Source organism: Micromonospora sp. GCM10011541 (assembly GCF_042650725.1).
Classification (GTDB): Bacteria; Actinomycetota; Actinomycetes; order Mycobacteriales; family Micromonosporaceae; genus Micromonospora; species Micromonospora sicca.
This window is the reverse complement of the sequence record NZ_JBHSBP010000009.1, coordinates 55,884-113,554: the sequence shown is the minus strand read 5'-3', so window position 1 is coordinate 113,554 and position 57,671 is coordinate 55,884. Positions and strand designations below refer to the sequence as shown.

Genomic DNA, 57,671 nt, shown 5'->3' with positions numbered 1-57,671 from the left:
GCGGAAAAGTTTTCAAGCACTCAGCGCTCATCATCAAGCTGCCAAAGGATGCGTCCGAGGAGCAGCACGTGCGGCTCTTGGGCCTGCTTAACAGCTCCACCGCCTGTTTTTGGCTCAAACAGCAGAGCTACGGTGGCGGCGGAGATCCATTAGGCGATGATGGGGCTCGCGTGAGTGCTGAGCCTTGGTCGGAGCGGTACCAGTTCAACGGGACGAATCTCGCACGGTTTCCGCTGCCGTCTGCGTACCCCCTCCAACTGAGCCGGGAGATCGACGGCCTGGCGCAGCGGCTCGCCACGGTGACCCCGATGGCGGTCGCGGCCTCCGGCGTGCCCAGCCGCGAGCGGCTGGCTGCCGCTCGCGACGAGTGGCACTCGACCCGGGCGCGGATGATCGCATTGCAGGAGGAGTTGGACTGGCAGGTCTACTCGCTCTACGGGCTGTTGGACGAGGAGTTGACCGCCCCAGCCGGCTCGGTGCCGGAGTTGAAGCTGGGGGAGCGGGCGTTCGAGATCGTGCTCGCCCGCAAGGTCAAGGCGGCTGAGGCGGAGACGCAGTGGTTCGCCCGGCACGGGTCGACGCCGATCACCGAGCTGCCGGCGCACTGGTCGGACGAGTACCGCGCGGTGGTGGAGCGGCGGATCGCGGTCATCGAGGGCAACCGCAACATCGGGTTGATCGAGCGGCCGGAGTGCAAGCGGCGGTGGGCCAGCGAGGGCTGGGACGTCATGCAGGCCAAGGCGCTGCGGGACTGGCTGCTGGACCGGTGCGAGGCGCCTGAGCTGTGGTACCAGCACGTCGACGGGCTGGAGCAGCCGCGCCCGCTGACCACCGCCCAGCTTGCCGACGAGTTGCGCCGCGACGCCGACGTGCTCACCGTCGCCAACCTCTACGCGCCCGGTCAGGACCTCGGCAAGGTGATCGCCGACCTGGTGGCCGACGAGCACGTGCCGCACCTGGCCGCGCTGCGCTACAAGGACTCCGGCCTGGCCAAGCGCGCCGACTGGGAGCAGGTGTGGGACCTGCAGCGGCAGGAGGACGCGCTGCCCGACGAGGCGGCGAAGCGGGAGTTCCGCAAGGGCATCCCGGTGCCGCCGAAGTACGCCTCGGCGGACTTCCTCAAGACCAGCTACTGGCGGCACCGGGGCAAGCTCGACGTGCCCAAGGAGCGGTTCGTGTCGTACCCGGGTGCCAGCCGCGACGGTGACCCGTCGCTGCTGGTCGGCTGGGCCGGCTGGGACCACGGCGAGCAGGCCCAGGCCCTGGCTACCCTGATCGTCGCCCGCGAGCAGGAGGACGGCTGGGCCGCCGACCGGCTGTTGCCGCTGGTCGCGGGGTTGCGCGAGATCCTGCCCTGGGTACGCCAGTGGCACGGCGAGTTCGACCCAGAGTGGGGTGCCTCGCCGGCGGACATCTACGCCGGCTTCCTCGCCGAAACCACCAACCGCCTCCACCTCACCGACGAGGCGCTCACGTCGTGGCGCCCGCCCAAGGCCACCCGTGGCCGCAGAGCGAAGCAGTGAACAAAGCAGAAAGCGTCGCTGTCTACCCTTCCCGCACGTCAGGAGCCGACAATGGATAACGAGATTCAGCTGATCAGTGACGGCGACGGGCTGGCGGTCATCGGAGATCCGACGGCCGTCGAACGCTTCCTCGTCTCCGAGGGGCTGCAGTCGAAGGACCTCGGACTACATCGGCTCGGACCTGCCCTTGGTAAGGCGGCGGGAGTCGCACAGGCAGGTTCCGAGATCGCCGCCAACTCGGGTCGCTGGATGAAATTGACTGCGGAGTCCGCGAAGGTCGCGGACAAGTTCCCGATGGTCACGAACTCGGTCTCCGGCAACGCCCATGCCACTCTGAGGGCGCAGAATGGCCAATTCGTCAAGAACCTCCAGTTCGTGAAGGGATCGCATCTGACCAACCCTGCGCTCCTGGCTGGCGCAGCGGGGCTCATGGCGCAGGTTGCGATGCAACAGAGCATGAAGGAGATCACCGACTATCTCGCCACGATCGACGAGAAGGTCGACGATGTGCTACGCGCCCAGAAGGACGCCGTGTTGGCCCGCATGATCGGAGTCGGCTTCGTCATCGAGGAGGCCATGACCATCCGAGAGGCGAGGGGCCGGGTCGACGAGGTCACGTGGTCGAAGGTGCAGGGGGCGCCGGCGACGATCGCAGAAACCCAGGCGTACGCGTTGCGTCAACTCGACGCACTCGCGGAGAAGCTGGAGCGCAAGACCACGATCGGTGATCTCGCCAAGGCGGCCAAGGAAGCAGAGTCCAAGGGACAGGAGTGGCTCGTCGTCTTGGCTCGCTGCTTCCAGCTGCAGGACGCGATCGCTGTGCTTGAACTCGACCGGGTGCTGGACGCGTCGCCGGGGGAGTTGGACGGGCATCGCCTCGGGCTGAGGGCTGCCCGGCAGAACCGGCTGGAACTCATCTCCCGGTGCACCGAGCGACTGCTGGCCCGGATGGACGCGGCTGCGGGCAGAGCCAATGCCAAGGTGCTGCTGAATCCGATGGACTCCCCGGCTGTGGTGAAGTCGAGCAACCATGTCTCGATCGCCATCGTCGAGTTCCACGGGCGGCTCGGGATCGAGGGCGATCGACAGTCATCGGAGGCGAGACGATGGACGGACGCGGCCAAGGAGGCGAGGGACAAGGCGCTCGAGACGGGAGCAGACGGCGTTGGTGCCGCCAGGCGCCTCGGCGACGAGACCCTCGGCCGAGCCAAATGGGCGACGGGCAAGCTCTCCAGCCGGATCGCCGAGCGAACACTCCGTCGGCGCGGGGACGACGAGGAACGCGACGAGGAAGGCTGAGTGGGCGCCCCCGCGGGGCTCCTGCCGGCGTTGCGAAGCAGCGTGCCCGCGAGCGCGCCGATAAGGCTCAGCGGGACAGGCTGATCGCGGCGCGGACGTCGTGACGGTCGCCCCCGTTGAGGTAGTCCGGGTTCGCCTCGTCTCCTGGGTCAGCCTGTGCCGGTCGCTCCGCGGAGCGACCGGCACAGGGCGTAACGGTAGGCCGACGGGACGCCAGGCCTGGCCGTGTCATCGCAACCGGGTGGCGATCAGGCTTCGGGTCGGCTCGCTGAACTGCCGCGCGATGAACTGGTTGAGCCGTTCCGGATCGGGCTCCACGCGGCGAGCCTCCGCTACCTCGTCCCAGGTTTCGTAATCGCATGGGTCTCCAGCCGTCACCAGCCCGATGCCGTGTTCCCGAGCAGCGTCGGCGACCTCGGCGACCGCCTCGGCGAGCGCCAGGGCCTGGCTCCGCGGTACGTGAAGCAGTACGTAGGATCGCGTCGCCGCTCGTCGATGCGCCAGTGCCTCATATACCGCCTGCACGTTGACGGCCCATGAGCCCTTGACCTCAAACGTGTTGACCTCTAGGTGTTTGCCTGGCACGTACTGGAATGTCCGCAGCTCGACGCTGGCAATGTCCGGCCGCGTCCAGATGCCATTGTGGCCAGCTGCCAGGGCTGTCGTCTCGACGGCGAGCAGGTCCTGTCGATGGTCCCGGGCCCATGCGTCCTCAATGACCGCGCGCATTGGTTCGTACAGTTCCGGTTCGCTCGTGAAGACTCCCTCAGCGGCTGCGAGGCCAGGTTGCCCGAATCTCAGGGCGGAGGCTACCGGCGTCTCGTCGGACTCCTCGCGTTGGACGCGGCGGACGACTCCGCCCTTGCCCGGCCCACGGCTCACCAGCCCCATGTCGACGAGTGCGTCCCGGGCAGCAAAGTATCGGTCGAGCTTCCACTTGAGAAAGTGCCGCAGGGACGGATTGCTGACCGAGGAGCCGTCCCGCGGCAGTGCGCTGAGCAAGGTCAGCTGATCTTCGGTGAGTGCTGATCGGCCAGCGTCCATGCCGAAGCTTACAAGCGGGGAAGGCGAGCGACGTCAAGACCGCGCAGCTCATGTTTTCCGCAGGGATTATTTCGGACAAATTGGAAGACTTGCTCCTCGTGGAACGGGGTTGAGTCCTGCTGAGGCCCCGCTGTAACTCCGAGTCGACCGAACCCGCGACAATCCGGGGCGGCGCTGCATAGAGATGCATGAGTCGATCCGCTTATCGTCGGGATGGCCCAACCGGGTCGTTGACTCCTACTGCATCGGGAGCTATCCATGACGGTTCCAGACTACGTCTGGGAGATGGTGCGACGGCGGGCGCCAGCAGGGTCGCCTGTTGTTCCCGGGAGTACACCGGTTGTGGCGTTCGGCGACCCATCGCGAGCTGGGGTCGCCACCTTGGGGATCAACCCGAGTGCGGTCGAGTTCCGGTACAAGGGTGAGTTCCTTCGGGGTGGGGAGCGTCGACTCGCGACGCTCGCATCCTTGGGCGCGGCAGGTCTGGAGAGTCTCACTGCCGTGCAGGTCGCGGAGGTTTTCCGAGACTGCGCCGAGTATTTCCACCGAAACCCCTACCGACGTTGGTTCGATCCCCTCGACTCTCTCCTCGACGCCGGCACAGGCACCAGTTACTACCGAGGCAACGCATGCCATCTCGACCTCGTGCAGTGGGCCACCGACCCGGTCTGGGGCCGGATCAAGGACTCAACGGTGCGGCGGGCACTGCTTGAGGACGGTGTGCCCCACCTGCGGGCACAGTTGAGGCAGGAGAGCATCCGCCTGGTCCTACTCAACGGACGAACGGTCGTTCGGCAGGTTCAGCGGACGCGGATCGCAGACCTGGCTCAGGTTGGTGTGCTGCCGTTGGGTGCCACCACCTGCGCCCTGTTCAGCGGGCAGGTGGAGCATGTGCAATTCCTCGGGTGGTCAGCCAACCTTCAGAGCAGCTTCGGTGTCAGCAAGGGCTTCAGGAGGAGGCTGGGTGAGTGGCTGGCCGAACAGGTGGCCGAGGGCCGATTCAATCGGCAGGCATTGACCGCGACGTCGGTGGCCTGATCGTCCAGGACTCACGGCTGAGGGGACGACGCGCCCCTCTATTCGGAAAATCCCCCCACACCCGCCCGATAAGGGCATCCGGCGTGCGACATCTTGTCCACGGTGTTACGACTGGCCTGCGGCGAACGATGCAACATTCGTATCGGCGCGCGGACGTGGCCGAGGAAGGCAGGGATGTCATGGAGCTACGTGCCAGGAGGACCCGGGTGCCCCGTTCGGTGGCGCTCGCGGCCGCGACGCTGCTGGTGATGGCGATCGGCGGAGTGACTGCCGCCGAGGCGGCCACCCCGGGTGCCGGGACGGTGTCCTCGACCAGCCCGACCGCCACCTGGACCGGCGGGCCGTTCGCGGTGCCCAACGCCACGGCGACGACCGGCACGCTGACGTGCAACGCCGCAGCGCCCTGTGACGACTACGCGCTCACCGTCGACGTCCCGGCAGGGTACGACGCCGCCAACGACCTCAAGATCAAGGTGAGCTGGCCCAACACCGCCGCCGACTTCGACGTCTACCTCTACGACAGCAGCGGCGCCGAGGTGGGGCAGGCGGCCTCGACCGCCGACCCGGAGACCCTGGTCGTGCCGCCGGTGGCCGGTCGGTACACGGTGCGGATCGTGCCGTTCGCCCCGCTGGGCGAAAGCTACTCGGCGACCGCCGAGCTCGCGGCGAAGCCGGCCGCTCCGCCGCCAGGGCCGGTGGGTGCCGCCTCCTTCACCAACTACCCGGCACCCGGGACGCTGCCGCGCGCCCATGACGCCGGAGAGCCGTCGATCGGGGTCAACTGGAAGACCGGCAAGGTCATGTACCAGGCGTACACCGACACGTACCGGGTCTCCTTCGACGACACGAAGTCCCCGGCCACCGCGGCGTGGGAGGACAAGAGTGGCCACCTGCCCAAGTGCACGGCCAACGCCTCGCTGGACCCGATCCTGTTCACCGACCACGACACGGGCCGCACGTACGAGTCGCAACTGGCCGGCAAGACCTCGCTGATGTGCTACACGGACGACGACGGCGCGACCTGGACCCCGTCGCAGGGTGGGGGCATCAACTCCGGCGTCGACCACCAGACCGTCGGCGGCGGCCGCTGGTCACCCAACGGCGTTGGCGGCACCCCGCTCTACCCGAACGCCGTCTACTACTGCTCGCAGGACATCGCCGACGCGCTTTGCGCGACCAGTCGCGACGGGGGGCTGACCTTCGGCCCGGCCGTGCCGATGTACACCCTGCTGGACTGCGGCGGCCTGCACGGGCACGTCAAGGTCTCCCCGAAGGACGGCACGGTCTACGTACCCAACAAGGGCTGCGGCGGCAACCAGGCCGTCGCGGTCTCCGAGGACAACGGCCTGACCTGGCAGGTACGCAAGGTGCCGACCAGCCTGCCGGCGGACAGCGACCCGTCGGTGGGCATCGGCTCGGACGGCACGGTCTACTTCGGCTACCAGAACGCCGACGGCCACGCGCACGTCGCGGTCTCGCACGACAAGGGCCGCACCTGGGAGAGCGACCAGGATGTCGGCGCCGCGCTGGGCGTAAAAAACGTCGTGTTCCCGGCCGTCGTCGCCGGCGACCCCGACCGGGCCGCGTTCGCCTTCCTCGGCACGACGACCGGCGGCAACTACCAGGACGCCACCAACTTCACCGGCGAGTGGCACCTGTACGTCACCGTCACCTACGACGGCGGGCGCACCTGGTCGCTGACCGACGCGACGCCGAACGACGCCGTGCAGAAGGGTTCGATCTGCACCGGCGGCACCACCTGCGGCACTGACCGGAACCTGCTCGACTTCATGGACGTCCAGCTGGACAAGCAGGGCCGCGTCCTCGTCGGGTACGCCGACGGATGCACCGGCGCCTGCGCCACCGGCGGCGCGCAGAACTTCGACGCGCTGGCCACCATCGCCCGGCAGAGCGGCGGGAAGTCGCTGTTCGCCGCGTCCGACCCGGTCACCACGGCGAAGGTGAAGAGGAAGTGATCCGCGTACGAGTAGGTGCTCTCGTGCTCGCCGCCGCCGCAGCCCTCACCGGCTGCGGCGGCGCCGCCGACGAGACGGACCTCGGCGATCCGGACGCCCCCGGTGCGGCGGAGCCCCGAGCCGGATCCTCGGCCGCCACCCTCGTCTGCGCCGACGCGGCGACGGCCGTGCCGCGGCCCACCGCGCTCCCGGGCGAGGTTCCGCTGCCGTCCGACGCCGTCCTCACCGGCTCCGAGGAGCGGTCCGGCGGGCGGCTGGTGGTCACGGCGGTGACGCCGGGCGACTTCCGCTCGACCCTCGCGTTCATGCAGCGGGCCTACCCGGCGGCCGGGCTGACGCTCAAGGAGGGTGAGGTCGAGGACCGCGACGCGGAGTCGAACTTCGCCGGCAAGGGTCTGGTCGGGCGCTGGACGCTGCGCGAGATACCGGACTGCGACGGCGACACCCTGGTCACCGTGCTCGTGGCCAGGGCCTGACGGTGGCGCCGAGGCCGAGCAGCACCCCGCTCGGCCTCGGCCAGGCCCTCAGAGAACCTTGCCTGCCTTGCGGAGCCAGGCGAGGGCCAGGTCGTCGAGGGCCGTTGCGTCCAGCGGGGCGTCGATGTGCTCGACGAGCCCGGTGAGGTTGCTCGCGCCGCTGGGCCGGGTCGTCCCGACGAACGCACGCTGCACCCAGGCGAGGTCGGTGGGAGGCACCATCGCGAACTCCCGGCCGGCAATGGTGAGGCTTCCCTGGAACAGGCGCGTCTGGTCTTCGATGAGCTGCGCGATCGCATTTCGCGACGAGGCGTCACCGGCCTTGACCTGGCCGACGAACAGGACGAAGGCGCGCGGCGGCGACACTGCCTCGTTGACGACCAGCACCGCGTCGTCAACGAACAGCTTGCCGACCTTGCCGCTCACTCCTGGTGCGAACAGCGCCGCTTGCGGCTTGACCGCCCGCCAGGCAGGCTGTGCGCCCTCGCGGATCGCCGCCGTGTTGAGCGTTGCGGCGAGGCTCTCTGCCCGGCGTAGGCCACGGCCCATCGCGGCCTGATATGCCGGGCTCGCGGTACCGACCGCCTCGGCCAGCGCCGCCCGTATGCGCAGCACCAGGCCCTTCACCGCCTCCTCATCGGCAGCGTTCACCGCCTCCAAGCTCGCCAACTTGCGCCCCAGCCGGCCCCACGCGTTGGGGGACGCCTCGATCGCGGGTGCGAGGTGGCGCCAGTAGAGCGTGCGGCCCCTGATGCCGGCCGCGCGCTGCTTCCTGAGCAGCTCGGCCACGGCGTCGCCGAGCCGCGCCAGCATCCCCAGCGCGTCCTGGTCGGGAAGCTGCTTCGACAGCGCCTTCGTCGCCTGCTGTACGGCCTTCACGTATTCGGACGACCGACCGAGAGCCGAGGTCGATGACTTCTTCGTGCTGAGCATTCCGAGCTTGGCGCAGAGGTCGTCCTTCGCCGCGGTCAGCTCGGCCTGGTCGAAGCCGCTTGCGGCGTCCTGCCATCGGGCGAGTGCCCGACGGAGCGGATCGAAGGCCGGATCGCCGTGCAGGGCGCCCGAGTTCAGCCCGGCCTCCAGCTTGCCGAGCTTTGTCACCGGTGCCGGGTTGAACCCGGGTGTGCCCCGCGCCGGCAGCCACTTCATCGCCGTTTCGATGTTGACGATCTCCTGCCGGATCTGGTCGCCCAGCGGCTTCTCTGCCTTGTTCGCCGCCTCGCGGAGAACGTCGCGCAGCGCCTTCGCCTTCTTTGCCAGGAGGAGATCCGAGATCCACGAGTCGGGGTGCAGCGTCTTGCGCCAGTACGCGTAGCGGAAGTCGTGCGCCGCCTGCTCCGCGCCCTTGGCGAACTGAGCGGCCTGGCGCAGCACGGTGGAGACGCCGACGAGGAACTTCGGCGGGGTGTGCTCGGTCAGCTCCCGGGCCGCGCGGGCGACCGCGGTGGCCGTCGGACGCTCGGCCCGGGCGGCGGCCTCGAACAGCTCCTCCGCCGAGTTGGCGATCGCGTCGCCGGCGGTCATGGCGTCGCCTGTGCGTTGACGCGCATGACGGTTTCGGCCGCGCCGAAAACGAGGGCCGGCACCAGGCCGGGCACGGCCGATCCCACGAGCCCCACCACGGATGCCTCGACCGCTCGAATGCTCGGTGGCACGGCGAGCGACTGTGCCGGGTCGAGCACCGCACGATGGGCGTCGCTCTGATCGGAGTACTGGCTCGCATCGTGGAACAGGTTCCACAGCGCCGACACCACGCCGAGCGCGACCCCGACCGGCGGCGCCGCGATGCCGACGGCGATGTTCACCCCAGTGACCAGGTGCGACAAGCCGTCGTACTCGTCAGATCCATGGGTGACCGACCTGGCGGCGGCGTGGACGGCGGACGGCGGGCGGTGCCCGAGCTCCGTCATTGCCGCGTCTATGACCAGCGGATAGCGCCAGGGGCCGCGTGGCGTCGGCATGTTGCGGGTGAACGGGTTGGTCAAGTTCGTGCCGAGGAACAGTCTCGACGATGTCAGGCCGGCGCCGCTCTGCTCGCCCGTGACGGTGTCGGCGGGCCACTGGCCACCGTCGCGGACGTCCTTTCGCACCGAGTCGATCGCGTCGGTGACGATCTCCAGCTCCTCGAGGATCCGGGCCAGCAGCGCCTTGTCGCTGATCGCCGGATCGGTGCCGACCAGCCACGCGGCGAGCGGCCAGTACTGGGTGACCTGCTGGACGCGCTCCGCCCGCCGCAGCTCGAAGGCGCGCAGGTGCAGCACGCCCTTGTCGACGATGTAGCGCAGGTTGGAATTGCGGCTCGCGTAGTCGATCTGGGACCCGACGCTCCGGCGCTCCTGCTCGATCACCTTGTTCGATGGGCCGAGGTCGATCAGCATCGAGCGCAGCGCGACGAGGTGAGGACCCGGGCGCAAGGTGAGGCGCCATCGCGTCCCCCGCAGGTAGGAGATCGGCAGCGTGGCGACACCCGGACCGGCCAGGAACGTCTCGCGGGCAGCTTGCACCTGCTCCTCGCTGATGTCCAGCCGAGCATCGACGATTTCGCGGGCCCGCTGCTCGATCTCGACGAGCTGCGGCACGATCTCGTAGACGGCCTCGTTGGCCTGGTCGTAGACGGCTTGGGTCAGCTCACCGATCCGGTGCGCCTCGACCTTCTCGATCAGCTCCAGCAGGGCCGGCCATCCGCCGAAGCTGAGACATTCGAGCACCGTGTCCGCCATGGTGGCCGGCTCGCTGGTCACCTTGACCGTCCGCTCCTCCTTGGGTAACTCCGCCAGCGCGATGTCGAGAGTGACCATCGCCGTCGCCACCCGCGCCGGATCGACCTGCTGGTGCCGCAGCAGTCCCGAGCGCAGCTCCTCGTCGCGTTGGGCGGCCGTGCGCGGGTCGGGCAGCACTGTGCTGATCACCAGTGGCAGCGGCGCCCCGACCTCCGTGGACGACTGCGCCGCCGGATCACCGGTGGAAGCCGCGTTGCGCTGCGCCGTCGGCGAACGCCGCTGCCGGGTCACGCGACGCTGCTCGCTCACCGCAGCGGCCTTGCGCGTCGTACCGGTCACCGTCGCGACCGCTCTACGGTTCGGGGTCCGGCACGGGCTGCGGCTCGGCCGATCGCTCGGCCGTCACGACCTCGATCCGCAGCGGATTCGTGGGCGCCGGGTCGTCGTACATCTTGTTGTCGACCCGCAGCCGACGGCGGCGTGCCTCCTCGGCGACGAGGTCGGCTTCCGCCGTGGCCCTGCGCGCCTCGATGTTGAGCATCTTGCGCTCGTGCGGCCCGCAACCGTCGCAGGACCCGAGCGTGGTGATGACGGTCATGCCGGGAGTTGGCAGGATGTAGTCGTCGGGCCGCATCCGCTCCTGTGCCGCCGTGGCATCCTTCGATGCCTTGTCCAGCGTCTCCTTGAGGTCCTTGATCAGTTTGGCGAGCTCCGTCTCGCCGACCGGGGTGAGCGGCAGCGCGAGCATGGGGCCGTTGTTCGCGACCACCCGCGGCTCGAAGAATCCCACCTTCAGCTGCGGCGCCAGGTCGGTGAGCAGCTTGAGCTGCTCGCCCGGTGGTAGCGCCTGGAAGAGCACGAACCGGTAGTAGTCGGCGTGCTCGTTGAGGTGGGCCATCAGCGCCTGCTCGCGTTCCATCGCGTCGGCGACCACCTCGAGGCCGTACTTCATCTCCAGCTTGTCGACCCAGTTGGCCGCGGCCTGCTCCTCGTTGGCGCCGCCGATCAGTTGCTGCTGGGTGAGCAGCGCGTCGCCCTCGGACGCCTTCGCCTCGTAGTCGCGCATCGCGTCCGAGAGCCGCTTGTGCGCCCCGACGAAGCCGCAGTCGTCCGGGCTGTACATGCCCTGGTCGCGGACCTGCCCGGTGAACCAGCCCCAGTTACCGAACCAGCCGTAGTACTCCTTGATGGCGGCGGCGAGGCCGGCCTCCTCCTTCTCGGTGTCCTTGAGGCCGGCAAGGTCGGACAGGCTCGGGAAGGTCGTCGACGGCACGGCGTCGACGAACGTGCGCGCGTAGTCGACCGTCAACTGGGTCGACGGGTTGCTGATCTCGCGGAGCTTCGACACCAGCGACGCCCCGATCTTGTTCTGGACCAGCGTCCGGAAGAGCCATCGCTGGGCCGACTGCCGGTTGGTCTCGGACGCCCGATGGGTGTCCGTCTCGGCGATCTGCTTGAACGCGGGGTTGTAGTCACCCGCAACGAGGAGGACGGCCGCCTTGCGGATCTCCTGCAGCGCGGCCGTGACGGCCTTGAGCTGGGGCGGCTCGGGTTTGACCGCCTGCGGCTGACCGCCGGCGGCCGGCTGTTGCTTGGCCCGCTCCCGGTCGAGTTCGGCGACCGTCTTCGACTTGGCCGCGATCGCCTCGGCCTCGGTCCAGGCGAACCCGTACGAGGCGAGCAGGCGGCACGCGGCGAACGCGTCGGCCAGCTCCTGGTTGAGCAGGGAGTTGCGCAGCGCCGTCTCGTTGGAGCGGACCAGCAGGTTGGTGAACGTGGTGCTACGGAGCGGGTTCTCAATCATCACGACGACCCGGACCCGGTCGGGCACGAACGTGGTCGTGACGGTGTAGTGCGCGAGCCGCTCGTGGTAGTCGAGCGTCAGCGAGTGGCAGGCGTTGCGGTTGCGGATGTGGCGGACGACGTCCTCGCTGCGGCCCGACTCCACCTGCTCGGTGATCTTCGTGACGCGCCGTGACCGCACCTTGGTGGTGGCACGCCGTACCGTCTCCTGCATGTGCTGCTGCGACGAGCGGGCGATGGAGCCCAGGTTGTTGCCGGAGCTGAGGCTGCCGTCGACGCCGATCTGGATCGACGCGACGCCGGGGCTGTAGCTGGCGTCCAGCGACGCGGACGCCTGGGCCTGGAACTCCTGCGAGGAGGTCATCTCGCGGAACACGTCCTCCGTGTCGCGGGTGGTGGACGTGAAGTCGGCAGTGATGTCGGTCTCGGTCTCGGCCGTCTGGTCCAGGGCCTTCGAGCGCCGCTCCCACTGCGACACCCGGATGGTCACCTCCTCGCCGGGGGCGAGGGCGATGCTCGACAGCAGGTTGCCGCGCGAAAACCCGACCAGCGTCCACTCCTGCCGCCACGGCAGGAAGACCGCCACCTGCAGCCCCTTGGGCCGGGGGATCGGCGCCGGCTTCGTGGCGGGCATCGGCGTCGGCGTGGTGGAGGAGGTACCGGAGCCGCCGTGCCCGTACGGCTTGCCGTGGATGTCAAACCAGTCGTACGTGAGCTCCAGCTCCTCGACCGGCTCGCGGCCGATGCCGGGCCATTCGATGCCCCCGAAGCCGCCGTCGAGGGGGTTCGGCGTGAGTCCGTCGCGCCCCGGGTTGGTGATGGCTTCCGGACCGAGCCGCAACTCCACCCGATGCCCGCCCACCTCGATCGTCGCCGAGCCGTCGCGACGCAGGGCGCCGGCGAGCCCGGGGTCGAGCGGCACACCGACCGGCCGGCCGTCAAGCGAGGGGACGACCGGATTGCCGAAGAAGCCGGCCGCGTCACCGATGATGAACCGCCGGGCCGCGGGCTGGTCGCCCACGCTGCGGGCCTCCGCGACGGGCGACAGCCGCACCGGCCGCACCGCGTCGCGGACCAGGCCGGGCACCACGATCGCGGTACGGGAGAGCAGCGCCCCCGCGACCTGCGGGGTCGCCGGCACGAGCACGTTGCCGCCGGCTGCGTCGATCGGACGGCCGGAGAGCACCGCGTCGATCCCGTTGTCGTCCAGCCGGACTGTGGTGACCCGGGGAGCGAGCCGCACGGCGGTCGGCGTACCCCCGTCGGCGTCCGTCGCGACCACCGTGACGGAACGACCGGCCCACAGCGCCGCGGCCTCCTCGGTGCTCAGCCGCGGCAGCACCTCGCGACCGCCGGCGGACACCGCTGCGCCGTCGACGACCGCCCGCACGTCCTCGACCGCGACAGTGGGTGGCGCGGCGGTGACCACGTCGATCGCACGGTCGCCTGCGGCGAAGGCGATGTCCAGCGGGACGCCGCCGAACGTCGCGGCGAGCGAGCCGCGGGGGAACTGTTCGCCCTGCAAGGGGCCGGCGGTCGCCGGTTGGCCGGCGCTCGCGGCGTGGACGGCGGAGCGGAGCGCCACCGCGTGGGGCTTGTCATCCGGGTCCCCCTCGTCGGGGTCCTCGCCGTCGCCGTAGACGGCACCGCTCTCCGCCACCACCAACGGCATGGCCGTGGTCTTGCCGTTGAGCTTGCCTTCCTTCTGCAACAGGACGAACTGTCCAAAGTCGAACCGGCGGGTCACACCCCACGACTTGAGGGGCTGCGCGCAATCCTCACCGAGGATCGGCTGTGCCCCCTTCACCACCGGTTCCCAGTCGGTCTCGGTACTCGTTTCGGCGTCGGTCATGGCGGCACCTTCTTTGGCCGTTGACGCTGGCTGGGCGGCACCAGCGTAGGCAGTGGCAATCGCAGCGAAACAGGCTTCTGACTGTCTGGTTTTGGCACCCGCCGGCGACTCCGTCGGAGGGCCTGGGTTGCGACAGTCGGGTGAGTGGACCTGCGCTGCCGCCAAACCCGGGCCGGACCGATACGGTAATCGGCATGTCACAGCCCACCCCTGCGCCGCTGCTCCGGGAGTTCATCGAGATCCCGGAGGGCACGAGCACGAGCGACTTCGTGCTCAAGCTCGCCGACAGTGTCGCCGACGCCGACGCCACCCTCCGCGACTACGTCGTCACGGATCGGCTGCTCGGCAACTTCGACGAGGCGCTCGGGTTGATCCGCACCGCGGTCGAGGGGCACGCCTCCAAGGCCGCCTACCTGCACGGCTCCTTCGGCTCCGGCAAGTCGCACTTCATGGCGGTGCTGCACGCGCTGCTGCGCGGCGAGGCCGCCGCCCGCGGCCGCGACGAACTGGCTCCGCTGGTCGCCAAGCACAGCGTCTGGCTGGACGGCCGCAAGTTCCTGCTGGTCCCGTACCACCTGCTCGACGCCCGCTCGCTGGAGCAGCGGGTCCTCGGTGGCTACGTCGACCGGGTACGCGCCCTGCACCCCGAGGCGCCCATCCCGGCGGTGCACCGGACCGACTCGCTGCTGGAGCAGGCCGCCTCGCTGCGGGAGAAGATCGGTGACAAGCAGTTCATCGACGGTCTGCCCGGCGGGGACGTCGAGGACGAGTGGGGCGAGAGCGAGACCTTCTGGACGTCCGAGCGCCTGGACCAGGCGTTCGCCGGCGCGTACTCCGACGAGCTGCGCCGCAAGCTCGTCAACGACCTGCTGACCAGCTGGAACAAGGGCTTCTTCAGCAATGCCCGGGAGGACGCCGAGGCCTTTGTCTCGCTCGACCGCGGCCTGACCGAGATCAGCCGGCACGCCAAGGAACTCGGCTACCACGGCCTGATCCTCTTCCTCGACGAGCTGATCCTCTGGCTGGCCAACTCGATCGGCGACCAGCAGTTCGTCTCCCGCGAGATCCAGAAGATCACCAACTTCGTCGAGGGCGGCGACACCCGCCGGCCCATCCCGGTGGTCAGCTTCATCGCCCGCCAGCGTGACCTGCGCGAACTCGTCGGCGAGGAGGTCACCGGCGCCAACGAGCTGAGCTACCAGGACACCCTCAACCTGGCCAGCGGCCGGTTCGACGTGATCAAGCTGGAGGACCGCAACCTCCCGGAGATCGCTCGCCGCCGGCTGCTCAAACCCCTCGACACCACGGCCGCCGCGGCGATCGGCAAGGCCTTCGACGCCACCACCAAGGTACGGCGGGAGGTGTTCGACACCCTGCTCGGCACGGACTCGGGCAGCGGCGCCGACATCGACGCCTTCCGGTCGACGTACCCGTTCAGCCCGGCCTTCCTCTCCACCCTGGTGCACGTCTCCAGCGCGCTGCAGCGCTCCCGGACCGCACTGAAGCTCATGCGCCAACTGTTGGTCGACCGCCGCGACACGCTGCGCCTCGGTCAGCTCGTCCCGCTCGGCGACCTCTATGACGTGATCAGCAGCGGCGGCGACCAGCCCTTCACCGAGAAGCTCAAAGCCGAGTTCGAGATGGCCCAGAAGCTGTACGACCTGAAGCTGCGCCCCTACCTCCTCGGCCAGTACGACCTCACCGACGACGACCTGGAGGCCGCCCGTCGGGGCACCGCGCTGCCGGGCGAGGTGGCCGGGCGGGTGCGCGCCTTCACCGGCGATGATCGGCTGGTGAAGACGCTGCTGCTGGCCGCCCTCGCGCCCAGCGTGCCGGCGCTGCGGAACCTGACCGCCCGGCGGCTTTCCGCGCTCAACCACGGCAGCATCACCAGCCCGATTCCCGGCGGTGAGGTTGCCCAGGTCAACCGCAAGCTCACCGACTGGGCCGGCCGGTTCGCCGAGATCCGCATCGGCGAGGGCGACGACCCGATCGTGTCGCTGGAGCTGGTCGGGGTGGACGTCGACAGCGTCCTCGCCACCGCCAAGCACTACGACAACGAGGGCGCCCGCAAGCACATGGTCCAGCGGCTGCTCTGGCAGCAGCTCGGTGTGCCGTGGAGCGACTCGTTCTTCGCCGAGGCCGGGCTGAGCTGGCGGGGCAGCCGCCGGGTCATCGAGCTGGTCTACGGCAACGTGCGGGACGTCAACGACATCCGGGACGAGGCGTTCCACCCGAACGACCCGACCGGCTGGCGGATGATCATCGACTATCCGTTCGACGACGGCAGCCACGGCCCGGCCGACGACCGGCAGCGGGTGCAGGAGCTGATCAGCCGGACGACATCCCGCACGGTGTGCTGGATCCCGGCCGCGCTCACCGTCGAACGCCGCACCGAGTTGGGCAAGCTCGTCATTATCGACAAGCTGCTCGAAGGGCAGCGCTTCGACAGCCACGCCGAGCACCTCAACCCCGACGACCGGCGCCGGGCGCACGGCGCGCTGACCAACCAGCGCAGCGCGCTGCTGGCCAAGATGCAGGCCGTGCTGCGCCAGGCGTACGGGCTGGCCGCCAAGCAGCCCACCGACGTCGTCCTCGGCTTCGACGACCACCTCCAGTCGCTCACCCGCGCGCTGGAGCCGAAGCTGCCCATGGGCGCCACCTTCAACGACGCGCTGCGCAGCATCGGCGACCAGATGCTCAGCCAGCAGTACCCGGCCCACCCGGACTTCGACCCAGACCGCAAGGGCGACCCGATCCGGCTTGCCGACGTCAAGGTGGTGCTCGACCACGTCCGCCGAGCGGTCGAGTCCCCCGAGGGGCGCGTCGAGGTCGACCGGACGCACCGGCAGACCGTGCGCCGGATCGCCAATCCGCTTCAGCTCGGCACCATGCACGAGGCGGCGTTCGTCATCGAGGGGCAATGGACCCAGCACTTCGAGCGCAAGGCCTCCAGCGAGGGCATCAAGGGTGAGCTGCGGGTGGCCGACCTGCTGCGCTGGATCGACGACCCGAGCCCGCGGGGCCTCGATCCGATCGTCGCGCAACTCGTGGTGGCGACCTTCGCCGAGCAGACCGACCGCGCCTTCTACTTTCACGGCAGCAAGGTGATCCCGGCCCCCGATCTCGGGAAGATCACCGCGGATCACACGCTCCGCGAGGAGCGGCTGCCCAGCGAGGAGGACTGGCAGGCGGCGCGGGCCCGCTCCGCGGCCATCTTCGGCGTCCAACCGCTCGACCTGCGCCGGGGCCGGTTGGTGGCGCTCTTCGGCCGCGACCTGACCGCCCAGGCGACTCGACACCGGGAAGCCGCGCACGGACTGGTCGCCCGGTTGGACCAGCACGCCACCTGGCTGGGAATCGACAAGGAGTCCGGTAACGGGCGGCTGGTCACCGCCCGCGCCGCCGCCGACCTGCTGGAGGCGCTGGCCAACGGGCGGTCGGCGGTGGAGACCGTTGAACGGCTCGCCCGTGCTGAACTCGCCGGCCCGGCCGACCGGACCGGCAAGAGCATCACGAGCGCCGCCCAGGTTTCGGCTGCTCTAGCCGCCGCGCCCTGGGACACCTTCCGACTGATCGAACGTCTACCGGCTCCATTCGACCGGGAGGCAGAATCGATCTTGACGGCCCTACGCCGGGCCGCACGGGAAGACGAGCTGACGAGTCGGCTTGATCCGGTCCTTCAGCGCGCGAAGGTGGACGCAACCAAACTGCTACAGCGAGCCATCGATGGCGGCCCTGGTCCTGGTCCTGGCACTGGTCCTGGTCCCGGTCCCGGTCCTGGTCCTGGCCCTGGTCCTGGTCCCGGTCCTGGTCCTGGTCCCGGTCCTGTTGGGCGGCAAGGAACCCGACGAGTGTCAGCTGATGATCTCGCGTCGGCAGTGGCAGATCTCCGCGCGTTCGCCAGCAAACACGGCGACGCGACCATCGAGGTGACCTGGAGAATCGTGCCGTGACTCAGGCACCCGCGCCATCCCAGGCGCTGCGGATCAACCCGGTGGCTCTGCGGCAGAAGGTGACGCAGCAGCTCGACCGGCACCGCAACGGTGAGGCGTACCCGGTGATGGTCGTGCGTGCCGAGCCGGCCTGGCCGCACGACCCGGCGATGCTGCTGCCCGGCGGACGCCCGGCCCGGGTCGTGCCGTGCGTCTCGCCGCTGGCCATCTGGGAGCACCTCGCCGCCGACCGCGGCGACGAGGTGCTTGTCCTGCTCACCGACATTCCCGAGTCCAGCCTCGGGCACGGGGTGCGGAGCCGGATCTTCCGGCAACGGGTGATCACCGTCGAGCCGTGGGACCTGGTCGTGGACGCCTTCGGCGCGCAACTGCCCGACAGCGCCTTGGAGCGGGAAGGGTGGGCCGGTGAGGCGCTGCTCGACGCGATGCCCCCCGCCGGCTGGCCGAAGCTCACCACCGCCGTGCTCACCCGCGACGTGGCGCTGCGGCACCTCGCCGCCGTACGCCTGGGTCTCGAGCGCCGGGGTGACAGCCCCGACGACCTGGACGTGACGACGCTGCTGCGGTGGAGTGCCGAGCCGGGCGCGGTCGAGGCGTTCGGGCTGCTCCGGGAGGCGGAGCGCGACGGCCTGGCCGGGTGGCTCATCGAGCAGTTCGGGCGGCCCGCCAAGGCGCTCTTCGCGCTCATCGCCGCCGGGCACGGCGCCGACGCGCTTCCGCTCGGTCTGGTCTGCGAGGCGCTGTGGACCACCGACACCGCCGAGGCGGTGCGGGCGCAGGGGCGGATCGACCAGTACTTCGGCAACCTCAACGACGACGTCACCGTGCACGGCTTCGCCGACGCCGCGGTCCAGGTGGTGAGCGGGATGCTGACCGCGCGCGATCGGGAATCGCGGCTGCAGGGGAACGCGGTGCTGGACCGGGCCGAGGAACTCCTCGTCCAGTTCAACGCGGCGGCCAGCGCCGGCCACAGCCCGATCCTCCGCACCGGCTTCACCCGGCGGATCACCGCCGCCGCGCAGGCGCTGCTGGCCGCGCTCCGCGACCCGGCCGACCGCGCGCTCGACGACGCGGTCGAAGCGCTCGCCGGGCACCGGCTGGCCGACGTGGAAGCCACCCGGGTCAACCGGATCCGGATGGCCCAGCGGCTCGTGCGCTGGCTCGGCACCGAGCAGGAGCCGCCGGCGAGCGTGGCCGACGGGGTGGACCAGCAGATCGGCCAGTGGGGCTGGGTCGACGTGGCGCTCAACCACGTCTGGGCCGGCGACGACGCCAACCCCGAGCTGCAGACCGCGTTCCGGGAGATCCACGACCGGGCACAGCAGCGGCGGCGGGACCTGGACCAGGCGTTCGCCGGTCGCCTCGCGGCGTGGGCCACCGCCGGCCCCGGCAACGACGGCGGCCTGCTCACCGTCGAAAACCTCCTGCCCCGGGTCATCGAACCGCTGGTCAAGGCCGACCGGCCGGTGCTGTTCGTCGTCCTCGACGGGATGAGCGCCGCCGTCGCCGTGCAGCTCGCCGACGAGCTGTCCCAGCACTGGGTCGAGTACGACCCGCTCGCCGGTGCCGGCTCAGGCCGCCGGCGGGGGATCGTGGCCGCCCTGCCCACCCTGACCGCGGTGTCCCGGACCTCGCTCTTCGCCGGCGCTCTCCGCATCGGAAACCAGGACCACGAGAAGAAGCTCTTCGCCGACGGCCGGTGGGGCAAGGGTTCCCGGGTCTTCCACAAGGGGCCGGCCAAGGGTGGGGCCGGCTGGGCGTACGCGGGCGAGCTGTTCGATGCGGTGGCCGGCACGGCGCCCGTGGTGGCCGTCGTGATCAACACCGTGGACGAGTCGCTGGCCCACGGCCGCGAAGGCGACGAACCCGGGTGGCAGCTCGACGACCTCGGCTTCCTGCGCAGCCTGCTCGACCAGGCCCGGTCCTCCGGACGCGCCGTCGTCATCACCAGCGACCACGGGCACGTGCTGGAGCGGGGCGGGCAGCATGTCAAGGCCCCCGACGCCGCCTCGGCCCGGCACCGCACCGGCCCCGGCCCGGTCGCCTCCGGTGAGGTGGAGCTGACCGGTCCGCGAGTGGTGGCCGACGGCGAACGGATCATCGCGCTGTGGGACCCGATGCTGCGCTACCGCCCCACCAAGGCGGGCTACCACGGCGGCGCGTCACTGGCCGAGGTCACCATCCCGCTGCTGGCGTACCTGATGCCCAATGCGACGCAGCCGCCGGCCGGCTGGGCTCCCGTCGAGACCAGTCCACCGGACTGGTGGCAGGCGTCGGCGACCCCTCCGGGTCCGGCTGCCCCCACGGCTCCGGTGCCTGCACCCCGGCCCCGCCGCAAGGCGCCGGCCGTCACCGGGGACGCGCTGTTTGACGTACCGGAGGTGGCGAGTGCCCCCGCGGCGGCGCCGCCGGCCGGAGAGGGCGATCTGGTGAGCGCGGTGCTGGCCACCGATCTGTTCGAGGCCCAGCACGGCCTGACCCCGCGGAAGGTGGACCGGAAGAAGATCGAGGCGGCGATGCGCGCGCTGGTCGAGGCCAAGGGTGTGCTGCCGCTGGCCGTGCTCGGTCAGCGGGCCGGTGAGCTGCCCGGGCGGGCGGGCGGATTCGTCAACACCCTGCAGCGGATCTTCAACGTCGACAACTACCCGGTGCTGTCGCAGATCGACGACGGGCGCACCGTCAAACTGGACACCGCCCTGCTGCGGACGCAGTTCGGCCTGCCGGGGGGCGGTCCGTGACCGCCGTGAGCCCGGCCCGGCGGCGGGAGGTCATCGACGCGTTGCGCCGGGGCGCCGTCCCGTCGGCGGGCCTGGACCTTTTCGCCGTCGGGCTCGACCGGTTCACCACCGCGGTGGGCGAGGACCTGGACACGGTCGCCACCGGCGGCTCGGTGTTCAAGGCGGTCCGCGGTGAGTACGGCTCCGGCAAGACCTTCTTCACCCGGTGGATCGCCGAGCGGGCGAAGCGCGCCAACTTCGCCACCGCCGAGGTGCAGATCTCCGAGAACGAGACCCCGCTGCACAAGCTGGAGACCGTGTACCGCCGGCTCACCGAGCGGCTCACCACCTCGACGTTTCCGCCGAGCGCCCTGCGACCCGTCGTCGACGGCTGGTTCTACGCGCTGGAGGAGGACGTCCTCGCGACGGGCGAGGTAGCCGCGGACGACTCGGACGCCCTCGATCGGGCGGTCGGGGTGCTGCTCGACCAGCGACTCGCCGCGGTCAGCCGCACGGCCCCCGCCTTCGCGGCCGCGCTCCGCGGCTACCGGACCGCCTCCCTCGCCCGTGATCCCGCCACCGCCGAAGCCGTCCTGGCCTGGCTCGGCGGGCAGCCGCACGTCGCCGCGTCGGCCCGCCGGGTCGCCGGGGTGCGCGGGGATCTCGACCATTTCGCCGCGCTCAGCTTCCTGCAGGGCCTGCTCGCGGTCCTGCGCGACAGCGGGCACCCCGGCCTGCTGCTGGTCCTCGACGAGGTCGAGACGCTGCAGCGGGTCCGCTCCGACGCCCGCGACAAGGCGCTCAACGCGCTGCGGCAGCTCATCGACGAGGTGCACTCCGGCCGCTTTCCCGGGCTCTACCTCGTCATCACCGGCACCCCGGCGTTCTACGAGGGGCCGCAGGGTGTGCAGCGGCTCGCACCACTCGCTCAGCGGCTTGCGGTGGACTTCACCACCGAGCCGCGCTTCGACAACCCTCGGGCGGTGCAGATCCGGCTGGCCGGCTTCACGGTTGACTCGCTCGTCGAGCTGGGCGGCCGGGTGCGGGACCTCTACGCCGACGGGTCCGCGGCGCCCGAGCGGGTCCGGTCCCTCGTGGATGACGCCTACCTGAGGGATCTGGCGCGGGCGGTCGCCGGCGGTCTGGGTGGCAAGGTGGGCGTGGCGCCGCGGTTGTTCCTCAAGAAGCTGGTGGGGGATGTGTTAGACCGGGTCGACCAGTTCGCTGCCTTCGACCCGCGGCAGCACTACGCGCTCACCCTCTCCGCCACCGAGATGACGGACGTGGAACGCAACGCGACCAGCGCCGACGAGATTTCACTGGACGTCTAGGTGCCCGCCGAACAGCTGCATCCGGTCGTCGTGCATCACATCGTGAACTCGCTGCAGTGGCCGGGGCTGCGTCCGTTGCAGGAGGCCGCTGTCGCGCCGCTCCTCGACGGCGAGGACGCGCTGCTCCTCGCCCCGACGGCGGGCGGCAAGACCGAAGCGGCGATGTTCCCTCTGCTGTCCCGGATGGCGGAGGAGAACTGGTCGGCCACCTCGCTGCTCTACGTCTGCCCGCTCAAGGCGCTGCTCAACAACCTCCTGCCTCGGCTGGAGACGTACACCGGGTGGCTCGGGCGGCGGGCGGCCCTCTGGCATGGTGACGTGACCATGGGCCAGCGCCGGAAGATCCTGCGGGACCGCCCCGACGTCCTGCTGACCACTCCCGAGTCCCTGGAGTCGATGCTGGTCAGTGCCACCGTCGACCACGACGAGTTCTTCCGTGGACTGCAGGCCGTCGTGGTCGACGAGGTGCACGCGTTCGCCGGCGACGACCGCGGGTGGCACCTGCTGGCCGTACTCGAGCGGCTCAGCCGGGTCACCGGCCGGCCGGTGCAGCGCATCGGCCTCTCGGCGACGGTCGGCAATCCCGACACGCTGCTGACCTGGTTGCAGGGGTCCGGTCGCGGGCAACGGCCGGCGCAGGTCGTCGCGCCCGAGATTGCCGCCGCTCCAGCCGTGTCCGTCGCCCCAGCCGTGTCCGCCGCCCGACCGGCGGGCGAGGTCGAGCTGGACTACGTCGGCTCGGTGCACAACGCCGCGAAGGTCATCGCCGCCCTGCACCGCGGCGAGAAGCGGCTGGTGTTCTGCGAGTCCCGGGCGTTGGTCGAGGAACTCGGCCAACGGCTGCGGGCGCTCGACGTCACCACCTTCCTGTCCCACGCCTCGCTCTCCGTGGACGAGCGGCGTCGCGCGGAGGAGGCGTTCGCGCAGGAACGGGACTGCGTCATCGTGGCCACCAGCACCCTCGAGCTGGGGATCGACGTCGGCGACCTCGACCGCGTCATCCAGGTCGACGCACCGCGCAGCGTCGCGGCCTTCCTGCAACGGATCGGCCGGACGGGTCGGCGGCCCGGCAGCAGCCGGAACTGTCTCTTCCTCGCGCTGGACGGTGACGGGCTCCTACAGGCGGCCGGGCTGCTCCACCTCTGGGCGCAGGGCTGGGTCGAGGAAGTCGTGCCGCCGCCGGAGCCGCGGCACATCGTCGCCCAGCAGATGTTGGCGCTGTCGCTCCAACAGCATCGGGTCGGGGATCAGCTCTGGGCGCAGGAGTGGAACGCCCTGGCGCCCTTCGACAAGACCGCCGACGTGATCGTGCGGCATCTCGTCGACCAGGGCTACCTCGACTCGGACTCCGGCATGCTCTTCATCGGACCGGAGGCGGAAGCGCGCTTCGGACGTCGGCACTTCATGGACATGCTCGCGGTGTTCACCGCGCCGCCCCAGTTCACGGTGCTGTCGGGCCGTACCGAGATCGGTCGTACTGACCCCGCGCTGCTCACGGCGAAGGTGCAGGGTCCCCGGCTGCTGCTGCTCGGCGGGCGGAGCTGGCGGGTCACCTACATCGACTGGAAGCGGCACCGGTGCTTCGTCGAGCCGGCAGAGGGCGGCGGGAAGGCGCTCTGGATGACCGGCGGGGTGCCGCAGGGACGCTCGTACCGGATGGTGCGGGCCATGCGGGACGTGTTGCTCGGCGCCGATCCGCCGGTCGCGTTAACCGGGCGGGCCGCAAACCGGCTGGCCGGCCTGCGCGAGGAGTTCGGTGCGCTGGTCCATCCGGGCGGCACGCTGGTGGTTCGGGAGAGTGACGGCGAGGTGCGGTGGTGGACCTGGGCGGGCTTCCGGGCCAACGCCACGCTGATCTCCACGCTGAGCGAGCTGGCCGACCCGACCCAGCGGTACGACGACGCCTCGATCCGGCTGCGCCCCGACCTGAGCCGGGAGATGGTGCGTGCGGCAAAGGCGGACGCGGCCGGACGGGTCTGCCTGCCGGACGTCAACGAGAAGGCCCTGGATGGCCTCAAGTTCAGCGCCGCCCTCCCGCACCGGCTGGCGGTCGCTACCCTGGCCACGCGTCTGGCCGATGTGCCCGCGGCTCAGGCTGTCCTTGCCGAACCGGTACGGACGGCGTATTTGCCTTAGCGCTCACGGGCAGGTGATCCGGAAAGCGATGCCCAGGGCCGCCCGGCGGATAGCCCGGTCGTTGCCAGCGCCCTGTCGGTCTAGAAGATGTCCCCGTCGCGCAGTGTCCTGCGGAGCAGTTCTTCCATCCGCTGCAGGGCGGACTTCAGCTCCGTCGCCATCCGTCGCCGCACGTCGCCGGCCACGTTCTCGCTGGTCGTCCGGGCCGCTTCGTCCGCAACCGCAGGGTCGGCGAGGTTTTCGATGACGGCCACCCACTGCCGGCCGAGCTGGTCGGCGTACCTGGCTCGCCTACGGTCCACCTCGAACTCGCCGTCGAGCTTGACCAACTGTTCCCAGTACGGCAGGACGGCCTTCCTGACGCGCTCGTCAACGTCCACCCAGACATGGGGCTGGCAGGTGACCATCGTGTCACCCACCTTGTACCCCCACCGGCCGGTCTCCGACAACGCCCGCTGCAGTTCGACCTCCAGCTCCGCCGCGCGCAGCGCGGTGAAGTGGGAGGCGTGCTCGGCCGCGAGAATCGTCAGCCTGCGGATGGCGGCCGGCATGTGGTAGTGCGCGTAGCTGAGCAACGCCTCCCGGCGGAGGGTCTCCGACGACCAGACGCACCGGGCGTGGATGTGGAAGTTGAACGCCCGGCCCTGACCCGACACTCGGATCGGTACCGCGGTGTCCAGTCGTTCGGTCAGCGGTCCCGGGTCCGGTCCCGGGGCCGGGGAGGTCGCTCCCGACACGGGCCCCGTCTCCCGCAGGGCGTTGATCACGCCCCACAAGAACTCCTTCACCTTCCGCCAATACGGCAGAGTCTGTCCCCAGAGCTCCAGTGCCCGGTGCGCCAGGCCCCGCCAGCGGTCATCCGAGCTCGACGCGGTGCCGGAGGCGTCGGTCGTGTCGCTCGTCGCCTCGCGCGGATCCGCTCCACTGCGGCCGCTCGGCTCTCCCGCTTCCGGCGACGACGGGGCCGGCCCCTGGTCGGAGGTGTCGCGTGCGGCAGCGTCGTCGCCATCCTTCGTGGGCGCTGCCGGGCCGTCGTCCATGCTCCACGGTAACCAGGGGATGACCGATTTGTCGGCCGTGACGTCCGTGCCGTGGCGCGGCGTCCGAATATTCCGACAAATGTCCCTTTCGCCGTCACGGTTAGCGATCGACCGTGGCGCATGTGTGGATGTTCGGCCCATCCCTAGGTCCACTGTGACCTGGTCGGATGGCAGGACGGACATCGCCGTTCGACGACAGGAGGGACCGTGCGCACACCATCCCGTGCGTTGACTGGGACCACCGCGCTGCTACTCGCGGCCGGACTGGTCCTGACCGCAGGAGCTGGCGGCCAGGCTGCACCCCGGGAACAGACCCCCACCCAGGCCCGCCCCGGCGACCTGCCGGGCGACCGCCACGACACCAAGGCCAAGGACAACCGACAGGGGCGGATCGCCCCGACCGACCGGCAGCGCGACCTCGCCGCCGCGCTCGGCGCGCGGGCCCGCTGGAGCACCTTCGGCACCCCCGCCACCCTGACCGCCACCGACCAGCCGCTGGCCACGGGGCTGGCCGCCGACCCGGCCGCCGCGGCGCGGGCGTACGTGGCCGCCAACCGGGACCTGCTGGGGCTGACCGCCGACGGCGCGGCGGCCCTGGAGCAGTTGACCGTCGCCCCGATGGGTGACGGCGCCACCGTGCTGTTCCGCCAGCGCTTCGGCGACCTGCCGGCCGCGGTGGACGGCGTCCTCGCGGTCGGCGTCCGCGACGGCGCGGTGTGGCACGTCAGCTCGTCCCTCGCCCGGGACGGCGGCGCGCCGGCCCCGGCCACGATCAGCGCCGAGCAGGCGCAGCGGGCGGCGGCCACCGATGCCGGCCTCACCGACCCGAAGATCCTGCGTACCTCGCTGGTCGCGGTGCCGACCGCCGACCGGGGCGCGCGAGCCGCGTACGAGGTGATCCTCGGCGCGGATCTCACCGGCGCGGACCCGGCGGCCTTCTCCACTTACGTGGACGCCCGGGACGGCAGCGTGCTGGTCCGGGAGGACCTGGTCGACCACGAGGCGGACAACCCGCAGTGGGAGGTCTTCCCGAACTCACCGTCGACCGACCACTCGTCGGCCGACACCCGGGTCCGCTGGTGTTTCCAGCCGGGCGCCGGCTGCGACGAGGTGGTCGGCACGTCGGCCTCGCCGCTGCCCTGGGACGTCGACCCGGCCACCGGGGCGTCCACCCGGACCACCAAGGGCAACAACAGCATTGCGGTGCAGAACTGGAACAGCAACGACCCGTTCAGCGTGGGCACCGAGACGGCCACGCCGCGGCCGGACCGCACCTACGCCTACCCTTGGACCAACCAGTGGTACGAGCAGAAGTGCAGCCCGGACACTTTCACCTCGCCGCAGGCCAACGACATCGACGCGGCCCCGGCCAACCTGTTCGGGATGCACAACCGGATGCACGACTGGTCGTACCACCTGGGCTTCACCGAGGCGACCTGGAACCTGCAACAGGACAACTTCGGCCGTAGCGGCCTCGGCGCCGACGCCGAGCAGGGCAACGCCCAGGCCGGCGGGATCAGCGGCGGCCCGCCGAACTTCGCCGCCCGGGACAACGCCAACCAGATCACCCCGGCCGACGGGGTCGCCCCGATCACCAACATGTACCTGTGGCAGCCGATCGCCGGTTCGTTCTACGCGCCCTGCGTGGACGGCGACTTCGACATGTCGGTCATCGCCCACGAGTACGGGCACGCGATCAGCAACCGCATGATCGCCGGCCCGAACGCCGGGGTCAGCTCGCCGCAGGGGATGAGCGAGAGCTGGTCGGACCAGCTGGCGATGGAGTACCTGTACGAGCACGGGTACGCCGCGCCCGGCCGGCGCGGGTTCACCATCGGCGAGTACACCACCGGCGACCCGGACGCCGGCATCCGGAACTACAACATGAGCGCGAGCCCGCTCAACTACAGCGCGATCGACTACGACTTCGTCGGCCTCCAGGTGCACGCCTCCGGTGAGGTGTGGAGCGCCACCAACGCGGACATCCGGGCCGCGATGATGGCGCGGTACGGCGCGGGCGACGCCGCGTCGCAGAAGTCCTGCGCCAACGGCGCGACGCCGGTCACCGCCTGCCCGGGCAACCGGCGCTGGATTCAGCTCGTCTTCGACTCGTTCCTGCTGATGGCGGTCAGCCAGGTGAGCATGGTCGACGCCCGGGACGCGATGCTCGCCGCCGACCGGATCCGCTTCGGCGGGGCGAACCAGGACCTGCTCTGGAACGCCTTCGCGGCGCGCGGCCTCGGCGAGACCGCGGCGAGCGTCGGCAACGGCGACGTCGACCCGACGCCGAGCTTCACCTCCCCGTACGCGAACGAGGCCACCCTGACGTTCGCGCCCGAGGACGAGGACGCGGCGGTGCCCGGGGCGCAGCTGTACGTGGGCCGCTACCAGGCCCGCGCGGTGCCGGTCGCCGACACCGACCCGGCCACCCCGCTCACCGACCGGGTGCGGCTGGTCCCCGGCACGTACGAGTTCGTGGTCCGCGCGCCGGGGCACGGGCACGTCCGGGTCGGCCCGGTCACCGTGAAGGCCGGTCAGGTCCGCGACCTGCCGGTCACGCTGCGGCGCAACCTGGCGTCCACCAGCTCCGGCGCGACGGTCAGCGGGGACGGGATCAACCTCGCGAAGATCGCCGACGACGACGAGGCCACCAACTGGGCCTCGCTGGGCAGCCCGGTCGCCGGCCGGCAGGTCACCGTCGACCTGGCCGGCGGCGCCCGACAGGTACGCCGGGTGCAGGTCAGCGCGATGCTGCGACCGCCGGTCGCCGGCGACCCGGACGCCGGTACGCAGAGCCGGTTCTCGGCGCTGCGGCAGTTCCGGGTGCTGGCGTGCACGGCGACGGGCACGGTCACCTGTGCCGACGCGGCCGACTTCCGGGCCGTCTGGACCAGCCCGGCGGACGCCTTCCCGTCGGTGGCGCCGCGGCCCCGGGCGCCGGAGCTGATCATCCGGTCCTTCGACATCCCGCGGACGGAGGCGACCCACCTGCGCGTCGAGGTGGTGACCAACCAGTGCACCGGCGCGCCGGACTACGCCGGTGAGCAGGACGCCGACCCGCGGGCGGCGACCGACTGCGCGACCGCCAGCCCGCAGGCGAACAACGTCCGGATCGCGGAGTTCCAGGCGTTCGCCCAGTGACCGGTTGAGCCGGACGTGCGGGTGGGCGTGTCCCGTCCACCCGCACGGCCGGCCCGCGACCGATCATCCAGCGTTCATCCGGCATTGCGGATCAGTTTCCGCTCCGAGGCTGTACGTCGGCGAGGATCACGACCAGACTGGTGCGCGATTCAGATATCTAGCTGAATCGATGCTTTGTCGCCCCAGGACAGGGAGGATCCCTTGACCACGTTCGCGACTCCGCTCCGCACCGCGGGAGCCCGTACCCGCCGCATCCTCGGCGCGTTCGCCCTGCTGACGGCCATGGTCGCCACCGCGCTCGCCGGCCCGGCGGTGGTGTCACCCAAGCTCGCCGAACCGGCCCAGGCCGCCGTCTACAGCTCCTGCACGATGACCCGCTGCGCGGACGCCCGCACCGCCCGGTCCGGGTGGGCGGCCAAGGGCTTCCCGACCACCCGGGGCTGGTACACCTGGAGTGGCGGCCTGTACAACTTCGCCGGCGGCCGGTTCTTCAACTACGAGGGACAGCTGCCCACCAACGCCACCTACTACGAGTACGACGTCTACCCGCGTGCCTACGGCGCGTCGCGGGACGCGTACCGGATCGTGGTCAACAAGAGCACCGGGGCGACCTGGTTCTCGCCCGACCACTACGCGAACTTCTACCGGCTCTGACCGTGCGTCGCGGGGCGGGCCCGCCGGGGCCCGCCCCGCTCCGCCCCGACGGAAGGATGGACCGATGGCCGACGCGCGCCCACCGGCCTGGCTGCGATTCGACACCCCGTCGCCCGACGACACCGGCCGGGACGACGGGGAAGCGGTCACCGTCGCCGGGCCCGCCACCCGCACCCGGGCCGGCCTGTTCGACGCGCTCGCCGACGCGCTGGAGCTGCCCGGCCACTTCGGCCGCAACTGGGACGCGCTCGCCGACGTGCTGGCCGACCGGCTCGACACGGGGCCGCTCACCCTGGTGGTGCGCGACGCCGGGCACCTGCTGGCCGAGGAGCCGCCCGCCCAGCTCGGCACGCTGCTCGACGTGCTCGGCGGGGTAGCCGCCGGAGCCCGCGAGTCGCTGCGGGTCGTGCTGCGCGACACCGCCGAGCCGCTGTCCGCCCTGCGGCGCCGGGTCACCTCGACTCTCGCCGGTGTCCCTGTCCCGCCGGCCTCCCCGGGCAGCCCGCCCATCCGACCGGGCCGACGTGCCGGCGAGGGAGGCGACCGCCTTGCCGGCCCCCAGGCCGGGTGACACCACCCACCCGACCCGGTGCGGTAGCCGAGCAGATCGGCGGGGCTGACGGGGCTTGCCGGTGGCGACCAGGATGGCGGGATGGAACTCGAGCTGACCGCCCCGGAACGGGCCGTGTGGCAGGCGTTTCCTCGACGCGCGTTGGTGGATCTCGGCGACGCGGAGGATCGAGTGGTCCGCGCCGGAGTCATCCGGGCCCTGCTGCTCGGCGCCGTGCCGGCCGAGCCCGGTGAACTGGCTGCCCTGATGCTGGTCGGCGCCGAGATAGCCGGGAGGCTCGACCTGTCGTACGCGGAGATTCCCTATCCGGTGCGGCTGAGCCGGTGCGACTTCACCGACCGGATCGAGCTGGTGGGTGCCCGCACCCGGGAGATCGACCTGGCCGGCTCACGGTTGCCCGGCATCTGGGCCGACAAGGCGGTGGTCGAGGGGAACCTCAGACTGGCCGAGGTCCGCAGCGGCCCACTCCATCTCGTCGCCGCGCGGATCGAGGGAGCGCTCGTGCTCGACGAGGCGCACCTGGTCGGTGCTCCGGCGGTCGAGGCCAGACTGCTCTCGGTCGGTCACGACATCCGGGGCGAGGGCCTGCGCTGCGACGGGGAGGTGCGGCTGGACAACGCCGACGTCCGAGGGTCCGTGCGGCTGCTCCGGGCCCGGCTCGACAACCCGCAGGGACGCGCCCTGGCCGCCGTCGACATCACGGTGGGCGGGGTGTTCAACTGCTGCGAAGGCTTCACCGCGCGAGGTCGGATCAACCTGTCGTTCGCGGACGTGGGCAGCCAGGTCTGTTTCGAGCGGGCCTCCCTGAGCAGCGTGGCGGAGAGCACCCTCGCCTGCCGCCAGCTCCGGACCACCGAGCTGGTCCTGTCGACCAGCGAACCGATCGACGGTGAGGTGGATCTCCGGCACGCCCGGCTCGGGGTCCTGCGGGACGACCCGGGCACCTGGCCGGCAAAGCTCCGGCTGGACGGGCTCACCTACGACACGATCCAATCGCCGGCGACCGCGGCCCACCGGCTGAACTGGCTGGCCCGCAACAGGGACGGCTACTCCGCGCAGGCGTACGAGCAGTTGGCGGCGATGTACCGCCGCCGAGGCGAGGAGGATGCCGGGCGGGCGGTCCTGTTGCGCGGGCAACGGCACCGCCGGACCGGGCAGTCCCGGCCCGGCCGGCTGTGGGGGTACCTCCAGGACGTCACGGTCGGCTACGGATACCGCCCCGCACTGGCCGCCACCTGGCTGGTGGCGCTGCTGCTGCTCGGCACCGCGGTGTTCGCCGTAGCGCAGCCGGTGCCGCTGGACCCCGCCCGACCGCTGCACTTCCGTGCCCCCATCTACACGCTCGACCTCCTGCTGCCCCTCGTCGACCTGCACCAGGAGGCAGCGTTCGAGCCGGTCGGGGCGACGGCATGGGTGGCGTACGGGTTGATCGCCTGCGGCTGGATCCTGGTCACCACCATTGCCGCCGGCACCACCCGGGTGCTGCGCCGCGGCTAGTTCGGCTGGTCGAGGATGGCGCTGAACCGCTCCTCGGCCAGGTCGAGCTGGGCGAAGATGTGCCGCTTCACCGGCGCGGACAGCGGCGTGTCCGGCCGGGCGATCAGGTCCCGGAAGACCGGCACCAGGGGGCGGTACTTGGTGGCGGAGCGGGTGACTTTCGGCCCCACCGTGTGGATCACGCCGACGCCGTTGTCGGTGAAGTCCGACATCTTGATCACCCGGGCCCAGGGCTCCCGGTCCAGGCTGGCCGCCACGTGCTCCCGGTACTGGACGTCCCTGTCCCGCTCCGGGTCGTACGCCGGGTTGGTGACCGCACCGACCAGGCGGGCGACGCGGGGGCCGAACCGCGCGGCCAGTGCGGCCAGCGCCGCCTGGGTCGGATCACCGGACACGTCGGGGCCGGCCAGCTCCGCCGGGTGGTCCTCCACGGCGTCGTGCAGCAGGCCGGCGACGATCACGTCGACGTCGCGCACCTGGTAGTGGTGCATCATCCGGATCGCCACCCGCAGCAGGTGGTTGAGGTAGGGCTCGCGCACCCGCCGGTCGTCGCGGTGCAGCTCGGCGGCGAGGTCGAGCGCCTCGGTCAGCCGCTCCCGGGCATCGGCGTCGAACGCCCGGATCTCCAGCCGGAACCGCTCCAGCAACCCCGGTTCGCCGTGGATCTCGGTGATCGCGTGCATCGGCATGGTGGCCAGGTACGCCGGAAAGTCCATGAGTCACTTATAGCTGATCTTCACCATCCGCCGGACCCCGGCGTCGGCCTTGCGACGAGAGCTGGACACGGCGCAGCCGGCCCGCGACCGCACGGGTGACCGACGCTCAGGACCCGCCGGAGAGATCCCGTCCACGTACCCCCGGCTCGGGCGTTCGCTCGCGCGGTGACCCTCACGTCGCTCACTATTGTCCCCGGCACGCTCGCGATTCATTCCTCGGCCCGGCGAGTTCGGGCCGTCCGGTGGGCGGGATCACCCGCCGACCGGCTGCCCCGGGGAAGCGGCGGGTGGGGTGACGCGGGGGTGGGGGCGAGCCGGCGGGGCGACAATCGGCGGATGGACCGGGTGTTGAACCTGCTGGTGGCGCTGCCGCCCGCCCTGGTGCTGGCCCTGGTCTTCCTGCTGCCGGCGCTGGAGGCGTCGACCTTCCTCGGCCTGCTCGTGCCCGGGGAGGTGGCCGTGCTGGTCGGCGGCGTGCTCGCGCACGAGGGGCGGCTGCCGCTCTGGGCGGTGGTGGTCGCCGCGCTGGTCGGGGCGGCCCTCGGCGACCAGGTCGGCTACCGGGTCGGGCGCCGCTACGGCCGGCGGCTGCTGGACCGGTTGCCGCGCCGGTTCGTCCGCTCGGGGGAGCTGCGCCGGGCGCTCGACCTGGTCCGGCGGCGCGGGGCCCTGGCCGTGGTGCTCGGCCGGTGGGCGGCCGCGCTGCGGGCGCTGGTGCCGGGTGTCGCGGGCATCAGCGGGATACCGCAGCGCACCTTCACCCTGGCCAACATCACCGGCGGGGCGATCTGGGCGGCGACCGTGGCCGGGCTCGGCTACCTGGCCGGCGCCTCGTACCGGCTGCTGGAGCGGCGGCTCGGGCTGGGTGGAGAGGTGCTGCTCGCGGTGGTGCTGCTGGCGATCGCGGTACGGATCTGGCGGGGCCGGCGGGCGGCGCGCCGGGAGCGGGCCGCGGACCGCGTCGACGGGGTCGGGTGACCGGCGCCGATCAACCGGAGGTGGTGGCGGTGGTGCGGAGGGCCTTGACGATGGCGGGGATGGAGCCGATCAGCAGGACGAGGGACCAGACGATCGCGACCACTGCGAAGACCAGCGCCCCGACGTCGTCGGTGATGCTGACCAGGATGCCCGGGACCAGCCGGTGCAGGAACTCCAGCAGCACGGTGCAGAGCAGGGTGGTCAGCATCAGCAGCACCAGGCCCCTGTTCTGCAGGAAGCGCGGCTGGGCCAGCACCAGCAGCCCGGCCCAGACCAGCTTGAGCAGCAGTACCAGGCCGAGCAGGACCGCCGCGTCGCCGACCGGGAAGAAACCCCAGACCGCCAGGTAGGCCAGCGTGCCGAACGGGGCGGCCAGGAACAGCGACACCAGCACGGTCAGCTCCACGAAGGCCACCAGCAGCAGCACGACCGACGCGATCAGCAGCAGGACCGCGAAGACCAGGGTGGCCAACCCCTGCACCCGCCCCTGGATCCGGTCCGGCACCACCAGGCTCAGGCAGAACAGCCCGGTGGTCCAGAGCGCCACCACGTCGATCAGCGCCAGGTAGCCGGTGCCCCGACCGGAGGGCTGGGTGACCGAGCCGATGTCGCCCAACTCGACGCCGAGCTGACCGGCGCTGTCCCGCAGCGCGCCACCGGCGTCCCCGCCCCCGGTGAGCAGCGCGGCGCCGAGTTCCAGCCCGACCACCAGCAGCACCGCGAGCAGCGCCAGCAGCAGGAACGGTTTACGCAGCTCACCCATGACGGGCCTCCGGTCCGTACCGGTGGATCAGGACGGGGCGACGGTGACCGCGCATCCGGTACCTCCCAGGCAGCGCAGGGTGACGGCGGTGGCCCGGTCGACGGCCACCTTCGCGACCGCCTCCCCGTCGGCGGCCGGCTCCACCTCGTCCCGGACGGTGACCTCGGCGTCGCCCGGCGCCGGGGCGGCCACCCCGAACGGCGCCCGGCTGCGCAGCACCAGGGTGCGCAGGCCGCCGGGGTCGGCGATGCGCAGCACGCAGCCGGCGACGAAGCTCACCACCCTCGGCTCGCCGGCGGCGGGCGACGGCGGGGCGGGGGCGCCCGGGCAGTCGGCGGTGACCGTGGCCGGGTCCACCGTGCGGCTCGGCCCGCTCAGCCGGTCCAGCCAGCCCGGCCGGGCGGCCGGGTCGCCGCGGCCGCCCGGCCCGCCGGCCATCGCGACCAGGTAGAGCGCCACCAGCAGCACCGCGAGGGCCGCCAGCAGCAGCTTCTGCCGGCCGCTCATGGCTGGACGAGCTGGGTGAAGCGGATCTGGTCGACCCCGGCGAAGTAGCGGTCGAAGCCCTGGGTCTTGCTCACCGCCACCAGGGTCAGCCGGTGCGGGCCCCTGCTCAACTCCACCGTGCCCACGTCCAACCAGTCCGTCTTGACCACCGTGGGGGTGAAGCCGAAGAAGGTGCCACCCACCTGCCGACCGTCGACCACGAAGATGGTGTTGGCGTAGTCGAACGAGGTGGTGCGCACGGTCGACAGGCGCCAGGTGCCGTCCGCGGGGATGTCGACGGTGACGGTCACCCGGTCGCCGACGGCCAGCCCGAGGAAGAACAGCTGCGCGCCGCCGGACCAGGTGACGTCGCAGCAGTTCTTCTGCTCCACCACCTGCACCGCCGCGCCGGCCGGCGACTCCACCGTCGCGCCGCCCACCAGGCTCTCCGCCTCCAGCGTCACCACCTGCGGCGCGGCCGGCGGCGGCTGCTCGCCGGGCCGGCTCACCAGCCAGACCACCACCCCGGCCACCACCAGCACCAGCGCCGCGGCGGCCGCGATCCACGGCCACGGCGCGCGCTTGGGCGGTACGACGGCGCGCACGTCGTACGTCACCCGGCCGCTGGAGCGGGAGCTCTCCTCCGGCGCGGTGTTCGCCGAGTACGCGAAGCCGGTCATGTCGTAGCGCCGGGGCGGGGTGCCGGGCGGCACGGCGAGCCGGACCAGGAACGAGACCGAGCCCTGCCCGGGCACCACCCGCTGCGGCTCGGCCACCGTGAACCAGCCCCGCTGGGTGCCCTCGCCGGGGGCCACGTCGAAGACCACGGTGTCCGGCGCCATGCCCGGGTTGGAGACGGTGAAGGTCAGCTCGCCGCTGTTGCGGGCGTCCAGGGTGAACTGTCCGGCGGCGGCGACGACGGCCCATTCGGTGGTCATGACGGCTCCTCTACGGCTGGTCACGGGGTACGGGGGACGGGACGTGGGCCCGGCCGACCGCGCGGCCCGGCCCGGCGTCGGCGGCCGGCTCCGACGCGGGCTGGTCCGGGACGCCGGCGTCACCGAGCACGGTGATCTCGACGGTGACGGCGGCCGGTTTCTCCGCCTCGACGATGCGGGTGACCACGGCGAGCTGGTCGGCGGCGGCCGGCGGCACCCCCACCACCACGTGGAACGGGCGGTCCGCGGGCTCGTCGAGGACGAACCCGGTGACCCCGGTCGCCAGCTCCAGCGCGGTCCGCATCCCGTACGGGGTGCCGCGCCAGCGGGCCAGCAGCGCCCCGTGCGCGACGAGGTCCCGCAGCCGTCCGACCGGCAGCGGCAGCGGGGTGTCCGGCCGGGGCGCGGCCACCACGTGGTCCATCGCCACCCACCGGGTGAGGTACGCGACGAAGCCGTCCGGCGTCCGGTACGGCGCGAAGAGCGCGTCGACGTCGGCGAGCACCGCCTCGTCCGGGGCGTGCAGCGCCTCCATCACGTCCAGCAGCGCGCCCAGCACGCTGCCCGGCCCGCTCGCCCGCTGGTACGCCGCGGGCAGCAACCGCTCAATCGCCGCTCGGCGCATCCTGCCGCACCACCTCGATGTCGTGCTCGCCGGAGCAGAGCAGCCAGGTACCGGGGACGGTCACCACGTCGGCGGTGGCCTGGTTGGCGCTGGCCGCCCAGTCGACGGCGTCGCCGCTGCGGTACACCCCGCGATCGCCGCCGGCCAGGATCAACCGGTCCGCCGCGCCGCTCGCGGCGACCGCGTCCACCGGCACGAACCGGGACCGGTCCCGCAGCGGCAGCCCGCAGTTGACCATCACCGGCTGCCACTGCGGCTGGGCGGCCAGGGTGTCCAGCCGGACCACCCCGCCGCTCTGCGTGGCGGCCACCGCCAGCGAGCCGGTGAACGCCAGGTCGCGGCAGGTGCCGCCGATCCAGCCGGCCTGTACGGCCTGCCACTTGACGTCGGACTCGAAGAGCCGGGTCCGGTGGCAGCCCTGCCCCGGTTTCTTCGGGTCCGGCTCGCCGGCGCCGCTCCACAGCAGGGTGGCCGGGCCGTCGTACTGGACGGCGAGCACCCGGTTGTCCACGTTGGCCAGCCCGACGTGGGCGAAGGTGCCCGGGCGGCCGGCGGCGGTGGAGAGGTAGACCCCGAACCCGGCCTGCGCGGCCACCGCCACCCCGGGCGCGCCGCGCTCCGAGACGAAGGCCCGGACCGCGTAGAAGCCGCGGTCGGCGTCGGACGGGTCGACCAGGATCTGCAACGGCACCGAGCCGGGAAGCAGGGAGACCTCGTAGAGGCCGGTGTCGGTGGCCAGCAGCAGCGCGCCGGCGCCGTCCCGGTCGATCCAGGCCAGGTCCTGGATCCGGGAGTCCAGGTCGGTCAGCAGCGACCAGGTCTCGCCGAGGTCGGTGCTCAGGTGCACCCGGGAGCCGCCGGCGTCCCGGGCGGTGACCACGGCCACCGAACCGGCCCGGGCCACGATGCCGGGGCGCACCGGGGCGGGGGCGGGGGCCACCCGCAGCACGCTCTCGGCGTCGAAGCGGCCCGCCGGCTCCCAGCCCGCCCCGGCGTTGGTGGAGCGGAACAGCACCGGCCCGCGCCCGGCGTACCAGGTGCCGGGCTGGTACTGGTCGACGGCGAGGGTTCGCACCTGCGCGTCGGGGGCCTCGTCGACCACGAACCGGACCGACTCGACGTACCGCACGCCCGGCTCGGCGTGCTCCAGCATCCGGTACACGTTGGACGCCCGCAGCGGCTCGCCGAACGCCCAGCCGCCCGGGTTGAGCGGGGTGGGCAGCGGGCTGAGCGTCTGGTGCAGCCGGTCGTGGATGCGCCGGCGGACCGCGTCGACGTCCTCCTCCCGGCGGACCACCACCCGGGCCCGGATCGACACCGCCTTGTAGCGGGCCCAACCGGCGCGGACGCTGGTGCCCAGCGCGCGCCGCCGCTCCAGGTCGTCGGCGACCCGGCGGCGGGCCTCCTCGACCTCGTGGTCGCGCAGCACCGCCACCGGCAGCCGGCCGCCGGGGCGGGCCGCCTCCGGCACGTACGGCACCAGCACCACCTCGACCTCGCCGGGCCGGGCGAAGCTGTAGACGGCGGCCCGGGTGAAGGCCCGGGCCCGGGCCACCGCGCCGGAGCCGGCGGCGAGGATCTCGTAGTCCCGGGCGGTCACCGCGCGCTGCTGGGCGAAGAACTCGTACGGCCCCCGGGCCAGCGCCGACTCCAGCGACTCCAGGTCCCGCCCGCCGCCGGCCGGCTCCGGGTTGTCCACCTTCAGCCCGGCCAGCGGGTCGCGCAGGCTGGTCAGCGTCCCGGCGGCCACGTTGCCGGCCGGGCCGCCGCCGCTGCGGTACCAGAGCCGGATCTGCCGCCCGGCCGGCGGCACGGCCGCCACCGTCACCGGCCCGCCCGCCGCCCCGACTTCCGCCCCGGCGGGGTCCGGCTCGGGTCCGGCGGTCGAGCGCAGGTCCAGGGCGGGGGCGAAGGTGACCACCCCGGAGGCCCGGTCGACCAGGTACACCTTGGCCTGCGGACCGAGCCCGGCGAAGCTGTCCACCGGCTGCCAGATCTCGAAGGTCCGCCCGTCGTGCTCCCGGGCCGCCGCGCCCAGCTCCACCGAGCCGGCCGGCACCTCCACGCCGAGCAGCAGGTCCAGCGGTTCCGCGGTGCGGGCCAGCGGCGCCTTCGCCGCGCGCAGCACCTGGCCGGGCTGGCCGGTGCCGGTGCCGAGCAGCTCCGCCTCGACCGGCTCGCAGTGGTGCAGGCGTACCGTCACCTCGGTCTCCCCGGCGGGCAGCAGCGCCGGCTCGGTGGTGACGAAGACGACGGGCCGGGGGTCGGCGCCGCGGGCGGCGGCCACCCGGGTCCCGGCCGGGATCCGGACCGCGCCGCGGTCCGGGCCGGTCCGGGTGAACCGGACGTCCGCCCAGGCCGCCGACGGCGGGTGCCGGGTCACCCCGAGCAGGTTCAGGAACGCGACGTACGCCTTCTCCGGCAACTGGTTCAGCCGGTAGATCATCACCTCGGTCAGGTACGCGAACGCCTCCAGCAGCGCCATCCCGGGATCGTGCGCGGACAGATCCGTCCAGTCGGGGCAGGACCGGCGGATCCGTTCCCGCGCCTCGGTGACCAGGTCGAGGAAGGCGCGGTCGTCGAGGTGCGGCACCGGCAGCGTCATGACGGGTCTCCCTCGGCGCGGTCGTGGTCCGGCGGGTCGTCGTCGGGGAGCAGGTCGACGGAGAAGACCAGCTGCCCGGGGGAGAGGCTGGCGCGGACCCGGTAGTCCAGCCGGATGACGAGACGCCACGGGTCGTCCGGGTCGGGACCGGCGTCCACGTCGATCACCTCCACCCGCGGCTCCCACCGCCGGATCGCCTGCCGGACGTAGTGGATGGCCAGCCCGGCGGTGGTGTCGTCGTTGGGCGCGAAGACCAGCCGGTGCAGCCGCGACCCGTACCCGGGTCGCATCAGCCGCTCGCCCGGCGTGGTGGACAGCAGCAGGAACAGCGCCTGGCGTACCGTCTCGTCGCCGTCGGTCATGGCGAGCCCGCCGGCGGCGGTCAGCGCCAGCCCACCGGTGCGACCCGCGTCGAAGCCGGCGCCGACGAAGCGGAAGGCCCTCATGCGTCCGCCTCCAGGAAGGTCTGCCGCGGGTCGCGGACGGTGTGGTGGACCAGCCCCGGCGGGGTGCCGTCGGTGAGCCCGTCCAGGTTGTCCAGCACCACCCGGTGCCCGTCCACCCGCAGCCAGGCGCTGTAGCCGACACTGACCCGCAGGGTCTTGGCGCACGGCTTGATGGTCGGCCCGTAGTTGGGGCAGGCGGTGATGTCCCGTCCCTCCGGGTCGGCGTCGACCAGCACCGGCACGCCCCGCACGGTCACCCAGTGCTGCGAGGCGCGATTGGCGACCCGACCGTCGTGGTCGCACACGATCAGCGAGTCACGGTGGATCCAGCGCATCAGCCACCTCCGTGGGCCCGGGCGAGGGTGCGGGCCTGCGCCGCGGCGGTGTCGGCGTCCTCGGTCGCCTCCGCGCGCAGGAAGTCGACGGTCCGGGCGCGGACCACCATCGCCCGGCCGGGCGCGGAGAGCACCAGGTCGCCGGCCGCGTGCACGGTGGTCAGCTCCGGCCGCAGCTCCACGAAGCTGCCCCCGTCGGTGGCCAGCCGCAGCGTGCGGCCGTCGTCGTCGATGACGATCGACTGGCCCGTCCCGGTCCGCATCGACCAGCGCCGGGACCGCCCGTCGACGATCCCCGCGTCGTACGGCTCGACCGCGCCGAAGAGCGAACCGAGGACGATCCCCGACGCCGGCTCCCCGCCGGGGAGCACCACCAGCACGGTGTCGTCCGGGTCGGGCAGCGCCACGATGCCCTTGCCCCGCCCCGCGCCCGGGCAGACCACCGCGAGCCAGCCGGCGTCCAGGTCCCCGTACGCGGGCAGGGTCAACCGGACCCGGCCGAGCCGGTCCGGGTCGTCGACGTCGGTGACCGTGCCGAGGGTGACCGTCGCCGGGACGGGCGCCGGGCTCGGCGGCGGGTCGGGCGGGACGGTGGCGAAGGCGGTCAGGTGGCCGTTCCCGTCCACGGTGTGCACCACCTCGGTGAGCACGTACACCCCGGCGACCGGCTCGGGAACCCCGGTGAGCCGGATCCGCCGGCCCGGGCGCAGCGCCGGGTCGCCCTCGGCCACCCCCTCGGCGGTGACCAGGGCGGCGACCCGGGCGTCCAACCCGGCCTGGGCCAGGGCGGCCAGCTCGTCGTCGCTGCGGCCGGGCTGGTCCACCGCCGTCCGTACGCCGTCCGCGCCCACCCCGCCCGGGTGCGGCGTCAGCGGGATCCGGCGGCCCGAGCGGGCCTCGCCCACCTGCTGCCGCAGCGGCTCGGCGCGCTGCGGGTGCCAGCCCAGCGCGGCGCTCTCCCCGCCGGCCCGGTCCAGGTTCTCCGCGATCCGCAGCGAGTGCACCGAGGCGCCCAGCGCCAGCGGCACCGGCTCGCCGTACCCGTCGAGGGTCAGCAGCCGCAACCGGTCCCCGTCGGCGGCGAGGTGCAGCCCGGCCCGCCCAGCCACCTCGCGCAGCAGCTCCAGGTCGGTGTGCCGGTGCTGGAGCAGCCGGTCCAGCCGGGGCCCGTCGGTCTTCGCGTCGACCGTCCACCCCAGGTCGGCGCAGAGTTCCCGGGCCAGGTCGGCGGCGGTCACCGACTCGAAGACCCGCAACTGCTGCCGCTTGCGCAGCCGGTGCAGCCCGTCGTACGCCCGGATCCGCAGCAGGGCCGTGCCGTCGCCGGCGTACTCCAGCTCGACGCAGGTGACCTCGCCGGTGAACAGGGCGTCCGGGTGGCCGTCCAGGCGGAGGTCGAGGGCGGCGCCGGGGCGTACCGGCGGGTCGAGGGCGACCGCGCCCGGGCCGGCGGCGAGGGTGACCTCGCACTGGGTCGGCTGGTCCAGCCGGGCGGCGACCCGGACCGCGCGCAGCCGCCGGGCGTCGGGCAGCGGCACGCCGTCCACGGTGACGGCGGGTGTCCGGGGCACGGTCGTCACGGCGCACCTCCCGACCCGGCGGCGGACGCGGTGACCGGGGGCACGGCCAACGGGGTGCCGGCGGGCACGGTCAGCGGGTCGCTGATCCGGTTGTGCTCGGCGAGCAGCCGCCAGCGCAGCGGCGAGCCGAGCGCGTCGTGGGCGAGCAGGTCGAAGCGCACCCCCGACCAGCCGGGCTCGGCGGCGCCGTCCGCGGCGGCCACCACCGCCGAGCCGGGCGGGACGGTGGGGCTGCTCGCCGCGGCCAACTCCTCCTCGAAGCCCGCCCGGGCCGCCTCGGCGCCCTCCGCCACCCGGACCAGCTTCAGCCGCAGCCAGGACCGGCGCGGGGTGCCGGTGAGGGTGAACGCGTCGAAGCGTTCCGCCACGGCCACGATGACGCCGGGCACGTTCCAGGTCTTGCCCCAGACCAGGCGGACCAGGGGTGGCCGGAGCCAGCCGTGCTCGGCGGCCGAGTTCTCCGCCAGCAGCCACAGTGGACGGGTCAGCGTCCGGACGTCCTCGGGGCGTACCTGGGCCTCGACGAAGTCCGCGTCGAAGAGCAGGTCCAGGACCAGTTCGGTGCGGCCGCCGCCGGTGAAGACCAGCGGATCGTCGGCGAGCCCGGCCCCGGTGAGCTGACCGTCGGCGCCGCCCCGGGGGCGTACCCCGGCCAGCCGGGTGACCTGCACGGTCTCCGGGTTGAGCAGGCAGTCGACCCGGGTGCCGGACTCGTCCACGAGGAAGGCGACTCGTTCCATCAGCCAGCCGCCTGTTCCCGGTCCAGCCGGCGCCGCCGCGCGGCGTCGCCGGCGGGTGCGGCCGGCGCCCACAGCTCCCGGTCGTCGGGCAGCGCCGGCCACGGATCACGCGGGTGTTCGCCGGCCCGCGGCAAGCCTGTCCCGGCCGGCCATGACGGCCCGGCCGGCGGTACCCCGGGCGGGGCGGATCGGGTCGCCTCGGCCGGCAGCGCCGGCCAGGCACCGGCGGTGGGCGCGGGCGGCGTCCCGGCCGGCCCCGTCCACCGCCAGCTCCACTCCTCACCCGGGCCGCGGGGGCGGACCGACGCGGGTTCCCTCGGGGTCTGAGCGGTGCCGGCGTCGACGGCCGGGCCCGGCGGGTGACTGCCGGAGGAGTGCCGCCCCGCCGGCTCCCCGTCCGGGCGGGGGACGCCCGGATTCCGGTGCGGTTGTTGTCGCTGGAACGACGACGACCGCACCCGCAGAGCCTGGACGCCGTCGCCCGCCCCGTCCCGCGGTCCCCTGCCGGCGGAAGCCCCGCCGGTCACCCGGCCGGTCGCCGCTTCGGTCACCCGGCCGCTCGCCGGGTCGTGGTCGTCGCCCGGCGCGCCGGGCTGGTTCGGGTGGCTGTCGTGCGGCGCGTCGCCGATCGGGGCGCCCGGTTGGGAACGTCCCGGCCAGCCGGGGACGACGCCGGGTGGGCCGGGCAACGCCGTGCCGGACCCCGGGTGCGCGGTCCACGCGCTGTCGAGGCCGGTCCACGTGTTGCCGAGGCGGGGAGCGGGTTGCGCGCTACCGGGTCCCGGGTGCGCGGTCCACCCGCTGTCGAGGCCGGGCGTGGGCTGGGCGGTGCTGGGGCCCGGGTGCGTGGGGCCGACGTCCGAGTGGCGCCGGCCATCCGGCGTACCGGGAAGCCCGCCGGCCTGCGGCGCCCCACCCGGTCGCGCGTCCCGGCGGCCGGAGCCGCGCCGGTCCGCGGGGCGCGGGTCACACCGGACCGGGGTCCCGTCCGTGTGAGCAGCGTCCCGCCCGACCGCGCCACCCGGCCGGCCCGACCTCCCGTCCTCGGTGGCCAAGAGGTTAGCGTCGGCGAGCGGCCCGGATCCGACCCGAACCTCTTGATGACCGAGGACCGGCGCGGGGAGGCGGGCGGGGAGGTCGTGGAGGAGGCCGGGGGCGTGGGTGGCGACCAGGCGCAGCCAGTGCTCGGGGGGTTCGCCGGGGCGGCGGGGCGGGGCGGGGTGGTCGTCCGGGGCGGTCGCGTGCGGATCGGCCGCGCCGGTGGGGGGCCGGGCGGGGCTGAGGTGGGGCGGGTGGGGGTCGCGTTCGACCGCGTCGGCCAGCCGGTCGGCGGCCTCGGCGGCCGTGCGCAGGGCCCGGGCCAGCCAGTCACGCGGTGGTCGGGGCGGCCGCACTGCCGGACTCCAGTTCCAGCCCCTCGTACGCCAGGGTCAGCGCCTCGATGGCGATCTCCTGGGCGAGGGTGTTGAGGTGGGCGCCCCGCCACCGGGTCGGCCAGGCGTTGATCATGTTCCAGCGCAGCACCTCGCTGGTGCCGGCCGGGTCCAGCAGCACCACGGAGACGTTGCGCCGGCTGACCGTGCCCTTGGCCGCCGCGTTCACCCAGTCCCACAGCTCGCGGGACGAGGTCAGGCCGAAGTGGAGGGTCACCGGCGCGTAGTCGACCTGGCCCGGGACCGCCCGGACCCGGTCGTTGCCCGCCTCCCGGTACGCCAGCCGGCCGATCGTCACCTCAAGCCCGCTGACCTCGGTGAAGTGCCCGTTGGTGATGCCGTTGATGAGCAGCTTGAAGTTGTACGCCCGATACGGGTCGACGGGGGCGCCCGGTTGCGGGGTGGCCGTGGTCGGCATGTCAGCCTCCGATCGTCTCGGTCTCGGTGCCGCCGGCCCACTGGCTCAGCTTGAACACCACGAACTCCGCGGGCTTGACCACCGCGATGCCGATGTGCGCGACCACCATGCCGGCGTCGCGGACGTCGGCCGGGTTGGTCTCCTCGTCGCACTTGACGAAGAACGCCTCCTCCGGCGTGCGGCCGAGCAGCGCGCCGTCGCGCCAGACCCGGGTGAGGAACGCCCCGATGTCCCGCCGGATGGACCGCCAGAGCGAGTAGTCGTTGGGCTCGAAGACCATCCACCGGGTGCCGTTGGCGATGGCCTGCTCGATGGCGATGGAGAGCCGGCGTACGTTCAGGTAGCGCCACTCGCTGGCCTCGGCGGCGAGCGTACGGGCGCCCCAGAGGCGGATGCCCTCGCCGGCGAAGTAGCGGATCACGTTGACGCCCTTGGGGTTGAGCACGTCGTGCTCGGGGCGGGTGACCAGGTGCCCGAGGTCGACGGCGCCGCGGACCGGCTCGTTGGCGGGCGCCTTGTGCACGCCGCGCAGGGCGTCGGTGCGGGCCCAGATGCCGGCGACGTGCCCGCTCGGCGGGGTGAGCACCAGGTCGCCGCTGAGCGGGTCGCGGACCCGGATCCACGGGAAGTAGCAGGTGCCGAAGTCCGACTGCCGGGGCCGGTACGCGGCCGCCGGCCCGTCCGGCTCGGCGTCGTCGTCGGCCGGCTTCGGCGTACCGTCGGCGGGTTTGCCGTCGGGTTTGCTGGCGGGCTTCGCCGGGCCGGGGGTGGCGACGCGGGTCAGCGCGGAGATGTCGTCGATGTCCGGGGCCGGGTCGCAGATGGCCACCATGGTGCGCAGCCGCTCGGCCATGCTGAGCAGCGCCTCGTGCGACACCGGGTCGTGGAAGCCGGGTGCGGCGAGGATGGAGATCTCGTCGACCGCCTCGAGCAGTTGCAGCCCGCCGCGGCGGCCGCCGGTGCCGGTGAGCTGGCCGCCCTCGCCGACGTTGACCACCCAGCAGCGGGTGCCGCCGTTGTCGAGGAAGCCGAAGACCGCCCGGGCCAGCGGGGTGCTCTCCAGGTGCTCGCCGTCGGCGTAGAGCCGCAGGAACTCCGACCAGGAGTTGACGGCCACCGCGCGGTCGACGTGCGCGGTGCGGTCCGGGGCGACGCCGACGAAGGCGGCGGTGCTGGTGCCGACCGGTCCGATCGGGCGGGCGCCGCTGGGGACCTCCTCGACGTAGATGCCGGGGGAGAAGTAGGTGGGCATCGGTCCTCCTGTGCGGGTGCGGTCGGCGGGCCGGCTCAGTCGGCCGGCGGCGCGCAGACGATGACGAGGTCGGGGTCGGCCGGGTCGAGTTCGGCGGTGTGGGTGCGGCCCCGGCCGACCAGGCGGACCCGGACCGGCCGGTCCGGCTCGTCGGGGTCGTGCGGGAGGCCGGCCAGCCGGAACCGGCCGGCGGTGTCGGTGTGCGTGGTGTACGGGGTGCCGACGACCTCGACCCGCATCGCGGCGAGGGGCTGCTGCTCGGGCCCGACCACCCGACCGTCGAGGGTGCGCATCTCCAGTTGCCGCAGCCGCAGCGGCCGCAGCACGGGCGGCGCGGGCGGCACCGGGCGGGCGATCTGCGCGGGCACGTCGACCAGCAGGGCCGGTCGCGGCGCGACGCCGAAGGCCCGCCACAACGCCGGGTCGCCGGCGGTCAGCGTCACCTCCGGCTCGCCGGCCGCGGCCGCGGCGGCCAGCACCCGGTCCAGCCGGGGCAGCGCGGCCGGTCCGGTGGCGCAGACCAGCAGCCGGACCACGAACCGGTACGGTTCGCGGGCCCCGCTGCCCCGGGTCTGCCGGGCCGGCCGCAGCTCCAGCGGCCAGACGGTGAGCCCGCCGTCCGCGTCGTCACGGGGCGGGCCGACCGGGACGGCGTCGCCCGCCGCCCCGGTCAGCCAGGCCGCGAGGTCCGCGACGGCCGTCTCGATCGGTCCGGTCATCGCGGCGGGGTCCCTTGGATCCGGTACGCGATGGCCTCGTTCCAGACGTGCGGGTAGACGCCGATCTCGAAGTAGCGGGTGAAGCGGTTGATCGGCGCGTTGGTGTGGTCGTGCCAGAGCAGCCAGACCGGGGCGACGGTGAACAGCACGTAGTTCAGCACCACCAGCGGCAGGTAGAGCGGGCCGAGCAGCCGGGCCTGGAGGATGTGCACGTCCTCGTGCCGCTGGATGCCGCTGCTGGACCCGGCGCAGACGGTGCCGATGGTGGTGGCGTACCGGGGCGAGACCCCTTCGACCACGTTGACCCGGCCGCTGGCCGGCGAGATCACCCGGTCGAGCTGGTGCCCGAAGACCAGGTGCCCGGCGAGGTAGATCGCCCCGACGGCGGTGTTGAGCAGGCTCCAGGTGTGGTCGACGACGAAGAGGAAGATGCCCTTCGCGTCCGGAGCGTACGTGCCGGCGGAGCTGATCGCCCAGCCGAAGGGCGCGCCGACGAGCAGTCCGACGACGGCGCCGATCACCAGGCCGAGGGTGCCGCCGACCCACTGGCCGAACAGGGCGCCGAGGACGATGTGGACGACGGCGCTGACGATGCCGAAGACCATGGGGTTACCTTCTTTCAGACCCACGAGCGGATGTAGCGGGGCTCGCGTCCCTGCGCGAGCTGGGTCGGCGACGCGTTCGTCGCCTGCCGGTTGCCGGGGGGCAGCTGGTTGATGCCGAGGGCGGCGGAGAAGATGACCAACCCGTTGAAGAACGCGATGATCCACTTCTCGGTGCCCGCGTCGGTGGCGAAGGCCGCGGTGAGGTAGGACAGCGCGAGGGCGGTGCCCAGCGCGATCCACTTGCGGGCCTTGTCGCCGCTCGGGCCGATCAGCCCGCCGATGACGTTGGCGGTCAGCAGGGTGGCGGCGCTGGCGCCGGTGAGGCTGCCCAGGGCGGCAAAGGTGAAGAGACCGTCCACGGCGATCTCCCTTCGGCTGGTGCGGTGGTGCGGGCGGGGTGGTGGGTGAGGTGCGGCGGCCGGCCGCTGCGGGCGCCGGCCGCCCGGGTGACGCGGTGGGTCAGACCGGCCCCGGCTGGTCGGCCGGGGGCGCGGTGGTCGGGCTGGCGGCCGGGGGTGCAGTCGCGGGGGTGGCGGCCGGGGGCGCGGTGGCCGGGCCGCGCCGGCGGAGCAGGAGTACGACGACCACGGCGACCAGCAGCAGGAGGAGCACCCCGCCGGCCACCGGCAGCCAGGGGAACGACGAGTCCTCCCCGGCGGGGGCGGCGGCGCCCGCGCCGGAGGCGGACGGCTTCGGGGGCGCCTCGGCGATCGCGCGCAGCTCCGGCGGCTTGGGCTGGTTGGCGATCACCTTCCAGCTCACCGACCGGCCGTTGACGGTGCCGTTGCTGTCGATCACCCGGCCCGGGAAGGTCACCGATATCTCGAACGACATCAACTGCATGAACGCCTGCTGGTTCCGCGGATCCTGCTCGGCCACCTTTCCGCCGTATTTCTTCGGGTCCAGCGGAAGGGTGAAGCGATAGAGATCGCCGTCCCGGACAAGATTCACGCTCTCGCTGGTGAATTCCGCCAGCGGCTTTTCCCGGTACGCGATCTGAATGCCGTAGAAGCGGGAGTCCTCGTACCGGCTCTCGGTGCCGGCGGGGAGCGTGGGGATGTTCTGCCGCAGCTCGGCGAAGGCCGTCGGTATGCCGCCCTTGCGCTGGCTGAGCAGGGACTTCTCGGCGGTCAGCAGGAGTTGGCCGTCGACCGTGTCGTCGGCGTTCACGGTCAGCCCGAGGTTGAGCTGCATGCACCCGCTCAGCGCCGCCACGAGCGCGAGACACACCGCGAGGCGGAATGCCCGACCACGGCCGAGTCTCGTATTCATGGGCACAGTGTGTGTGATCGCCATCACGTCCAGCAGTCAGCGATCAGTCACAAGGCTGTCGCCGATCTTACCGGCCCACCGTCCCTTTCGGCCGAGCCCGGAAAACGCGGGTGATCGATATTCTGAAGGGTTGCCCCCTTTCGGAATTCGAGACGGAGATCATTGCTCGTCCGAGGGTCAGCGGCCGCGCGGCAGGGCCGACCGGGCCGGGGGACCGCGGCGGCGGACGTCGGGCAGTAGGTTGGCCGGATGCACCCGATCGCCTGTGTCCTGCTGGTCGACCGCGCCGGGCGGCTGCTGCTCCAGCTCCGCGACGCGCACGCCCCGCACCACCCGAACGTCTGGGGCCTGCCGGGCGGGCACTGGGAGCCGGGGGAGACCATCGACGAGACCGCGCTGCGGGAGCTGTGGGAGGAGACCGGGCTGCGCCCCGACGGGGGGCTGCGGCTCTTCGCCACCCAGGAGCTGCCCGAGATCGACCGGGTCAAGCACTACTTCTGCGGCGCGACGGGGGCCGGGCAGCGGGACGTGGTGCTCGGCGAGGGCGCCGCGATCGTCTTCACCGACCCGGCCGAGCTCTTCGACGGCCGGCCGTACACCCCGGGCACGGCGGAGCTGCTCACCCGGTTCCTGGCCTCCCCGGAGTACGCCCGCCTCGCCGCCGACTGACAGATCGTAGCCGTGCGCGCGGCTATCGGGGCGCCTCGACCTTTCGGGGTCTCCACTGTGGCCGCTCGACCGGTCGGCGCGACCGCTCGTGCCCGCAGGCCGGCTCGCGGCGCGCAGGCCGGCTCGCGGCGCGCAGGCCGGCTCGCGGCGCGCGGGCCGGCTCGCGGCGGGCGGGCCGGCCGGCCGCGACGTCGCCGGTACGCGGAAAGGTGATCACCTTCACCGGCGCGAGACGGTTCCGAGCGCTGCCGCTCGGGCCGCCCCGGAGCACCATGGGTGGATCGGTCCGGCGGATGAGGAGGCGACGATGGCACGGAAGGGCTGGTTCCCCGAGGCCGCGGGGCGGCTGCGGCGGGGCTGGCTGCCGGTGGTCGAGGCGACCCTCGCGGCGACCGTCGCCTGGGTCCTGGCCACCCGGCTGGTCGGCCATCCGCAGCCGTTCTTCGCCCCGGCCGCCGCGCTGATCGTGCTCGGCCAGGCCCGGGGCCAGCGGATGCGCCGGGCCGTGGAGGTGCTGCTCGGGGTGGCCGCCGGGGTGCTCGTCGCCGATTTGGTCGTCCAGGCGCTCGGTCCGCGCACCACCTGGACGGTCTTCACCGTCATCCTGCTGACCGTCGCCCTGGCGGTGGCGCTCGGCGCCAGCTCGGTCTCCGTGGTGCAGGCCGCCGTCTCGGCGCTCTACCTGGTGGTGGTGGCGCCGCCGACCGAGTCGCTGATCCCGTTCCGGTTCGTCGACGCGCTGATCGGCGGCGCGGTGGCCGTCGCGGCGAGCCAGCTCGTCGACGCCCGGCGGCCGCTGGCGCCGCTGGTCGCCGAGTTCCGGCAGACCTTCCAGGAACTGGCCGGGCTCCTCGACGAGATCGCGGCGGCCCTCGACCGGGGCGACGAGGCGGCCGCGCTGGCCGCGCTGGACCGGGCCCGGCACGCGGACGCCGGGGTGGAGCGGCTGCGCGGCGCGGTGCTCGCCGCGGGTGAGGCGCTCCGGCTCAACCTGCGGCGACGCCGCCACATCGGGCGGCTCCGCTCGGTGGAGGGCTCGATCCGGCAGATCGACTATGCGGTCCGCAACGTGCGGGTGCTCGCCCGGGCCGCGGTCACCCTGGTCCGCGGACCGGCGCCCGCGCCGGCCGACCTGGGCGCCGCGGTCCGCACCCTGGCGGAGGCGTTCCGCGCGGCGGGCGACGCGCTCGCCGCCGACCTGGGCGGGCAGGACGGCGCCGCCGACCGGCACGCCGAGCGGGCCGACGCGGCGGCGCTGGCGGCGGTCCGGGTCGCCGGGCGACTCTTCACCCCCGGCCAGACCCTCCCGCTCGCCATGATCATCGGGCAGCTCCGGGCCACCGCGATCGACCTGCTTCGCGGGGTGGGCGGGGACGACGACGCCACCGTGCTGGGCCGGGTGGACGCCGCGGTCACCGGACCCGCCTGACCGGCGTCAGCCGGCGAGCCAGGCCACCGCCCGCTGCCGGATCTCCGCCGGCACCTCGTGACCGCCGGCGAACTCGGCGTACTCCACCGGGTAGCCCAGGGTGTGCAGGCGGGGGACCAGCCGCCGGCTGCACACGTCCACCGGCAGCACCCGGTCGTCGGTGCCGTGCGAGACGAAGGCGCGCGGCCGGCCGTGGGTCACCAGCGGCGCGGCGAAGCCCGGGGAGAAGGCCAGCACCGCGTCGACCAGGTCGCCGTTGGTCAGGCCCAGGGACAGGGCGTACGACGCGCCGTCGGAGAAGCCGGCGACCGCCACCTCGGTCACCGGGTACGCCCCGAACACCGTGCGGAGCAGCTCGTCGATCCGGGCCACGTCGGGGCCGAACCCCTCGACGATCAGGTCCCAGCTGCTCGCCGTGGCCTGCGGGGCGAGCAGCAGCAGCCGGTGGGTGTCCGCCAGCGGGAGCAGCAGGTCGAGCCCCTGCTGGGCCGTCCCGCCGGCCCCGTGCAGCAGCACCACCACCCGGTACGGCCCGTCGCCGGCCGGGGCGTACAGCAGCGCCGGCGGGCCACCGCCCGGCGCGGCCAGCGTGGTCTGGCCGGTGGCGCCCCGGGTCACCGGCGGGGCCGGCCGGGCGTGGAGCCGGCCGTGCCGCGGGTTCTCCTCCTCCGGTCGCCGGTGCGGCGGCGCGGGCTCCGTCACCTCGTCTCGCCCCCTCCCGTCGGCCGATCCCCGCGCGGTTACCCCGCTTCCCGCCGGTCAACCGCCCAGTTGGGCGCTCTCCGGGCCGGGCTTCCGGCCGGTCCGGGCTCCGGCCGCGCTGGCCGCGCCGCCGGTCAGGCGCTCTCGCGGGCCACCAGCGTCGACGGGAACGCGGTGACCGGCGGCACCCGACGGCCGTCCAGCACCGCGGTGGCCGCCGCCGTGGCGATCCGCCGGACCGGGTGGGTGGCGGTGGTGAGGGCGGGCGTGCTGACCGCCGCGTACGGGATGTCGTCGAACCCGGCCACCGCCACGTCGCCGGGCACCCCGATCCCGCGCCCCCGCAGCGCGGAGATCACCCCGAGCGCGGTGGCGTCGCTGGCCGCGAAGATCGCGTCGGTGTCCGGCCACCGGGTGACGGCCTCCAGCGCCGCCCGGCCGCCCCGGGCGGCGCTGAAGTCGCCGGCCACCAGCCGCACCGGGAGGTCGGCCGCGCGCATCAGCGCCCGGTACGCGGTCACCGACCGCCCCGCGCAGGACAGCCAGCGGGGTCCGGTGACCATGGCGATCCGGCGACGGCCCGAGTCGTACAGGTGGCGGAGCACCGCTCCGGCGCCCGCGGCGTTGTCCACGTCGAAGGAGGGCACGGCCGCCGAGCCGATGCCGATCGAGGCGACCCGGCCGCGCAGGCCGGTCGGCACGGCGGCCAGCACCGGTTCCGTGGTGTTGACCAGCACCACCCCGCAGACGCTCCGGTCCTCGCCGAGCCGGCGCAGGCCGGCGGGCGCGCGCAGGGACAGCCACTCCAGGGCGACCCCGACCCCGTGCGGCGCGCAGACCTGCGCGGCGGCGCCCACCACCCGGTCCACGTACGGGTCGTCGAGGACCGTGGCGTCGGTGCCGGACACGGCGACCACCAGCCGGACCCCGGCCCCGCGCACCAGGGCGCGGGCCGCCTGGTTCGGCACGTAGCCGAGCCGGTCGGCGGCGGCGGCGACCCGGTCCCGGGCGGCGGGCGAGGCGAACCCGGTGCCGGCGATCACCCGGGAGGCGGTCGACCGGGACACCCCGGCGGCCCGGGCGACGTCGTCGAGGGTGGCCGGGCGTGTCGTCGGCGTGCTCATGTCGTCCCTCCACCCGTCCGGGCCGTGCCCCCGCGCCCGGCCCACACCGGCATCATGCCGGTTCCGGGCGGTCGCCGGTAAGGGGTGGATCCGGCTTGTGGTGGTAGCGCTCTCAGGTGTGCGATCGTCGGCGGGGCAGTCCGTCAGGGGAGAGGAAGACAGCGCTGTGAGCAGCACCACCGACACACCGACCGCCGACCGGCAGGCGGTACCGCGGCCGGTCCTGGCCGCCCGTACCGGGGTGGCGGTCGTGTTCGCCCTCAACGGGCTGGCGGTGGCCACCTGGTTCTCCCGCGTCCCCGCGGCGAAGGAGTCCCTCGAACTGAGCGCCGGCCGGCTGGGCCTGCTGCTGCTCGCGATGTCGATCGGCGCGCTGCTGGCGATGCCGACCGCCGGCCTGCTCACCCAGCGTCTCGGGCCGGCCCGGACGGTCGTCACGTCGACCCTGCTGGTCGCCGTCGGCATGACGGTGGTCGGGCTCTCCGCCGGGCTCGCCGGCTCGCTGCCCGGCGTCGCCGTCGGGCTGTTCGCCTTCGGCTACGGCTCCGGCGCCTGCGACGTGGCGATGAACATCGAGGGCGCGGCCGTGGAGAAGCGGCTGGGCCGGACCATCCTGCCCCGGTTCCACGCCGCGTGGAGCCTCGGCTCGGTGGCCGGCGCGGGCATCGGCGCCGGGGCGGCCCGGGTGGGCGTACCGGTGGGGGTGCACCTGACCGTGCTGGCGACGGTGGTGCTGGTCGGCACGCTGCTCGGCGCCCGGTCCTTCCTGCCGGCCGCCGCGGAGGCCGACGGCCCGGCGCAGCCGGCGGCCCGGCGGCGGGCGCTGCTGGCCGCCTGGCGGGAGCCGCGGACCCTGCTCGTCGGCCTGCTGGTGCTGGTGATGGCGTTCACCGAGGGCAGCGCGAACGACTGGCTGGCGGTCGCCTTCGTCGACGGGTACGGGGTCAGCGAGGCGGTCGGCGCCGCCGTCTTCGGCGTCTTCGTGGTCGGCATGACGCTCGGCCGGACCGCCGGCACCGTGGCCATCGACCGCTGGGGACGGGTGCCGGTGCTGCTCGGCACCATCGGCCTCGCCACCGCCGGGGCCACCCTGGCGGTGCTGGCCGGCTCCGGCCCGCTGGCGGTCGCCGGCGTCGCCCTCTGGGGGCTCGGCGCCTCGCTCGGCTTCCCGGTCGGGATGAGCGCCGCCGCCGACGACGAGGACCGGGCGCCCGCCCGGGTCAGCGTGGTCGCGGTGATCGGCTACACCGCGTTCCTGGGCGGGCCGCCGCTGCTCGGCCTGCTCGGCGACCACGTCGGCACGCTGCGGGCCCTGCTCGTCGTGCCGATCCTGCTGCTGCCCACCCTCGCCCTCGTCCCGGTGCTGCGCCCACCGGCCCGCTGACCCCGCCGGGCCGGGCGCCCCCCGCCGGCCGGCCCGTCGGCGTGATCGACTCCACCTGTCGGACATCGGTGGGACAAGACCGCGATGTCCGGTATCCGGGGTGGATCAAGGTCGGCGGCGGTTCAGCCCACGCACACCCGGCTCGCAGCCGATTTCCAGGCAGGCGTGCTGCACTGGGAGTCACGCCGAGGAGAGGAGCCGGCATGGGCTGGTTCAGCCGGCGGCCCCGGGCCGCCGATTCGACGACCCCGACGAAGCTCGACCGCGAGGCGACCGGGGAGGACCTGGCCGCGCTGGAGGCGTTCGTGACCAGCCGGCAGGGCGTGGAGTTCTACCTGGAGCCGGAGACCACGGCGACCGACACCACGGTGGTCGCGATCGCCCACGACGGCGAGTGGATCCGCCGCCGGACCGGCTCGCCGCGCGCCGCCGGGAAGATCGCCCAGAAGCACGCCATCCCGCTGTACGAGGCGGCCCGCACCGGGTACCCGGAGCGGATGCGGGCCTGGAACCGGGCCCACCCGGAGCGCCGCACCCGCTGACCGGCCGCCACCTGGGCGGATCAGCCGGCCAGCACGGCCTGCGCCCCGGCTCGGGTCACCCGCTCTGGCCGGAGAGGCGGCGGGGAGGTCGGCCGCGCGCGACAGGCCCTGGATCTCCCGGGCGGGCGCCGGGCTCCCCCCGCGTCGACGATCACACCTCCGCCGTCGTCGGCGATGACCGCCGCGCCGGGCCGCACGTTGCCCGGTCGGGATCGCCCGGGGAAGCAGGCACGGCCGGCGACATGGCGGAGCGTGACGGCGTCGATGGTGGCAATTCCGCACTGGGCGCTGGACGGCGGTCGAATGCCGACCGGGACGCCGGCCCGTCCGCGCGGCCGCAGCCGTCCCGTCAGGGCGGACGGGCCGCCGACGGACCGGACGGCTGTGGTGCGGAAATGGCGCGGCCCAGGGATGCGGCGGGACAGGAATCCCACGTCACACATGGACCGTGGTCATTGCGAATGCCGGCGTCCGGTCGGCGGTGCAATTGACGTCCGTGTACGCCGGTGGCCGGTGCGGGCAGCGAGGTGCCCGCCGTTGACCCGCGGCGGGCCGGTGTGGCAGCATTCGCGGCCTGACGGCAGTGAAGGAAGCCGGTGCGATTCCGGCGCGGTCCCGCCACTGTCACCGGGGAGCGATCCCCCCTCGTGAGTCACGGCCGTGTGTCTGCGGTTGGAAGGCCGGGGGTGAGCGTCGATCCGGAAGCCAGGATACTTCGGCCGTCGGGAGTTGACCCCAGGGCGTGGACACCCGAGGAGGACCCGATGCACGGCTGCTCCGCCATCGACGATGATCGTCGCATCCGGCCGGCGCGCACCGACGCGCCGACGACCGATCACCCCGCACCGCGTTCCGGTCGCGCCCCCGTGCGCCCGGCCCGCCGCGCCGCCGCCCGCCTGACCCGGCCCGGCGCCGCCGCTTTCCGCTGAGGTTCCCTCCCGTCCGGTCCGCCGCCGGCCGCGTCCGCGTAGCCACGCGTCGCGGGTGAGCCGGCCGGCGGGCGGCTGAACCCGCGCCCACCCCTGCCCGTCGGCGGTCGACCCGCCCCCGGGCGTCACTCTCCGGAGCTGTCCGTGCTCATCCTGCTGCTCTCCACCGCCGACACCGACCTGCTGGCCGCCCGCGCCAGCGGCGCGGACTACCGGCTGGCCAACCCCGCCCGGGTCGCCGCCGACGCCGTGCCCGCGCTGCTCGACGGCGCCGACCTGGCCGTGGTACGCCTGCTCGGTGGCCGGCAGGCGTGGCCGGACGGGCTGGCGGCCGTCCTCGCCTCCGGCGTGCCGACCGTGGTGCTCGGCGGGGAGACGCTGCCCGACGCCGAGCTGATGGCGGCCTCCACCGTGGCCGCCGGGGTGGCCACCGAAGCGCTGGCGTACCTGGTCGAGGGCGGCGCGGACAACCTGGCCCAGCTGGCCCGGTTCCTCTCCGACACGGTCCTGCTCACCGGCGAGGGCTTCGCCCCGCCCGCGCCCACCCCGCCGTACGGCATCCTCGGCGACCCCGCCCACGACGGCGGCCGGGCCACGGATGGCGACGGGCGGCCGACGGTCGGGATCGTGTTCTACCGGGCGCACGCCCTGGCCGGGAACACCGCCTTCGTCGAGACCCTGGCCGGCGCGGTCGCGGCGGCCGGCGGGCGCCCGCTGCCGATCTTCTGCGGCTCGCTGCGCGGGCTCACCCCCGGCGCCGGACCGCTCGACCTCTTCGCCCGCTGCGACGCGCTCGTCGTGACGGTGCTCGCCGCCGGCGGGACGGTCGCCGCCGACGCCTCCGGCGGGGGCGACGAGGACGCCTGGGACGTCGGCGCGCTCGCCGCCCTCGACGTACCGGTCATCCAGGCGCTCTGCCTGACCAGCACCCGCGAGCAGTGGGCCGCCGGCGACGCCGGACTCTCCCCGTTGGACGCCGCGATGCAGGTGGCCATCCCCGAGTTCGACGGGCGGATCATCACCGTGCCGTTCTCGTTCAAGCGGATCGACGCCGACGGGCTCTCGGTCTACGAACCCGATCCGGAGCGGGCCGCCCGGGTCGCCGGCATCGCGGTGCGCCAGGCCCGGCTGCGGCACGTGCCGAACGCCGACAAGCGGGTCGCCGTGGTGCTCAGCTCCTACCCGACGAAGCACTCCCGGGTCGGCAACGCCGTCGGCCTGGACACCCCCGCCTCGGCGGTACGCCTGCTCGCCGCCCTCGCCGACGCCGGCTACCGGCTCGGCGGCGCGCCCGTACCCGACGACGGGGACGCGCTGATCCACGCCCTCATCGCGGCCGGCGGGCACGACGTCGAATGGCTCACCCCGGAGCAGCTCGCCGCCGCCGAGGCCCGGGTGCCCGGGGAGACCTACCGGCGCTGGTTCGACGCGGTGCCGTCCTCGCTGCGCGAGCGGATGCGGGAACACTGGGGAGAGCCGCCCGGCCGGCTCTACACCGACGGCGGGGACGTCGTCCTGGCCGGGCTGCGCTTCGGCAACGTGGTGCTGGTGATCCAGCCGCCGCGCGGCTTCGGGGAGAACCCGATCGCCATCTACCACGACCCCGACCTGCCGCCCAGCCACCACTACCTGGCCGCGTACCGGTGGCTGGCCGCGCCGGTCGCCGACGGCGGCTTCGGCGCGGACGCGGTGGTGCACCTCGGCAAGCACGGCACCCTGGAATGGCTGCCCGGCAAGGGGCTCGGGCTGGCCGCCGGCTGCGCCCCCGACGCCGTCCTCGGCGACCTGCCGCTGGTGTACCCGTTCATCGTCAACGACCCCGGCGAGGGCACCCAGGCCAAGCGCCGCGCCCACGCCGTCGTCGTCGACCACCTGGTGCCGCCGATGGCGCGCGCCGAGACGTACGGGGAGCTGGCCAAGCTCGAACAGCTCCTCGACGAGTACGCCACCGTGCAGGCCCTCGACCCGGCCAAGGCCCCCACCGTGCAGGCGCAGATCTGGGACCTGGTCCGCGCCGCCGAGCTGCACCACGACCTGCACACCGAGCGGATGCCCGACGCCGCGGACTTCGACGACTTCGTGCTGCACCTCGACGGGTACCTCTGCGAGGTCAAGGACGTGCAGATCCGCGACGGGCTGCACGTCCTCGCCCAGGCGCCCACCGGCGAGGCCCGGGTCAACCTGGTCCTCGCCGTGCTCCGCGCCCCGCAGGTGTGGGGTGGCGCGCGCGCCCTGCCCGGCCTGCGGCAGGCCCTCGCCGCGAGCGTCGGCCTGGACGAGCAGGCCCTGCTCGCCGCGCCCGGAACCCGGGTCGGCCTGCCCGAGGCGCTGACCGACGTGGTGGACGGCCCCGCCGCCACCGCCGCCGACGCGGTCGACCTGATCGAGGCCCTGGCCCGCCGCCTGGTCGTCGGCATGGAGACCCTCGGCTGGGACGCCGGCAAGGTCGACGCCGTCGTCCAGGAGGTCACCGGGCGGACGATCCCCGACGCCGCCGACGTGCTGCGCTTCGCCGCCCGCGAGGTGGTGCCCCGCCTCGACCGGACCACCGACGAGATCGACCGGGTGCTCGGCGCGCTCGACGGCCGCTTCGTCCCGCCCGGCCCGTCCGGCTCGCCCACCCGCGGCCTGGTAAACGTGCTCCCCACCGGCCGGAACTTCTACTCCGTGGACCCGAAGGCGATCCCCAGCCGCAACGCCTGGGACGTCGGGGTGGCGCTCGCCGACTCACTGCTCGCCCGGCACTTCGCCGACACCGGGGCGTACCCCCGCTCGGTCGGGCTCACCGTCTGGGGCACCAGCGCCATGCGTACCCAGGGCGACGACATCGCCGAGATCCTCGCCCTGCTCGGCTGCCGGCCCACCTGGGACGACCGGTCCCGCCGGGTCACCGGCGTCGAGGTGGTGCCGCTGGCCGAACTCGGCCGGCCCCGCGTCGACGTGACGGTCCGCATCTCCGGCTTCTTCCGGGACGCCTTCCCACACGTCGTCGCGCTCATCGACGACGCGGTGCGGCGGGTCGCCGCGCTGGACGAGCCCGAGGACGACAACTACGTCCGGGCGCACGTCGCCGCCGACGTGGCCGAGCACGGCGACGAGCGGCGGGCCACCGCCCGGATCTTCGGCTCCAAGCCCGGGGCGTACGGGGCGGGACTGCTGCCGCTGATCGACGCCCGGAACTGGCGTACCGACGCCGACCTGGCCGAGGTGTACGCCGTCTGGGGCGGCTACGCCTACGGCCACGGGCTGGACGGGCGGGAGGCGCGCGCCGACATGGAACGCTCCTTCGCCCGGATCGCCGTCGCCGTGAAGAACCAGGACACCCGCGAACACGACATCGTCGACTCCGACGACTACTTCCAGTACCACGGCGGGATGGTGGCGACCGTCCGCCACCTCACCGGGGTCGCGCCGGCCGCGTACGTGGGGGACTCGGCGATGCCGCACGACGTGCGGACCCGCACCCTCGGTGAGGAGACCCGGCGGGTGTTCCGCGCCCGGGTGGTCAATCCGAAGTGGATCGCCGCGATGCGCCGGCACGGCTACAAGGGCGCCTTCGAGCTGGCCGCCACCGTGGACTACCTGTTCGGCTACGACGCCACGGCCGGCGTCGTCGACGACTGGATGTACGCGCGGCTCGCCGAGGCGTACCTGTTCGACCCCGACACCCGGGAGTTCCTGGAGCGGTCCAACCCGTGGGCGCTGCGCGGGATCACCGAACGCCTGCTGGAGGCCGCCGAGCGGGGGATGTGGGCCGAGCCCGACCCGGCCACCCTCGACCGGCTCCGCGAGACGTACCTGGCCAGCGAGGGCGACCTGGAGGAGCGACAGTGACCGGCTACCCGTTCAGCGCGGTGCTCGGCATGGACGAGATGCGGCTCGCCCTGCTGCTCAACGCGGTCAACCCGGCCATCGGCGGGGTGCTCGTCCGGGGCGAGAAGGGCACCGCCAAGTCCACCGCCGTCCGGGCCCTCGCCACGCTGCTGCCCCCGGTGGACCGGGTGGCCGGCTGCCGCTTCGGCTGCGACCCGGCCGGGCCCGACCCGGCCTGCCCGGACGGCCCGCACCCGGCCGGCGGCCCCGCCGAGAGCCGCGCGGCTCGCCTGGTCGAACTGCCGGTCGGCGCCGCCGAGGACCGGGTGGTCGGCGCGCTCGACCTGGAGCGGGCCCTCGCCGAGGGGGTACGCGCCTTCGAACCCGGCCTGCT

The 57,671-nt window shown here is 73.2% G+C and carries 43 protein-coding genes, 1 pseudogene and 1 riboswitch (2 of these 45 cut by a window edge); of the genes and pseudogenes, 20 read left to right on the top strand and 24 right to left on the bottom strand.

The genetic code is table 11. The annotated features are described in order from the left end of the window. Window positions 1-1,523 carry the 3' portion of a BREX-2 system adenine-specific DNA-methyltransferase PglX gene (pglX, locus tag ACFOYX_RS03360; protein WP_377533817.1) on the top strand. It extends 130 nt beyond the left edge of the window, so only the last 1,523 of its 1,653 coding nucleotides appear in the window; its start codon lies off the left edge, out of view; the stop codon is at window positions 1,521-1,523. Between the two features lie 51 nt (window positions 1,524-1,574). Beyond that, window positions 1,575-2,822 carry a hypothetical protein gene (locus ACFOYX_RS03355; RefSeq protein WP_322441972.1) on the top strand — a complete coding sequence of 416 codons (1,248 nt, stop codon included), beginning with the start codon at window positions 1,575-1,577 and terminating at the stop codon, window positions 2,820-2,822. A 228-nt stretch (window positions 2,823-3,050) separates the two neighbouring features. Here the strand turns inward: ACFOYX_RS03355 and ACFOYX_RS03350 are convergent, their stop codons facing one another. Beyond that, a complete protein-coding gene (locus ACFOYX_RS03350) occupies window positions 3,051-3,866 on the bottom strand; it encodes a hypothetical protein (protein ID WP_322441971.1) in 816 nt (271 codons plus the stop codon). 501 nt (window positions 3,867-4,367) lie between these two features. Here ACFOYX_RS03350 and ACFOYX_RS03345 point away from each other — a divergent pair. The 3 genes from ACFOYX_RS03345 to ACFOYX_RS03335 all read left to right on the top strand — a co-directional run bounded on the left by ACFOYX_RS03345 (window position 4,368) and on the right by ACFOYX_RS03335 (window position 7,356). Next, window positions 4,368-4,904 (top strand): hypothetical protein, encoded by a 537-nt coding sequence (locus ACFOYX_RS03345; RefSeq protein ID WP_322441970.1) that lies wholly within the window; start codon window positions 4,368-4,370, stop codon window positions 4,902-4,904. Between the two features lie 206 nt (window positions 4,905-5,110). After that, on the top strand, window positions 5,111-6,880 hold the full coding sequence (locus ACFOYX_RS03340) for a sialidase family protein (protein WP_322441969.1): 1,770 nt from the start codon (window positions 5,111-5,113) through the stop codon (window positions 6,878-6,880). Beyond that, the gene (locus tag ACFOYX_RS03335) at window positions 6,877-7,356 is read left to right on the top strand and encodes a hypothetical protein (RefSeq protein WP_322441968.1); all 480 of its coding nucleotides are present in this window, start codon (window positions 6,877-6,879) and stop codon (window positions 7,354-7,356) included. Before ACFOYX_RS03340 ends, ACFOYX_RS03335 begins: the two co-directional genes overlap by 4 nt. Window positions 7,357-7,404: 48 nt before the next feature. On the opposite strand, the gene ACFOYX_RS03330 is transcribed toward ACFOYX_RS03335, so the two are convergent. The 3 genes from ACFOYX_RS03330 to ACFOYX_RS03320 all read right to left on the bottom strand — a co-directional run bounded on the left by ACFOYX_RS03330 (window position 7,405) and on the right by ACFOYX_RS03320 (window position 13,731). Further along, the gene (locus ACFOYX_RS03330) at window positions 7,405-8,880 is read right to left on the bottom strand and encodes a hypothetical protein (protein ID WP_322441967.1); all 1,476 of its coding nucleotides are present in this window, start codon (window positions 8,878-8,880) and stop codon (window positions 7,405-7,407) included. Beyond that, window positions 8,877-10,097 (bottom strand): hypothetical protein, encoded by a 1,221-nt coding sequence (locus tag ACFOYX_RS03325; protein WP_322441966.1) that lies wholly within the window; start codon window positions 10,095-10,097, stop codon window positions 8,877-8,879. The genes ACFOYX_RS03330 and ACFOYX_RS03325 overlap by 4 nt, the downstream gene beginning before the upstream one ends. 331 nt (window positions 10,098-10,428) lie before the next feature. After that, on the bottom strand, window positions 10,429-13,731 hold the full coding sequence (locus tag ACFOYX_RS03320; protein ID WP_322441965.1) for a hypothetical protein: 3,303 nt from the start codon (window positions 13,729-13,731) through the stop codon (window positions 10,429-10,431). A gap of 194 nt (window positions 13,732-13,925) precedes the next feature. Between ACFOYX_RS03320 and ACFOYX_RS03315 the strand changes: the two genes are divergently transcribed. From ACFOYX_RS03315 to ACFOYX_RS03300, 4 genes are read left to right on the top strand one after another with little or no spacing between them, the layout of a single operon-like run. Continuing rightward, window positions 13,926-17,687 carry a hypothetical protein gene (locus tag ACFOYX_RS03315; RefSeq protein ID WP_322441964.1) on the top strand — a complete coding sequence of 1,254 codons (3,762 nt, stop codon included), beginning with the start codon at window positions 13,926-13,928 and terminating at the stop codon, window positions 17,685-17,687. After that, on the top strand, window positions 17,684-20,425 hold the full coding sequence (gene pglZ / locus ACFOYX_RS03310; protein WP_322441963.1) for a BREX-2 system phosphatase PglZ: 2,742 nt from the start codon (window positions 17,684-17,686) through the stop codon (window positions 20,423-20,425). Before ACFOYX_RS03315 ends, pglZ begins: the two co-directional genes overlap by 4 nt. Continuing rightward, window positions 20,422-21,735, top strand: coding sequence for a BREX system ATP-binding protein BrxD (gene brxD, locus ACFOYX_RS03305; protein ID WP_322441962.1), 1,314 nt, complete (start codon window positions 20,422-20,424; stop codon window positions 21,733-21,735). The genes pglZ and brxD overlap by 4 nt, the downstream gene beginning before the upstream one ends. A gap of 30 nt (window positions 21,736-21,765) precedes the next feature. Continuing rightward, a complete protein-coding gene (locus ACFOYX_RS03300; RefSeq protein WP_322441961.1) occupies window positions 21,766-23,871 on the top strand; it encodes a DEAD/DEAH box helicase in 2,106 nt (701 codons plus the stop codon). A gap of 80 nt (window positions 23,872-23,951) precedes the next feature. Here the strand turns inward: ACFOYX_RS03300 and ACFOYX_RS03295 are convergent, their stop codons facing one another. Beyond that, window positions 23,952-24,659 (bottom strand): hypothetical protein, encoded by a 708-nt coding sequence (locus ACFOYX_RS03295; protein ID WP_322441960.1) that lies wholly within the window; start codon window positions 24,657-24,659, stop codon window positions 23,952-23,954. A 480-nt stretch (window positions 24,660-25,139) separates the two neighbouring features. On the opposite strand from ACFOYX_RS03295, the gene ACFOYX_RS03290 reads away from it, so the two are divergent. From ACFOYX_RS03290 to ACFOYX_RS03275, 4 genes are all read left to right on the top strand, one after another. Next, complete coding sequence (locus ACFOYX_RS03290) at window positions 25,140-28,052, top strand: M36 family metallopeptidase (RefSeq protein WP_322441959.1); 2,913 nt, start codon at window positions 25,140-25,142, stop codon at window positions 28,050-28,052. Between the two features lie 201 nt (window positions 28,053-28,253). Then, window positions 28,254-28,706 carry a ribonuclease domain-containing protein gene (locus ACFOYX_RS03285; RefSeq protein WP_322441958.1) on the top strand — a complete coding sequence of 151 codons (453 nt, stop codon included), beginning with the start codon at window positions 28,254-28,256 and terminating at the stop codon, window positions 28,704-28,706. A 64-nt stretch (window positions 28,707-28,770) separates the two neighbouring features. After that, window positions 28,771-29,277, top strand: coding sequence for a barstar family protein (locus ACFOYX_RS03280; RefSeq protein ID WP_322441957.1), 507 nt, complete (start codon window positions 28,771-28,773; stop codon window positions 29,275-29,277). Between the two features lie 81 nt (window positions 29,278-29,358). After that, complete coding sequence (locus tag ACFOYX_RS03275) at window positions 29,359-30,774, top strand: hypothetical protein (RefSeq protein ID WP_322441956.1); 1,416 nt, start codon at window positions 29,359-29,361, stop codon at window positions 30,772-30,774. Here the strand turns inward: ACFOYX_RS03275 and ACFOYX_RS03270 are convergent. Beyond that, entirely contained in the window at window positions 30,771-31,490 is a 720-nt protein-coding gene (locus ACFOYX_RS03270; protein ID WP_322441955.1) for an HD domain-containing protein, read from the bottom strand. The two genes, ACFOYX_RS03275 and ACFOYX_RS03270, sit on opposite strands and share 4 nt — an antisense overlap. A gap of 336 nt (window positions 31,491-31,826) precedes the next feature. Here ACFOYX_RS03270 and ACFOYX_RS03265 point away from each other — a divergent pair, with 336 nt between their 5' ends. Beyond that, window positions 31,827-32,468 carry a VTT domain-containing protein gene (locus tag ACFOYX_RS03265; RefSeq protein ID WP_322441954.1) on the top strand — a complete coding sequence of 214 codons (642 nt, stop codon included), beginning with the start codon at window positions 31,827-31,829 and terminating at the stop codon, window positions 32,466-32,468. Between the two features lie 10 nt (window positions 32,469-32,478). Here the strand turns inward: ACFOYX_RS03265 and ACFOYX_RS03260 are convergent, their stop codons facing one another. The 16 genes from ACFOYX_RS03260 to ACFOYX_RS03185 all read right to left on the bottom strand — a co-directional run bounded on the left by ACFOYX_RS03260 (window position 32,479) and on the right by ACFOYX_RS03185 (window position 46,685). Beyond that, window positions 32,479-33,231 (bottom strand): hypothetical protein, encoded by a 753-nt coding sequence (locus ACFOYX_RS03260; protein WP_322441953.1) that lies wholly within the window; start codon window positions 33,229-33,231, stop codon window positions 32,479-32,481. Between the two features lie 27 nt (window positions 33,232-33,258). Then, complete coding sequence (locus ACFOYX_RS03255; protein ID WP_322441952.1) at window positions 33,259-33,738, bottom strand: hypothetical protein; 480 nt, start codon at window positions 33,736-33,738, stop codon at window positions 33,259-33,261. Next, a complete protein-coding gene (locus ACFOYX_RS03250; protein ID WP_238455132.1) occupies window positions 33,735-34,655 on the bottom strand; it encodes a hypothetical protein in 921 nt (306 codons plus the stop codon). Before ACFOYX_RS03250 ends, ACFOYX_RS03255 begins: the two co-directional genes overlap by 4 nt. A gap of 10 nt (window positions 34,656-34,665) precedes the next feature. Continuing rightward, window positions 34,666-35,280 (bottom strand): phage tail protein, encoded by a 615-nt coding sequence (locus ACFOYX_RS03245; protein ID WP_322441951.1) that lies wholly within the window; start codon window positions 35,278-35,280, stop codon window positions 34,666-34,668. Then, window positions 35,261-37,885, bottom strand: a complete 2,625-nt coding sequence (locus ACFOYX_RS03240) for a putative baseplate assembly protein (protein WP_322441950.1) — start codon at window positions 37,883-37,885, stop codon at window positions 35,261-35,263. The genes ACFOYX_RS03245 and ACFOYX_RS03240 overlap by 20 nt, the downstream gene beginning before the upstream one ends. Continuing rightward, a complete protein-coding gene (locus ACFOYX_RS03235) occupies window positions 37,882-38,331 on the bottom strand; it encodes a GPW/gp25 family protein (protein ID WP_322441949.1) in 450 nt (149 codons plus the stop codon). Before ACFOYX_RS03235 ends, ACFOYX_RS03240 begins: the two co-directional genes overlap by 4 nt. Next, the gene (locus ACFOYX_RS03230; protein WP_322441948.1) at window positions 38,328-38,666 is read right to left on the bottom strand and encodes a hypothetical protein; all 339 of its coding nucleotides are present in this window, start codon (window positions 38,664-38,666) and stop codon (window positions 38,328-38,330) included. Before ACFOYX_RS03230 ends, ACFOYX_RS03235 begins: the two co-directional genes overlap by 4 nt. Next, window positions 38,666-40,246 carry a phage baseplate assembly protein V gene (locus ACFOYX_RS03225; protein WP_322441947.1) on the bottom strand — a complete coding sequence of 527 codons (1,581 nt, stop codon included), beginning with the start codon at window positions 40,244-40,246 and terminating at the stop codon, window positions 38,666-38,668. The genes ACFOYX_RS03230 and ACFOYX_RS03225 overlap by 1 nt, the downstream gene beginning before the upstream one ends. Next, window positions 40,243-40,986, bottom strand: coding sequence for a hypothetical protein (locus ACFOYX_RS03220; protein ID WP_322441946.1), 744 nt, complete (start codon window positions 40,984-40,986; stop codon window positions 40,243-40,245). Before ACFOYX_RS03220 ends, ACFOYX_RS03225 begins: the two co-directional genes overlap by 4 nt. After that, window positions 40,986-42,380: a hypothetical protein gene (locus tag ACFOYX_RS03215; RefSeq protein ID WP_322441945.1), complete on the bottom strand. Its 1,395-nt coding sequence runs from the start codon at window positions 42,378-42,380 to the stop codon at window positions 40,986-40,988. Before ACFOYX_RS03215 ends, ACFOYX_RS03220 begins: the two co-directional genes overlap by 1 nt. Further along, window positions 42,355-42,837, bottom strand: coding sequence for a phage tail protein (locus tag ACFOYX_RS03210; RefSeq protein WP_109800943.1), 483 nt, complete (start codon window positions 42,835-42,837; stop codon window positions 42,355-42,357). The genes ACFOYX_RS03215 and ACFOYX_RS03210 overlap by 26 nt, the downstream gene beginning before the upstream one ends. A gap of 1 nt (window position 42,838) precedes the next feature. After that, window positions 42,839-44,089, bottom strand: a complete 1,251-nt coding sequence (locus tag ACFOYX_RS03205; RefSeq protein ID WP_322441944.1) for a phage tail sheath subtilisin-like domain-containing protein — start codon at window positions 44,087-44,089, stop codon at window positions 42,839-42,841. A gap of 35 nt (window positions 44,090-44,124) precedes the next feature. Continuing rightward, window positions 44,125-44,808, bottom strand: coding sequence for a carboxypeptidase-like regulatory domain-containing protein (locus tag ACFOYX_RS03200; protein ID WP_322441943.1), 684 nt, complete (start codon window positions 44,806-44,808; stop codon window positions 44,125-44,127). After that, window positions 44,805-45,413 (bottom strand): glycine zipper family protein, encoded by a 609-nt coding sequence (locus ACFOYX_RS03195; RefSeq protein WP_322441942.1) that lies wholly within the window; start codon window positions 45,411-45,413, stop codon window positions 44,805-44,807. Before ACFOYX_RS03195 ends, ACFOYX_RS03200 begins: the two co-directional genes overlap by 4 nt. Before the next feature lie 14 nt (window positions 45,414-45,427). Then, the gene (locus ACFOYX_RS03190; RefSeq protein WP_322441941.1) at window positions 45,428-45,772 is read right to left on the bottom strand and encodes a hypothetical protein; all 345 of its coding nucleotides are present in this window, start codon (window positions 45,770-45,772) and stop codon (window positions 45,428-45,430) included. A 100-nt stretch (window positions 45,773-45,872) separates the two neighbouring features. Next, window positions 45,873-46,685, bottom strand: coding sequence for an LppM family (lipo)protein (locus ACFOYX_RS03185; protein ID WP_322441940.1), 813 nt, complete (start codon window positions 46,683-46,685; stop codon window positions 45,873-45,875). 249 nt (window positions 46,686-46,934) lie between these two features. Between ACFOYX_RS03185 and ACFOYX_RS03180 the strand changes: the two genes are divergently transcribed. Then, on the top strand, window positions 46,935-47,354 hold the full coding sequence (locus ACFOYX_RS03180; protein WP_322441939.1) for an NUDIX hydrolase: 420 nt from the start codon (window positions 46,935-46,937) through the stop codon (window positions 47,352-47,354). Window positions 47,355-47,661: 307 nt separating this feature from the next. After that, window positions 47,662-48,783, top strand: coding sequence for an FUSC family protein (locus tag ACFOYX_RS03175; protein WP_322441938.1), 1,122 nt, complete (start codon window positions 47,662-47,664; stop codon window positions 48,781-48,783). 6 nt (window positions 48,784-48,789) lie between these two features. Here the strand turns inward: ACFOYX_RS03175 and ACFOYX_RS03170 are convergent, their stop codons facing one another. Both ACFOYX_RS03170 and ACFOYX_RS03165 read right to left on the bottom strand, forming a co-directional pair. Next, the gene (locus ACFOYX_RS03170) at window positions 48,790-49,485 is read right to left on the bottom strand and encodes a phospholipase (RefSeq protein ID WP_322441937.1); all 696 of its coding nucleotides are present in this window, start codon (window positions 49,483-49,485) and stop codon (window positions 48,790-48,792) included. Between the two features lie 134 nt (window positions 49,486-49,619). Then, the gene (locus ACFOYX_RS03165; RefSeq protein ID WP_322441936.1) at window positions 49,620-50,609 is read right to left on the bottom strand and encodes a LacI family DNA-binding transcriptional regulator; all 990 of its coding nucleotides are present in this window, start codon (window positions 50,607-50,609) and stop codon (window positions 49,620-49,622) included. A 166-nt stretch (window positions 50,610-50,775) separates the two neighbouring features. On the opposite strand from ACFOYX_RS03165, the gene ACFOYX_RS03160 reads away from it, so the two are divergent. From ACFOYX_RS03160 to ACFOYX_RS03145, 4 genes and pseudogenes are all read left to right on the top strand, one after another. Continuing rightward, a complete protein-coding gene (locus ACFOYX_RS03160; protein ID WP_322441935.1) occupies window positions 50,776-51,993 on the top strand; it encodes an MFS transporter in 1,218 nt (405 codons plus the stop codon). Between the two features lie 203 nt (window positions 51,994-52,196). Further along, entirely contained in the window at window positions 52,197-52,535 is a 339-nt protein-coding gene (locus ACFOYX_RS03155) for a hypothetical protein (RefSeq protein ID WP_322441934.1), read from the top strand. Between the two features lie 586 nt (window positions 52,536-53,121). After that, a riboswitch (cobalamin riboswitch) is annotated at window positions 53,122-53,251 on the top strand. Between the two features lie 357 nt (window positions 53,252-53,608). Beyond that, on the top strand, window positions 53,609-57,298 hold the full coding sequence (gene cobN, locus ACFOYX_RS03150) for a cobaltochelatase subunit CobN (RefSeq protein ID WP_322441933.1): 3,690 nt from the start codon (window positions 53,609-53,611) through the stop codon (window positions 57,296-57,298). 29 nt (window positions 57,299-57,327) lie between these two features. Continuing rightward, window positions 57,328-57,671, top strand: a pseudogene (locus ACFOYX_RS03145) (VWA domain-containing protein) (its annotated part continues 1,903 nt past the right edge of the window); the annotation flags it as partial.

Excerpts from the sequence above, each read along its gene's own strand:
- ACFOYX_RS03355 (WP_322441972.1), top strand. The coding sequence starts at position 1,575 with ATGGATAACGAGATTCAGCTGATCAGTGACGGCGACGGGCTGGCGGTC.
- ACFOYX_RS03350 (WP_322441971.1), bottom strand. The coding sequence starts at position 3,866 with ATGGACGCTGGCCGATCAGCACTCACCGAAGATCAGCTGACCTTGCTC.
- ACFOYX_RS03330 (WP_322441967.1), bottom strand. The coding sequence starts at position 8,880 with ATGACCGCCGGCGACGCGATCGCCAACTCGGCGGAGGAGCTGTTCGAG.
- ACFOYX_RS03320 (WP_322441965.1), bottom strand. The coding sequence starts at position 13,731 with ATGACCGACGCCGAAACGAGTACCGAGACCGACTGGGAACCGGTGGTG.
- ACFOYX_RS03315 (WP_322441964.1), top strand. The coding sequence starts at position 13,926 with ATGTCACAGCCCACCCCTGCGCCGCTGCTCCGGGAGTTCATCGAGATC.
- ACFOYX_RS03280 (WP_322441957.1), top strand. The coding sequence starts at position 28,771 with ATGGCCGACGCGCGCCCACCGGCCTGGCTGCGATTCGACACCCCGTCG.
- ACFOYX_RS03275 (WP_322441956.1), top strand. The coding sequence starts at position 29,359 with ATGGAACTCGAGCTGACCGCCCCGGAACGGGCCGTGTGGCAGGCGTTT.
- ACFOYX_RS03270 (WP_322441955.1), bottom strand. The coding sequence starts at position 31,490 with ATGGACTTTCCGGCGTACCTGGCCACCATGCCGATGCACGCGATCACC.
- ACFOYX_RS03265 (WP_322441954.1), top strand. The coding sequence starts at position 31,827 with ATGGACCGGGTGTTGAACCTGCTGGTGGCGCTGCCGCCCGCCCTGGTG.
- ACFOYX_RS03260 (WP_322441953.1), bottom strand. The coding sequence starts at position 33,231 with ATGGGTGAGCTGCGTAAACCGTTCCTGCTGCTGGCGCTGCTCGCGGTG.
- ACFOYX_RS03255 (WP_322441952.1), bottom strand. The coding sequence starts at position 33,738 with ATGAGCGGCCGGCAGAAGCTGCTGCTGGCGGCCCTCGCGGTGCTGCTG.
- ACFOYX_RS03250 (WP_238455132.1), bottom strand. The coding sequence starts at position 34,655 with ATGACCACCGAATGGGCCGTCGTCGCCGCCGCCGGACAGTTCACCCTG.
- ACFOYX_RS03245 (WP_322441951.1), bottom strand. The coding sequence starts at position 35,280 with ATGCGCCGAGCGGCGATTGAGCGGTTGCTGCCCGCGGCGTACCAGCGG.
- ACFOYX_RS03240 (WP_322441950.1), bottom strand. The coding sequence starts at position 37,885 with ATGACGCTGCCGGTGCCGCACCTCGACGACCGCGCCTTCCTCGACCTG.
- ACFOYX_RS03235 (WP_322441949.1), bottom strand. The coding sequence starts at position 38,331 with ATGAGGGCCTTCCGCTTCGTCGGCGCCGGCTTCGACGCGGGTCGCACC.
- ACFOYX_RS03230 (WP_322441948.1), bottom strand. The coding sequence starts at position 38,666 with ATGCGCTGGATCCACCGTGACTCGCTGATCGTGTGCGACCACGACGGT.
- ACFOYX_RS03220 (WP_322441946.1), bottom strand. The coding sequence starts at position 40,986 with ATGGAACGAGTCGCCTTCCTCGTGGACGAGTCCGGCACCCGGGTCGAC.
- ACFOYX_RS03210 (WP_109800943.1), bottom strand. The coding sequence starts at position 42,837 with ATGCCGACCACGGCCACCCCGCAACCGGGCGCCCCCGTCGACCCGTAT.
- ACFOYX_RS03205 (WP_322441944.1), bottom strand. The coding sequence starts at position 44,089 with ATGCCCACCTACTTCTCCCCCGGCATCTACGTCGAGGAGGTCCCCAGC.
- ACFOYX_RS03200 (WP_322441943.1), bottom strand. The coding sequence starts at position 44,808 with ATGACCGGACCGATCGAGACGGCCGTCGCGGACCTCGCGGCCTGGCTG.
- ACFOYX_RS03195 (WP_322441942.1), bottom strand. The coding sequence starts at position 45,413 with ATGGTCTTCGGCATCGTCAGCGCCGTCGTCCACATCGTCCTCGGCGCC.
- ACFOYX_RS03185 (WP_322441940.1), bottom strand. The coding sequence starts at position 46,685 with ATGAATACGAGACTCGGCCGTGGTCGGGCATTCCGCCTCGCGGTGTGT.
- ACFOYX_RS03180 (WP_322441939.1), top strand. The coding sequence starts at position 46,935 with ATGCACCCGATCGCCTGTGTCCTGCTGGTCGACCGCGCCGGGCGGCTG.
- ACFOYX_RS03175 (WP_322441938.1), top strand. The coding sequence starts at position 47,662 with ATGGCACGGAAGGGCTGGTTCCCCGAGGCCGCGGGGCGGCTGCGGCGG.
- ACFOYX_RS03165 (WP_322441936.1), bottom strand. The coding sequence starts at position 50,609 with ATGAGCACGCCGACGACACGCCCGGCCACCCTCGACGACGTCGCCCGG.
- ACFOYX_RS03155 (WP_322441934.1), top strand. The coding sequence starts at position 52,197 with ATGGGCTGGTTCAGCCGGCGGCCCCGGGCCGCCGATTCGACGACCCCG.